At 60.8% G+C, this 57,671-nt stretch carries 52 protein-coding genes (1 of these 52 running past the window's edge); 31 read left to right on the forward strand and 21 right to left on the reverse strand.

The window, feature by feature from the left end; all coding sequences use genetic code 11:
- Positions 1–103: 103 nt before the first annotated feature.
- Positions 104–1,402 (reverse strand): MFS transporter, encoded by a 1,299-nt coding sequence (locus tag BBF94_RS20870; RefSeq protein ID WP_065260863.1) that lies wholly within the window; start codon positions 1,400–1,402, stop codon positions 104–106.
- 502 nt (positions 1,403–1,904) lie between these two features.
- On the opposite strand from BBF94_RS20870, the gene BBF94_RS20875 reads away from it, so the two are divergent.
- Together BBF94_RS20875 and BBF94_RS20880 are read left to right on the forward strand one after the other, a co-directional pair.
- Positions 1,905–2,309, forward strand: a complete 405-nt coding sequence (locus tag BBF94_RS20875; protein WP_003229628.1) for an acyl-CoA thioesterase — start codon at positions 1,905–1,907, stop codon at positions 2,307–2,309.
- Positions 2,310–2,368: 59 nt separating this feature from the next.
- Positions 2,369–3,280 carry a D-hexose-6-phosphate mutarotase gene (locus BBF94_RS20880; RefSeq protein WP_065260864.1) on the forward strand — a complete coding sequence of 304 codons (912 nt, stop codon included), beginning with the start codon at positions 2,369–2,371 and terminating at the stop codon, positions 3,278–3,280.
- 113 nt (positions 3,281–3,393) lie between these two features.
- Here BBF94_RS20880 and BBF94_RS20885 read toward each other — a convergent pair whose 3' ends face one another.
- The 5 genes from BBF94_RS20885 to BBF94_RS20905 all read right to left on the reverse strand — a co-directional run bounded on the left by BBF94_RS20885 (position 3,394) and on the right by BBF94_RS20905 (position 7,135).
- Complete coding sequence (locus BBF94_RS20885) at positions 3,394–3,930, reverse strand: DUF3299 domain-containing protein (protein ID WP_065260865.1); 537 nt, start codon at positions 3,928–3,930, stop codon at positions 3,394–3,396.
- Between the two features lie 89 nt (positions 3,931–4,019).
- Positions 4,020–4,265 (reverse strand): GlsB/YeaQ/YmgE family stress response membrane protein, encoded by a 246-nt coding sequence (locus tag BBF94_RS20890; protein WP_065260866.1) that lies wholly within the window; start codon positions 4,263–4,265, stop codon positions 4,020–4,022.
- 112 nt (positions 4,266–4,377) lie between these two features.
- Complete coding sequence (locus BBF94_RS20895) at positions 4,378–5,460, reverse strand: 5-(carboxyamino)imidazole ribonucleotide synthase (RefSeq protein ID WP_065260867.1); 1,083 nt, start codon at positions 5,458–5,460, stop codon at positions 4,378–4,380.
- 10 nt (positions 5,461–5,470) lie between these two features.
- A complete protein-coding gene (gene purE / locus BBF94_RS20900) occupies positions 5,471–5,962 on the reverse strand; it encodes a 5-(carboxyamino)imidazole ribonucleotide mutase (RefSeq protein WP_003229641.1) in 492 nt (163 codons plus the stop codon).
- Between the two features lie 264 nt (positions 5,963–6,226).
- Entirely contained in the window at positions 6,227–7,135 is a 909-nt protein-coding gene (locus BBF94_RS20905) for a LysR substrate-binding domain-containing protein (RefSeq protein ID WP_065260868.1), read from the reverse strand.
- Between the two features lie 179 nt (positions 7,136–7,314).
- Between BBF94_RS20905 and aspA the strand changes: the two genes are divergently transcribed.
- From aspA to BBF94_RS28310, 8 genes are all read left to right on the forward strand, one after another.
- Entirely contained in the window at positions 7,315–8,739 is a 1,425-nt protein-coding gene (aspA, locus tag BBF94_RS20910; RefSeq protein WP_065260932.1) for an aspartate ammonia-lyase, read from the forward strand.
- 441 nt (positions 8,740–9,180) lie between these two features.
- Positions 9,181–10,626, forward strand: a complete 1,446-nt coding sequence (locus BBF94_RS20915; RefSeq protein WP_065260869.1) for an alanine/glycine:cation symporter family protein — start codon at positions 9,181–9,183, stop codon at positions 10,624–10,626.
- Between the two features lie 103 nt (positions 10,627–10,729).
- Positions 10,730–11,734: an asparaginase gene (locus BBF94_RS20920; RefSeq protein ID WP_065260870.1), complete on the forward strand. Its 1,005-nt coding sequence runs from the start codon at positions 10,730–10,732 to the stop codon at positions 11,732–11,734.
- A gap of 89 nt (positions 11,735–11,823) precedes the next feature.
- Positions 11,824–12,822, forward strand: a complete 999-nt coding sequence (locus BBF94_RS20925; protein WP_065260871.1) for an AraC family transcriptional regulator — start codon at positions 11,824–11,826, stop codon at positions 12,820–12,822.
- 132 nt (positions 12,823–12,954) lie between these two features.
- Positions 12,955–13,980, forward strand: a complete 1,026-nt coding sequence (locus BBF94_RS20930; RefSeq protein WP_065260872.1) for a histone deacetylase family protein — start codon at positions 12,955–12,957, stop codon at positions 13,978–13,980.
- Positions 13,977–15,077, forward strand: a complete 1,101-nt coding sequence (locus BBF94_RS20935) for a polyamine ABC transporter substrate-binding protein (protein ID WP_065260873.1) — start codon at positions 13,977–13,979, stop codon at positions 15,075–15,077. The genes BBF94_RS20930 and BBF94_RS20935 overlap by 4 nt, the downstream gene beginning before the upstream one ends.
- A 140-nt stretch (positions 15,078–15,217) precedes the next feature.
- Entirely contained in the window at positions 15,218–18,001 is a 2,784-nt protein-coding gene (locus tag BBF94_RS28305) for a dermonecrotic toxin domain-containing protein (protein WP_318656119.1), read from the forward strand.
- Positions 17,974–19,755: a hypothetical protein gene (locus tag BBF94_RS28310; RefSeq protein WP_318656120.1), complete on the forward strand. Its 1,782-nt coding sequence runs from the start codon at positions 17,974–17,976 to the stop codon at positions 19,753–19,755. Before BBF94_RS28305 ends, BBF94_RS28310 begins: the two co-directional genes overlap by 28 nt.
- Positions 19,756–19,791: 36 nt before the next feature.
- Here the strand turns inward: BBF94_RS28310 and pdxR are convergent, their stop codons facing one another.
- The gene (pdxR, locus tag BBF94_RS20945; protein WP_065260874.1) at positions 19,792–21,345 is read right to left on the reverse strand and encodes a MocR-like pyridoxine biosynthesis transcription factor PdxR; all 1,554 of its coding nucleotides are present in this window, start codon (positions 21,343–21,345) and stop codon (positions 19,792–19,794) included.
- A gap of 92 nt (positions 21,346–21,437) precedes the next feature.
- Between pdxR and BBF94_RS20950 the strand changes: the two genes are divergently transcribed.
- Genes BBF94_RS20950 through BBF94_RS20960 form a run of 3 tightly spaced genes read left to right on the forward strand, consistent with a single transcriptional unit; the run spans position 21,438 to position 23,202 of the window.
- Positions 21,438–22,061, forward strand: a complete 624-nt coding sequence (locus BBF94_RS20950; RefSeq protein WP_065260875.1) for an FMN-binding negative transcriptional regulator — start codon at positions 21,438–21,440, stop codon at positions 22,059–22,061.
- Positions 22,062–22,071: 10 nt separating this feature from the next.
- Positions 22,072–22,518 (forward strand): GNAT family N-acetyltransferase, encoded by a 447-nt coding sequence (locus BBF94_RS20955; RefSeq protein WP_065260876.1) that lies wholly within the window; start codon positions 22,072–22,074, stop codon positions 22,516–22,518.
- A gap of 12 nt (positions 22,519–22,530) precedes the next feature.
- Complete coding sequence (locus BBF94_RS20960; RefSeq protein WP_065260877.1) at positions 22,531–23,202, forward strand: GNAT family N-acetyltransferase; 672 nt, start codon at positions 22,531–22,533, stop codon at positions 23,200–23,202.
- A gap of 30 nt (positions 23,203–23,232) precedes the next feature.
- Here the strand turns inward: BBF94_RS20960 and BBF94_RS20965 are convergent, their stop codons facing one another.
- Positions 23,233–23,511 (reverse strand): helix-turn-helix domain-containing protein, encoded by a 279-nt coding sequence (locus BBF94_RS20965; RefSeq protein WP_065260878.1) that lies wholly within the window; start codon positions 23,509–23,511, stop codon positions 23,233–23,235.
- Positions 23,508–24,857 (reverse strand): HipA domain-containing protein, encoded by a 1,350-nt coding sequence (locus BBF94_RS20970; protein ID WP_065260879.1) that lies wholly within the window; start codon positions 24,855–24,857, stop codon positions 23,508–23,510. Before BBF94_RS20970 ends, BBF94_RS20965 begins: the two co-directional genes overlap by 4 nt.
- A 240-nt stretch (positions 24,858–25,097) precedes the next feature.
- Here BBF94_RS20970 and BBF94_RS20975 point away from each other — a divergent pair, with 240 nt between their 5' ends.
- The 3 genes from BBF94_RS20975 to BBF94_RS20980 all read left to right on the forward strand — a co-directional run bounded on the left by BBF94_RS20975 (position 25,098) and on the right by BBF94_RS20980 (position 29,739).
- The gene (locus BBF94_RS20975; RefSeq protein WP_065260880.1) at positions 25,098–28,055 is read left to right on the forward strand and encodes an autotransporter outer membrane beta-barrel domain-containing protein; all 2,958 of its coding nucleotides are present in this window, start codon (positions 25,098–25,100) and stop codon (positions 28,053–28,055) included.
- A 201-nt stretch (positions 28,056–28,256) separates the two neighbouring features.
- Positions 28,257–28,673, forward strand: a complete 417-nt coding sequence (locus tag BBF94_RS28200; RefSeq protein ID WP_225875079.1) for a hypothetical protein — start codon at positions 28,257–28,259, stop codon at positions 28,671–28,673.
- Positions 28,666–29,739 (forward strand): autotransporter outer membrane beta-barrel domain-containing protein, encoded by a 1,074-nt coding sequence (locus tag BBF94_RS20980; RefSeq protein ID WP_225875080.1) that lies wholly within the window; start codon positions 28,666–28,668, stop codon positions 29,737–29,739. The genes BBF94_RS28200 and BBF94_RS20980 overlap by 8 nt, the downstream gene beginning before the upstream one ends.
- Positions 29,740–29,820: 81 nt before the next feature.
- Here the strand turns inward: BBF94_RS20980 and oadA are convergent, their stop codons facing one another.
- On the reverse strand, positions 29,821–31,629 hold the full coding sequence (gene oadA / locus BBF94_RS20985; RefSeq protein ID WP_065260881.1) for a sodium-extruding oxaloacetate decarboxylase subunit alpha: 1,809 nt from the start codon (positions 31,627–31,629) through the stop codon (positions 29,821–29,823).
- Between the two features lie 11 nt (positions 31,630–31,640).
- The gene (locus BBF94_RS20990; protein WP_065260882.1) at positions 31,641–33,056 is read right to left on the reverse strand and encodes an acetyl-CoA carboxylase biotin carboxylase subunit; all 1,416 of its coding nucleotides are present in this window, start codon (positions 33,054–33,056) and stop codon (positions 31,641–31,643) included.
- A gap of 191 nt (positions 33,057–33,247) precedes the next feature.
- On the opposite strand from BBF94_RS20990, the gene BBF94_RS20995 reads away from it, so the two are divergent.
- Entirely contained in the window at positions 33,248–34,210 is a 963-nt protein-coding gene (locus tag BBF94_RS20995) for a LysR family transcriptional regulator (protein ID WP_065260883.1), read from the forward strand.
- Here BBF94_RS20995 and BBF94_RS27325 read toward each other — a convergent pair.
- The 3 genes from BBF94_RS27325 to BBF94_RS21005 form a co-directional block, all read right to left on the reverse strand.
- Entirely contained in the window at positions 34,152–34,364 is a 213-nt protein-coding gene (locus BBF94_RS27325; protein WP_082302450.1) for a PA3496 family putative envelope integrity protein, read from the reverse strand. The genes BBF94_RS20995 and BBF94_RS27325 overlap by 59 nt on opposite strands.
- Positions 34,365–34,472: 108 nt before the next feature.
- Complete coding sequence (hexR, locus tag BBF94_RS21000) at positions 34,473–35,339, reverse strand: transcriptional regulator HexR (protein ID WP_065260884.1); 867 nt, start codon at positions 35,337–35,339, stop codon at positions 34,473–34,475.
- Between the two features lie 150 nt (positions 35,340–35,489).
- Positions 35,490–38,363, reverse strand: coding sequence for a putative bifunctional diguanylate cyclase/phosphodiesterase (locus BBF94_RS21005; RefSeq protein WP_065260885.1), 2,874 nt, complete (start codon positions 38,361–38,363; stop codon positions 35,490–35,492).
- Positions 38,364–38,622: 259 nt separating this feature from the next.
- On the opposite strand from BBF94_RS21005, the gene uvrD reads away from it, so the two are divergent.
- The 4 genes from uvrD to BBF94_RS21025 all read left to right on the forward strand — a co-directional run bounded on the left by uvrD (position 38,623) and on the right by BBF94_RS21025 (position 42,986).
- Entirely contained in the window at positions 38,623–40,806 is a 2,184-nt protein-coding gene (uvrD, locus tag BBF94_RS21010) for a DNA helicase II (RefSeq protein ID WP_065260886.1), read from the forward strand.
- 143 nt (positions 40,807–40,949) lie between these two features.
- Positions 40,950–41,390, forward strand: coding sequence for an EamA family transporter (locus BBF94_RS21015; protein WP_065260887.1), 441 nt, complete (start codon positions 40,950–40,952; stop codon positions 41,388–41,390).
- A 175-nt stretch (positions 41,391–41,565) separates the two neighbouring features.
- Positions 41,566–42,441, forward strand: a complete 876-nt coding sequence (locus BBF94_RS21020; protein WP_065260888.1) for a Tim44 domain-containing protein — start codon at positions 41,566–41,568, stop codon at positions 42,439–42,441.
- Between the two features lie 137 nt (positions 42,442–42,578).
- Positions 42,579–42,986: an SMI1/KNR4 family protein gene (locus BBF94_RS21025; RefSeq protein ID WP_024164487.1), complete on the forward strand. Its 408-nt coding sequence runs from the start codon at positions 42,579–42,581 to the stop codon at positions 42,984–42,986.
- Positions 42,987–43,007: 21 nt separating this feature from the next.
- On the opposite strand, the gene BBF94_RS21030 is transcribed toward BBF94_RS21025, so the two are convergent.
- Positions 43,008–44,771, reverse strand: a complete 1,764-nt coding sequence (locus BBF94_RS21030) for a cation:proton antiporter (RefSeq protein WP_065260889.1) — start codon at positions 44,769–44,771, stop codon at positions 43,008–43,010.
- Between the two features lie 282 nt (positions 44,772–45,053).
- On the opposite strand from BBF94_RS21030, the gene BBF94_RS21035 reads away from it, so the two are divergent.
- Positions 45,054–45,536 (forward strand): acyl-CoA thioesterase, encoded by a 483-nt coding sequence (locus tag BBF94_RS21035; RefSeq protein ID WP_003229693.1) that lies wholly within the window; start codon positions 45,054–45,056, stop codon positions 45,534–45,536.
- 102 nt (positions 45,537–45,638) lie between these two features.
- On the opposite strand, the gene pdxY is transcribed toward BBF94_RS21035, so the two are convergent.
- On the reverse strand, positions 45,639–46,511 hold the full coding sequence (gene pdxY / locus BBF94_RS21040) for a pyridoxal kinase PdxY (protein ID WP_065260890.1): 873 nt from the start codon (positions 46,509–46,511) through the stop codon (positions 45,639–45,641).
- Positions 46,512–46,628: 117 nt separating this feature from the next.
- Between pdxY and BBF94_RS21045 the strand changes: the two genes are divergently transcribed.
- A complete protein-coding gene (locus BBF94_RS21045) occupies positions 46,629–47,042 on the forward strand; it encodes a DUF3301 domain-containing protein (protein WP_065260891.1) in 414 nt (137 codons plus the stop codon).
- A 1-nt stretch (position 47,043) separates the two neighbouring features.
- Here the strand turns inward: BBF94_RS21045 and BBF94_RS21050 are convergent, their stop codons facing one another.
- The gene (locus BBF94_RS21050; protein ID WP_065260892.1) at positions 47,044–48,015 is read right to left on the reverse strand and encodes a CobW family GTP-binding protein; all 972 of its coding nucleotides are present in this window, start codon (positions 48,013–48,015) and stop codon (positions 47,044–47,046) included.
- A 25-nt stretch (positions 48,016–48,040) separates the two neighbouring features.
- Here BBF94_RS21050 and BBF94_RS21055 point away from each other — a divergent pair, with 25 nt between their 5' ends.
- Complete coding sequence (locus BBF94_RS21055) at positions 48,041–48,397, forward strand: NADH:ubiquinone oxidoreductase (RefSeq protein ID WP_065260893.1); 357 nt, start codon at positions 48,041–48,043, stop codon at positions 48,395–48,397.
- A gap of 4 nt (positions 48,398–48,401) precedes the next feature.
- On the opposite strand, the gene BBF94_RS21060 is transcribed toward BBF94_RS21055, so the two are convergent.
- Together BBF94_RS21060 and zigA are read right to left on the reverse strand one after the other, a co-directional pair.
- The gene (locus tag BBF94_RS21060; RefSeq protein ID WP_065260894.1) at positions 48,402–49,052 is read right to left on the reverse strand and encodes a DUF1826 domain-containing protein; all 651 of its coding nucleotides are present in this window, start codon (positions 49,050–49,052) and stop codon (positions 48,402–48,404) included.
- On the reverse strand, positions 49,052–50,257 hold the full coding sequence (gene zigA, locus BBF94_RS21065; protein ID WP_065260895.1) for a zinc metallochaperone GTPase ZigA: 1,206 nt from the start codon (positions 50,255–50,257) through the stop codon (positions 49,052–49,054). Before zigA ends, BBF94_RS21060 begins: the two co-directional genes overlap by 1 nt.
- A 217-nt stretch (positions 50,258–50,474) precedes the next feature.
- On the opposite strand from zigA, the gene BBF94_RS21070 reads away from it, so the two are divergent.
- A complete protein-coding gene (locus tag BBF94_RS21070; protein ID WP_065260896.1) occupies positions 50,475–50,849 on the forward strand; it encodes a glutamine synthetase in 375 nt (124 codons plus the stop codon).
- Here the strand turns inward: BBF94_RS21070 and BBF94_RS21075 are convergent.
- Positions 50,846–52,045 (reverse strand): N-acetylmuramoyl-L-alanine amidase, encoded by a 1,200-nt coding sequence (locus BBF94_RS21075; protein ID WP_065260897.1) that lies wholly within the window; start codon positions 52,043–52,045, stop codon positions 50,846–50,848. The two genes, BBF94_RS21070 and BBF94_RS21075, sit on opposite strands and share 4 nt — an antisense overlap.
- Before the next feature lie 84 nt (positions 52,046–52,129).
- On the opposite strand from BBF94_RS21075, the gene folE2 reads away from it, so the two are divergent.
- The 6 genes from folE2 to BBF94_RS21105 are packed head-to-tail and all read left to right on the forward strand — an operon-like array spanning position 52,130 to position 57,342.
- Entirely contained in the window at positions 52,130–53,026 is an 897-nt protein-coding gene (gene folE2 / locus BBF94_RS21080) for a GTP cyclohydrolase FolE2 (RefSeq protein ID WP_065260898.1), read from the forward strand.
- Positions 53,023–53,691: a metal ABC transporter ATP-binding protein gene (locus tag BBF94_RS21085; protein WP_065260899.1), complete on the forward strand. Its 669-nt coding sequence runs from the start codon at positions 53,023–53,025 to the stop codon at positions 53,689–53,691. The genes folE2 and BBF94_RS21085 overlap by 4 nt, the downstream gene beginning before the upstream one ends.
- Positions 53,691–54,557 carry a metal ABC transporter permease gene (locus BBF94_RS21090; RefSeq protein WP_065260900.1) on the forward strand — a complete coding sequence of 289 codons (867 nt, stop codon included), beginning with the start codon at positions 53,691–53,693 and terminating at the stop codon, positions 54,555–54,557. The genes BBF94_RS21085 and BBF94_RS21090 overlap by 1 nt, the downstream gene beginning before the upstream one ends.
- A gap of 11 nt (positions 54,558–54,568) precedes the next feature.
- Positions 54,569–55,444, forward strand: coding sequence for a metal ABC transporter substrate-binding protein (locus BBF94_RS21095; RefSeq protein WP_065260901.1), 876 nt, complete (start codon positions 54,569–54,571; stop codon positions 55,442–55,444).
- Positions 55,441–56,001 (forward strand): gamma carbonic anhydrase family protein, encoded by a 561-nt coding sequence (locus BBF94_RS21100; RefSeq protein ID WP_065260902.1) that lies wholly within the window; start codon positions 55,441–55,443, stop codon positions 55,999–56,001. The genes BBF94_RS21095 and BBF94_RS21100 overlap by 4 nt, the downstream gene beginning before the upstream one ends.
- Positions 56,002–56,004: 3 nt before the next feature.
- On the forward strand, positions 56,005–57,342 hold the full coding sequence (locus BBF94_RS21105) for a dihydroorotase (protein ID WP_065260903.1): 1,338 nt from the start codon (positions 56,005–56,007) through the stop codon (positions 57,340–57,342).
- 37 nt (positions 57,343–57,379) lie between these two features.
- Here the strand turns inward: BBF94_RS21105 and BBF94_RS21110 are convergent, their stop codons facing one another.
- Positions 57,380–57,671, reverse strand: the 3' portion of a protein-coding gene (locus BBF94_RS21110; protein ID WP_065260904.1) for a DUF3617 domain-containing protein. The gene runs 227 nt beyond the window's last position; the window shows 292 of its 519 coding nt (coding positions 228–519); its start codon lies beyond the right edge, outside the window; the stop codon is at positions 57,380–57,382.

Raw genomic sequence — 57,671 nt, forward strand, 5'->3', positions numbered from 1 at the left:
ACGCCGCCAGGGACGCTCGGCGTCCGGCTTCAAGACGTGACGCGGAGCGTCACAGGATGCATTCCCACGCGGGAGCGTGGGAACGATCAGCGTATGGGAGGACTCAGCGATCTTTGCTCCACAGCCACCCGCCGACCAGAATCCCCATCCCGCACAGCACCGCCACATAGTAGGCAGGCCCCATCGCACTTTCTTTCAGCAGCAGGCTGACCACCATCGGGGTCAGGCCACCAAAGATCGCGTAGGCGACGTTATAGGAGAAGGACAGACCGCTGAAGCGCACCACCGGCGGGAATGCCTTGACCATCACGTATGGCACCGCGCCGATGGTGCCGACCAGGAAACCGGTCAGCGCATACAGCGGGAACAGCCAGCCCGGGTGATCGGCGAGGCTGTGATAGAAGGTCCAGGAACTGGCCAGCAGACCCAGGCAGCCGAACACGAACACGCGACCGGCACCGAAGCGATCCGCCAGTGCGCCGGAAATGATGCAACCGAAGCTCAGGAATACGATGGCCAGGCTGTTGGATTGCAGCGCCACCGTCGGCGAGAAGTGATAGACCGTCTGCAGCACGGTCGGGGTCATCAGGATCACCACGACGATGCCGGCGGACAGCAGCCAGGTCAGCAGCATCGAGACCGCGATGGCCCCGCGATGGTCACGCAGCACTGCGCGCAGCGGCACTTCTTCGGCCAGGGCCTTGCGCAGCTGCAGTTCGGCGAACACCGGGGTTTCGTGCAGCCAGCGGCGCAGGTAGACCGAGAACAGGCCGAACACGCCGCCGAGCAGGAACGGAATCCGCCAGGCGTAATCCGAGACTTCCACCGGTGTATAAATGCTGTTGATCGCGGTGGCGACCAGCGAACCGAGCAGGATGCCCGCCGTCAGGCCGCTGGTCAGGGTGCCGCAGGCATAGCCGATGTGCTTGCCGGGGACGTGTTCGGAAACGAAGACCCATGCCCCCGGCACTTCGCCGCCGATCGCCGCGCCCTGGATCACGCGCATCAACAACAGCAGGATCGGCGCCCACAGGCCGATCTGCGCGTAGGTTGGCAGCAGGCCCATGATCAAGGTCGGGACGGCCATCATGAAGATGCTGAGTGTGAACATCTTCTTGCGCCCCAGCAGGTCGCCGAAATGCGCCATGACGATACCGCCCAGCGGCCGCGCCAGGTAGCCGGCGGCAAAAATGCCGAAGGTCTGCATCAGGCGCAGCCACTCGGGCATGTCGGCGGGGAAGAACAACTTGCCGACCACGGTGGCAAAGAACACGAAAATGATGAAATCGTAGAACTCCAGCGCGCCACCCAGGGCCGATAGCGAGAGAGTCTTGTAGTCATTGCGGGTCAGGGGTCGTGCGGGCTGGTCCGGCTGCGCGATGCTCGAGGGCGCTGTGGTCATGGCAAGGTCTTCTCTTATAGTCGGATCTGCCGCCACAACAACGCTGGCTGTGGCTCGGGCAGGTTCGGCACCATAGCAAATTGTTCGAAAAAGCACATAGAGGCGCGCATTTGACGGCCGAAATGAGAACCGGATGGTCGTCGCGGAGTCTACCGACCGATATACTCGCAATCCTGCTCCGGCTTGTAAGGGGTTGCTGTGCGAAAACGTTGCTGTCATCCGACGCTGTGAGAACGTAGCGAGCGAAAGCAAGACAAGGAAAAAACAGGCTTGGACGCGGAGTTTACGGGTTGTAAATGAGCAGTCCGAGCCTGTTTTTGACGCAGGATTGCTGAGCGCAGTAGTTCTCACAGTGTCGGCAGCCGGTTTCGCAGAGTTTCCCTTCAGTTGCCTTATGGAAAACGTGACGAACGTAGTATGTTCGGTGCTGAATCGTTTTTCCTGAAGACGGCTACCACCAGCAATACCAAACGAAGAGTCACGGGTCCGAGGCACCCCCGGCATGATAGAACTCGAACAAGAAGATCCGATCCCGCAAGGCGACCTGGCCCTGCAAATCACCGCACTTCCCCGCGAAACCAACGGCTTTGGCGATATTTTCGGCGGCTGGCTGGTGGCGCAGATGGACCTGGCCGGTACGGCGATGGCCAGCCGCGTCGCCGGTGGTCGTGTTGCGACCGTTGCCATCGATCGCATGGCGTTTCTGGTGCCGGTGGCTGTCGGCGCGCAGTTGTCCTTTTATACCCAGACCCTGGAAATCGGCCGCAGCTCGATCCAGATGATGGTCGAGGTGTGGAGCGACGATCCGTTGTCCAGCGAGTGGCGTAAAGTGACCGAAGCCGTGTTCGTGTTCGTGGCCATCGATGGCAGCGGTCGCACTCGTTCGGTTCCACCGCGCGCACGTTAAACCTTGCGCCCGTTCGCAGGTCGATAGTCGTCCCAAGTTGCTGATTCGAGAGTTGTCCCATGAACACGCCCAATGTTGAAGCCGTGAAACTGGATGAACTGAACTGCTGGCGCATCCGCCACGGTCAGGCCGAAGTGCTGGTGGCCCAGCAAGGCGCGCACATCCTCAGTTATCAGGTGGACGGCCAGCCGCCGCTGATCTGGCTGAACGACAAGGCCGTGTTCAAGACCGGCAAAAGCATCCGCGCCGGTGTGCCGGTGTGCTGGCCGTGGTTCGGCGTCTTCGCCCGCAACCCGCAGAGCGTGCAGGCGATGCGTGTCAGCGAAGAGCCGGCGGCGGCTCACGGCTTTGTCCGGGCAACGGACTGGGAACTGGGCGGCATCGAAACCGAGGGCGAAAGCCTGAAGGTGGAATTCACCCTGCCCTGCCCCGAAGGCGGGTTTCCCGGTTGGCCGCATCAGGTCGACCTGACGCTGACCCTGCGCCTCGACGATCAGTTGCACATCAGCCTGACCAGCCACAACCGTGGCACCGATACGGTCAGCATCAGCCAGGCGCTGCACAGTTATTTCGCCGTCAGCGATGTGCGCAACGTGCGCGTCGAAGGGGTGGAAGGTCTGGATTACATCGAGACGCTGGACGACTGGAACACTCACCACCAGCAAGGCGATCTACGTTTTGCCGGGGAAACCGACCGCATCTACCTCGATGCTCCGCCGCACTTGAGCATCGTCGATCCCGCCTGGGAGCGGCGCATCGTGCTGACGGCAACCGGCTCACGCAGCGCCGTGATCTGGAACCCGTGGATCGACCGTGCCGCCGCGTTCAGCGACATGGACAACGACGGCTGGCAGCGCATGCTGTGCATCGAGACGGCGAATGTGATGGATGACGTGGTGACCCTGGCACCGCAGGCCAGTCACACCCTGGGTGTCAGCGTCGGCAGCAAGCCGCTTCAATCGATACCGTAAACAAAATGTGGGAGCGAGCCTGCTCGCGAATGCGTTACGTCAGCCACCCTTTCAGGATCTGATACAGCGCTTTCGCGAACGGGCTCGCTCCCACAGTTGTTTTGCGGTGACCATCAGAGATCGGACTCCTGCACCACCCGCACCTTGTCGGCGTCCAGCGCATAAGCCGCATCGGCCAGATCGTTGCTGACCTTTTCGATCTTCAACGTGCCGGTCACCCACAGCGGCGTGTAGATGTCATCCAGCTTCAGACCCTTTGGATAACGCACCAGCACCAGTTGGTTCGGCGGCGGTGGCGGCACGTGGATGCACGCGCCCGGGTACGGCACCAGGAAGAACAACGTGCTACGGCCCTTGGCGTCGGATTCCAGCGGCACCGGGTAACCCCCGATGCGGATGTGCTTGTCGTTCATCGACGCCACGGTCTTGGTCGAATACATCACCGCCGGCAAACCCTTGGCCTGCTTCATCCCGCCTTTCTGGGTGAAGGTGCCGGTGGCTTCCGGGGAGTTGTGGTCGATTTCCGGCATGGCCTCGAGGGCTTTCTGATCCGACTTGGGCATCAGCTCCAGCCAGTCGGTTTCCGGCAGTTCGCCGGCATGGGCCAGACCGCAGCCCAGCAAAAGGAGAGTCAACAGAAAACGGCGCATGGAGATGCTCGTAGAAGGAGGAAACGGTCAATCGCCGAGCATTCTAGCCCTCTCCCCGGGTTTGGCGGAGAGGGCCTTGTCGCTTTGGATCAGTTCTTTTTGATCAGGCCGTAGATCACCAGCAGGATGATCGCACCCACCAGCGCGCCGAAGAAGCCTGCGCCCTGACCCGCCTGATAAATGCCCAGGGCCTGGCCGCCGTAGGTGGCTGCCAGCGAACCGCCGATACCCAGCAGGATGGTCATGATCCAGCCCATGCTGTCATCGCCCGGTTTGAGGAACCGCGCAAGCAGGCCGACGATCAGGCCGATAAAGATGGTTCCGATAATTCCCATGGCATTTCCCTCTGAATTGGTCGTTATGCAAAAGCCTAGTCAGACTTTGGCATCCTGCCATCAGAGAACGGCGGCCCCTTAATGGTTCCGCCGCTGCCAGATGAAACTCTCGTTACTCGGCGATCAGCGCCTCGACCTTGAGGATCTGCTGCTCGAGGGTCGCCTTGTCCTTGCAGCGCAGGTTGGCGTGACCGACCTTGCGCCCGGCCTTGAAGGCCTTGCCGTAGTGATGCAGATGGCAATCGTCGATGGCGATGACCTTTTCAACCGGCGGCACGACGCCGATGAAGTTGAGCATCGCGCTCTCGCCGACCTTGGCGGTGGACCCCAGCGGCAGACCGGCAACGGCCCGCAGGTGGTTTTCGAACTGGCTGCACTCGGCACCTTCGGTGGTCCAGTGCCCGGAGTTGTGTACGCGCGGGGCGATTTCGTTGGCCTTGAGGCCGCCGTCGACTTCGAAGAATTCGAACGCCATCACGCCGACATAGTCCAGTTGCTTGAGCACGCGGCTGGAATAGTCTTCAGCCAGGGCCTGCAGCGGGTGATCGGAACTGGCGACCGACAGTTTGAGAATGCCGCTCTCGTGGGTGTTGTGCACCAGTGGATAGAATTTCGTCTCGCCATCGCGGGCGCGCACGGCAATCAGCGACACTTCACCGGTGAACGGCACGAAGCCTTCCAGCAGGCACGGCACGCTGCCGAGTTCAGCGAAAGTATCGACCACGTCTTCCGGCTTGCGCAGGACTTTCTGGCCCTTGCCGTCGTAACCCAGGGTGCGGGTTTTCAGCACGGCCGGCAGACCGATCGACGCGACGGCGGCATCCAGGTCGGCTTGCGACTGGATGTCGGCGAACGCCGGGGTCGGAATCCCCAGGTCCTTGAACATGCTTTTCTCGAACCAGCGGTCGCGGGCGATGCGCAGGGCTTCGGCGCTCGGGTAGACCGGCACGAACTGCGAAAGGAAGGCCACGGTCTCGGCGGGGACGCTTTCGAACTCGAAGGTCACCAGATCGACTTCATCGGCCAGTTGCCGCAGGTGATCCTGATCGCCGTAATCGGCCCGCAGGTGTTCGCCCAGCGCAGCGGCGCAAGCATCCGGCGCCGGGTCGAGGAATGCGAAGTTCATGCCCAGCGGAGTACCCGCCAGGGCCAACATGCGACCCAACTGGCCGCCACCGATTACACCGATCTTCATCTCGACACCCTCAGGCAATACGTGGGTCTGGATTGTCCAGGACGCTGTCTGTCTGCTCGGCACGGAAGGTCTTCAGTACCGCGTGGAATTGTGGATGCTTGGCGCCCAGGATGCTCGCCGATAGCAGCGCGGCGTTGATCGCACCCGCCTTGCCGATGGCCAGGGTGGCAACCGGGATGCCCGCCGGCATCTGCACGATCGACAGCAGCGAATCGACGCCCGAGAGCATGGACGACTGCACCGGCACGCCCAGCACCGGCAGGTGGGTCTTGGCCGCACACATGCCTGGCAGGTGGGCTGCGCCACCGGCACCGGCGATGATCACCTCGATGCCGCGGCCTTCGGCCTCTTCGGCGTACTGGAACAGCAGATCCGGGGTGCGGTGGGCGGAAACCACCTTGACCTCGTACGGGATGCCGAGCTTTTCCAGCATATCGGCGGTGTGGCTAAGGGTGGACCAATCGGACTTGGAGCCCATGATCACGCCAACCAGTGCACTCATCGTCGCGCCTCTTCTCTCTGGGCGCCCGCAGGCGCGTCAAAAACAACAAGCCACGCAGATTGCGTGGCTTGTTGTAGGAAAAATGGCCGGACGAACCGGCCGAAGGCCGCGCAGTATACCGCAAAGAAAGCAATAAACAGCCCCCGTTGCGACCATCTGTCATCTGCCGCAAAAGCCCGGTTTTATTGACTCGAAGGTCAGTGACAGAACACCGCAAATGCCCTGTGGGAGCGAGCTTGCTCCCACAATGGGCTCTGCGGTGGCTCAGGAAGCTTGCGCCGCGCCGCCTTCCAGCTTGCGCCACAACAGCCGAACGTTGGCCTTGCGCACCAGCGCGCAGCGGTACAGGCGAATTTCCAGCGGCACATGCCACTGCGGGCCGCCGCACACCACCAGTTCGCCCCGGGCCAGTTCATTCCGCACGCTCAATTGCGGAACCCAGGCGATACCCAGGCCTTCCAGGGCCATGCTTTTCAGACTGTCGGCCATGGCGGTTTCATAAATCGTGGTGAAACGCAGCTGACGCTGACGCAGCAAACCGTTCACCGATCGCCCGAGAAACGCTCCGGCGCTGTAGGCCAGCAGCGGCACGCTGGCGTCACCTTCCAGATCGAACAACGGCTTGCCGTTGGCGTCCGCCGCGCACACCGGGAGCATTTCGGTCTGGCCCAAATGCAGCGAGGGGAAGATTTCCGGGTCCATCTGCATCGCTGCATCCGGGTCGTAGAACGCCAGCATCAGATCACAGCCACCCTCACGCAGCGCGTGCACGGCATCGCCGACGTTGGTCGCCACCAGCCGCGTGGCGATGTTCAGGCCTTCGTTACGCAGCTGCGCGATCCAGCGCGGGAAAAAGCCCAGCGCCAGCGAGTGCGCCGCCGCGACCTGGATGACTTCGCCCTGCCCGCCTTCCAGATGATGCAAATGGCGCAGCACTTCGCCAAGCTGTTCGACCACAGTGCGCGCGGTCACCAGAAACAGTTGCCCTGCCGCCGTCAGCTCCACCGGCGTGCGCGAGCGGTTGACCAGCGTCAAGCCGAGCGCGGCCTCCAGGCTGCGGATCCGCCGGCTGAACGCCGGCTGGGTCACGAAGCGCCGTTCGGCCGCCTGCGAAAAGCTGCGGGTAGCGGCCAAAGCACTGAAGTCTTCAAGCCATTTGCTTTCCAGATTCATCACTCCTCCCGGACACGCACCAAAACAGGTCACACGTCTGCCGCGCACGCGGCGTCACACGGGCATTATGCCGAATATGCATAGGGCAGTGTTTAACAGCATTGGCCCAAAAAATCGCAGAAGCCTAGGATTCGCAGCGTTCCGGCACAGACCGGGTCCATATCGAGATGATTTCCATCATGTCCTCCGCTGCATCTTTCCGCACAGAAAACGATCTGCTTGGCTCCCTTGAAGTCCCTGCTGAAGCGTATTACGGCATCCAGACCCTGCGAGCGGTGAACAACTTCCGCCTCTCCGGCGTTCCGATTTCGCATTACCCGAAACTGGTTGTCGGCCTGGCAATGGTCAAACAGGCCGCCGCTGACGCCAACCGTGAGCTGGGCCACCTGAGCGAAGCCAAGCACGCTGCCATCAGCGAAGCCTGTGCACGTCTGATCCGCGGTGATTTCCACGAAGAGTTCGTGGTCGACATGATTCAAGGTGGCGCCGGTACGTCCACCAACATGAACGCCAACGAAGTGATCGCCAACATCGCGCTGGAAGCGATGGGTCACCAGAAAGGCGAATACCAGTACCTGCACCCGAACGACGACGTCAACATGGCGCAGTCGACCAACGACGCTTATCCAACCGCGATCCGCCTGGGTCTGCTGCTGGGTCACGACGCGCTGCTGGCCAGCCTCGACAGCCTGATCCAGGCGTTCGCGGCCAAGGGTGAAGAATTCAATCACGTCCTGAAAATGGGTCGTACCCAGCTGCAGGACGCCGTGCCGATGACCCTGGGTCAAGAGTTCCGCGCCTTCGCCACCACCATGAGTGAAGACCTGGCCCGTCTGAAGACGCTGGCTCCGGAAGTCCTGACCGAAGTGAACCTGGGCGGCACCGCGATCGGCACCGGCATCAACGCCGACCCGCGCTATCAGGCCCTGGCGGTACAGCGTCTGGCGCTGATCAGCGGTCAACCGCTGGTACCGGCTGCCGACCTGATCGAGGCCACCTCCGACATGGGCGCCTTCGTGCTGTTCTCCGGCATGCTCAAGCGCACGGCGGTCAAGCTGTCGAAGATCTGCAACGACCTGCGCCTGCTGTCCAGCGGCCCGCGCACCGGCATCAACGAAATCAACCTGCCGGCGCGTCAGCCAGGCAGCTCGATCATGCCAGGCAAGGTCAACCCGGTCATTCCGGAAGCCGTGAACCAGGTGGCCTTCCAGGTCATCGGCAACGATCTGGCGCTGACCATGGCGGCCGAAGGCGGCCAACTGCAACTGAACGTGATGGAGCCGCTGATCGCTTTCAAGATCCTCGACTCGATCCGTCTGCTGCAACGCGCCATGGACATGCTGCGCGAGCACTGCATCGTCGGCATCACCGCCAACGAAGCCCGCTGCCGCGAACTGGTCGAACACTCGATCGGTCTGGTTACCGCGCTGAACCCGTACATCGGCTACAAAAACGCCACCCGCATCGCCCGTATCGCGCTCGAAAGCGGCCGCGGCGTGCTGGAACTGGTGCGTGAGGAAGGCCTGCTCGACGATGCCATGCTCGCCGACATCCTGCGCCCGGAAAACATGATTGCTCCGCGTCTGGTGCCTCTGAAGGCCTGATCCGACGCGTTACTCGTAGCACCGCTCACCAGGTCGAGGGACTAGACACCTCTCACCTTTTGAGGGCTTGGGGGACTCTCCCCAAGCCCTTTTTTTTAACTGTTTGAACCTGAGAACCGTATGTATGAAAGCTGGCTGAACACCGGCTTTCAGACAAACCCGACGCCGGTAACGTCGGGTGTTTCAAAGCTTCGTTTCGTCGCTTGCACCACAACCGTGCAGACGGGCGCCGCACTGATCGGTATAGTGCCGCCCCTCTTCGCGTGAGCGGTCGTCGGTAACGAGGCCATAACCCATGCGAAACCCGAACTAATAACAAACCCGCGATATGGAACCGGGACGAACCTTCGCCTCGCCTGTTGTGCCGCACGCACACCGGTGTAACGCGATGTTTCCGACCATCCAGTATTTGCTTACACAAAAAACAGCGAGGAAAAATCCATGCTCGAAGTCATCAACGACTTCCTCTCAGGGAAAGTACTGATCGTGCTCATTGTCGGGCTCGGTAGCTACTTCACGATTCGCTCGCGTTTCGTCCAGTTGCGTCACTTCGGCCACATGTTCGCGGTGTTCCGCGACAGCCTCAAAGGCAACGCCGGTCAACTCAGCTCGTTCCAGGCCCTGATGCTCAGCCTCGCCGGCCGTGTCGGTGCGGGCAACATCGCCGGTGTCGGCATCGCCGTGACCCTCGGTGGTCCGGGCGCCGTGTTCTGGATGTGGGTGACCGCTCTGGTCGGCATGTCCAGCAGCTTCTTCGAATGCACCCTGGCCCAGGTCTACAAGCGCGCCGACGGTGACGGTCTGTACCGTGGCGGTCCGGCCTACTACATCCAGCACGGCCTGAAGCTCAAAGGCATGGCGGTGGTGTTCTCCATCCTGCTGCTGGTGACCTACGGCTTCGCCTTCATCGGCCTGCAGTCCTACACCGTGACCCATTCGCTGCAGAACGCCTTCGCCTTCGACCCGCGTCACACCGGTATCGTCCTGGCGGTGCTGCTGGCCATTACCTTCATCGGTGGCATCAAACGCATCGCTGCGGTGTCCGACCTGCTGGTACCGATCAAGACCCTGGCCTACATCGCCGTGACTCTGTATGTGATCGGCACCCAGATCGAACACGTGCCGGCCATGCTGGAAACCATCTTCAAGAGCGCCTTCGGCCTCGACCCGGCTTTCGGCGGCCTGCTTGGCAGCGCCATCGTCATGGGCGTGAAGCGTGGCGTGTTCGCCAACGAAGCGGGCCTGGGCAGTGCGCCGAACGTCGCTGCCGTGGCTGCGGTGAAGCACCCGGGCGCCCAGGGCGTGGTCCAGGCCTTCAGCGTGTTCCTCGACACCTTCGTGATCTGCACCTGCACCGCGCTGCTGATCCTGCTGTCGGGCTTCTACACGCCGGGCTTCGAAGGTGACGGTATCGTCCTGACCCAGAACTCGCTGGCCGCCGTGGTCGGTGACTGGGGCCGCCTGTTCGTCAGCGTGGCACTGTCGCTGTTCGTCTTCACCTGCATCCTCTACAACTACTACCTGGGCGAAAACAGCCTGCAGTTCCTCAGCCGCAACCGCGCTGTGCTGATGACGTTCCGTGGTCTGGTACTGGCGCTGGTGGTATGGGGTTCGATGCAGGACCTGTCGACCGTGTTTGCCTTCGCCGACATCACCATGACCTGCCTGGCCTTCGTCAACCTGATGGCCCTGGCCATGCTGTTCAAGGTCGGTCTGCGCGTAATGCGCGACTACGACGAGCAGCGCCGTGCTGGTGTCGACCAGCCGGTGTTCGACGCCAGCAAGTTCAGCGATCTGGACCTGGACCTGAAAGCCTGGCCAACCGACTCCTCGGTTGCTGCGAAGGCGGACGCTCAGGCGCAAGGCATCCCTGCAGCGCAACGCTGATGGGTGAATGACGGGCGCATCCCCTGCGCCCGTCAGTTACAGTTCGAAAAACTGTGGGAGCGAGCTTGCTCCCACAGGAACTCATCGTTTCGGAGAACTCCCCATGAATTCCTCGACCTACCCTGCCGCCCGGCACGTCATGGTGCTGTACACCGGTGGCACCATCGGCATGCAGGCCAGCGCGAACGGCCTGGCGCCGGCTTCCGGTTTCGAAGCGCGGATGCGCGACTACCTGCACAGCCAGCCCGAGCTGATCGTGCCGCAGTGGCGCTTTCGCGAAATGGCGCCGCTGATCGACAGCGCCAACATGACGCCGGTCTACTGGCAGCAACTGCGTGAAGCCGTGGTCGACGCCGTCGATGTGCAAGGCTGCGACAGTGTGCTGATCCTGCACGGCACCGACACCCTGGCCTACAGCGCCGCCGCCATGAGCTTCCAGCTGCTGGGCCTGAATGCCCGCGTGTGCTTCACCGGCTCGATGCTGCCGGCCGGCGTTACCGACAGCGACGCCTGGGAAAACCTCAGCGGCGCGCTGGTCGCCCTCGGCCACGGCCTGGCGCCGGGCGTGCATCTGTATTTCCACGGCGAGCTGCTGGCTCCGACCCGTTGCGCAAAAGTGCGCAGCTTCGGCCGTCATCCGTTCAAACGTCTGGAGCGTCAGGGCGGCGGCGTGAAAGCCACGTCCCTGCCGGCAGCACTGAACTACAACCAGCCGAGGCAACTGGCCAGGGTTGCAGTGCTGCCACTGTTCCCGGGCATCGGCGCCGAGATCATCGACGGTTTGCTCGTCAGCGGCATTCAGGGTCTGGTGCTGGAGTGCTACGGCAGCGGCACCGGGCCGAGCGACAACCCGGAGTTTCTCGCCAGCCTCGGTCGGGCACGGGATAAAGGTGTCGTGGTGGTTGCGGTCACGCAGTGTCATGAGGGCGGCGTGGAGCTGGATATCTACGAAGCCGGCAGCCGCTTGCGGGGCGTTGGCGTGCTGTCCGGTGGCGGCATGACTCGCGAAGCAGCGTTCGGCAAGTTGAATGCCTTGCTGGGTGCAGGTCTCGAGACGGCTGAAGTGCGGCGCCTGGTCGAACTCGACCTGTGCGGCGAGCTCATCTGATCGCAACCGGCTGTGGGAGCAACCGTCGCTCCCACGGGCCCGGCATGTAACTTGCTGCCGTTTCCAGCACCCCAAGGCTGGAAGATCCCATGCTCCACTCCCACCTCACGACGCTCAATGCGGTCTCGTTGATCCTCAACACCTTCAAGACCGAAGGCCTTTCCAGCGAAGCGCTGCTGGCCGGCAGCGGCATCAGCGCGGCGGATCTGAGCCGGGCCGACACCCGCATCACCACCAATCAGGAAATGCAGGTGTGCGCCAACGCCGTCGCGCTCAAGCACGACATCGGCCTGGAGCTGGGCCGACGCATGCATGTTTCCTGCTACGGCATCCTCGGTTACGCGCTACTGACCTGTGCCACCTTCGGTGACGCCTTGCGGCTGGCGATCCGTTATCCGGCGCTGCTGGGAACACTTTTCGAACTGAGCCTGGAGGACGACGGCGAGCGCGTCTGGTTCGTCGCCGCCGATTACCGCGAGAGTCCGGCGATGGCCGTGTTCAATGCCGAATTCTGTCTGGTGTCGCTGAAAGTCATCTGCGACGACCTGCTCGGTCATTCACTGCCACTGCTGGCCGCCCGTTTCGAGCACGCCGCTCCGGACTACCGCGACAGCTACGCCGAACACTTCAATGCCCCTCTGCACTTCGGTGCCAGGGACAATGCCTTCGCTTTCGACCGGCGCTGGCTCGACCAACCGCTGCCACTGGCCGACATCATCACCCACCAGGCCATGGCCGAGCGTTGCCGCAAACAGAACATCGAGTTCACCGGTCGTCAGGCGTGGCTCGGGCGTATCCGCCAGCTGCTCGGCGCGCAACTCAACGCCGCGCCGGGGCTGGAAGGTCTGGCGCAGCAGATGAACTGCTCGCCACGCACCTTGCGCCGGCATCTGAAGGACATGGGTTGCAGCTATCAGGAACTGCTCGACGAACTGCGCTTCGAGCGAGCCAAACAGATGCTCTGCGAGGATCAGCTACCCATCTACCGCATCGCCGAAACCCTGGGTTTCAGCGAGACCGCAAGCTTCCGCCATGCCTTCGTGCGCTGGAGCGGCGTGGCACCCAGTCAGTTCCGTCCACACGGTTAAACCGTCGAGGGGCGATATCAGGTCAGCATTTTTGGCCATATCGATCCCCTTTTGGCCTCTCTGGCCGTTTTCCGATGCGCGCTACGCCGCAACACTGGGGCCCACCGAATCAGCCCCTGCGGAGAACAACAAATGCTGACGATCTACTCTGACGATCACCATCTGCACCATGGCCGCTGCGAATTGATCGACGGCCAGCTCAAGCCTTGCTTCGAGATGCCGTCCCGCGCCGACCACGTGCTGCAACGGGTAAAAACCCAAAACCTCGGCCCGGTCGAAGCGCCGAAGGATTTTGGCCTCGGACCGATCGAACGCATCCACAGCCGCGATTACCTCGATTTCTTCAAAGGCGCCTGGGCGCGCTGGACCGAATTCAACACCGACGGCGACTTGCTGCCTTACACCTGGCCGGCGCGCACCCTGCGTCAGGTCAAACCCACCAGCCTGCACGGCCAGCTTGGCTATTACAGCTTCGACGGCGGCGCGCCGATCACCGCTGGCACCTGGCAAGCGGCGTACAGCGCAGCGCAGGTTGCGCTGACCGCTCAAGCGGAAATCCAGCGCGGCGCCCGTGGGGCTTTCGCCCTGTGCCGTCCACCGGGACACCACGCTGCCGGCGACTTGATGGGCGGCTATTGCTACCTCAACAACGCTGCCATTGCCGCCCAGGCCTTCCTCGATCAGGGCCACAGGAAGGTCGCGATCCTCGACGTCGACTACCACCACGGCAACGGCACCCAATCGATTTTCTACGAGCGCAGCGATGTGTTGTTCACCTCGATCCACGGCCACCCGGAAGCGGAATTCCCGTTCTTCCTCGGTTACGAAGACGAGCGCGGCGAAGGGGCCGGCGAGGGCTTCAACTTCAACTATCCGCTGCCGGCCGGCTCCGGCTGGGATGTCTGGAGCGCTGCGCTGGGTCAGGCCTGCCGGGAGATCGAAAACTTCGGTGCCGACATCATCGTCGTGTCGCTGGGTGTCGACACCTTCAAGGACGACCCGATCTCGCAGTTCAAGCTCGACAGCCCGGACTACCTGGCCATGGGCAAACGCATCGCCGCCCTCGGCAAACCGACCCTGTTCGTCATGGAAGGTGGCTACGCAGTGGAAGAAATCGGCATCAATGCGGTGAACGTGCTGGAAGGTTTCGAGTCATGAAAAGTCTCAAGCACTTCATCGCTCCCGCGCTGTGCGCGGCGCTGCTGAGCGGCGTGGCCCACGCCGAAGAACGCACCCTGCGCGTCTACAACTGGTTCGACTACATCACCCCCAAGGCACTGGAGGATTTCAAGGCGCAGAACAGTCAGACCAAACTGGTCTACGACATCTTCGACACCAACGAAGCGCTGGAAGCCAAGCTGCTGACCGGCAACTCCGGCTACGACGTGGTGGTGCCGTCCAACGTGTTCCTGGCCAAGCAGATCGAGGCCGGGGTGTTCCAGCCGCTGGATCGCAGCCAGTTGCCGAACTGGAACCACCTCGATCCGAAACTGATGAAGCTGATCGAGGCCAACGACCCGGGCAACAAATTCGCCGTGCCTTACATGTATGGCACCATCCTGATCGGCTTCAACCCGGCAAAGGTCAAGGCTGCCTTGGGTGACAACGCGCCGGTGGACAGTTGGGATCTGATCTTCAAGGAAGAAAACATCAGCAAGCTCAAGCAATGCGGCGTCGCTCTGCTCGACTCGCCGTCGGAGATCCTGCCGCTGGCCCTGCGACACTTGGGTCTGGATCCCAACAGCAAGAACCCGGCGGACTACGCCAGGGCCGAAGCGCTGCTGATGAAGATTCGTCCGCACGTGACCTATTTCCATTCGTCCAAATACATGGCCGATATCGCCAACGGTGACATCTGCGTCGCGGTCGGTTACTCCGGCAGCTTCTCCCAGGCCGCCAACCGCGCCAAAGAGGCGAAAAACGGTGTGGTGGTCGACATGCGCCTGCCGAAGGAAGGGGCACCGATCTGGTTCGACATGCTCGCCATCCCGAAAGGCGCGAAGAACCCGCAGGACGCCTACACCTTCATCAACTACCTGCTGCAACCGCAGGTGATCGCGCCGGTCAGCGATTTTGTCGGTTACCCGAACCCGAACAAGGACGCCACCGAGCATGTCGATCCGGCGATCCGCAACAACCCGAATCTGTACCCGACCGATGCGGCGATGAATACGCTGTATACCCTGCAACCGTTGCCTCGGGATGCGGAGCGGGCACGCACCCGGGCGTGGACCAGGATCAAGTCCGGCACCTGACGTCAGCCACCGAAAGACCCGCCTTGGCGGGTCTTTTTTTGCGATAACCATGTACCGCACCGTGCCGTCAGCAAGTCCTTAACGTGTCCCGATCCCGGCGTTGCAGGAGAGCGCCGCTACCGACACACAAGGACACGGACATGCCTGAAACTCTTCGCCCCGATATCGTCGATCTGCAAACCCGGCTGCTGTCCGGACCGTCACTCAGGGACGCAGCATCGAATGCGTTGCGCCCGGCGCTGAACGCTCTGTACCCGAATCTCGACATCGACCCGCAACTGGCAATCGTCGTGACCCCTTCCTGGCGCATCGAAGAGGATCGCGTCGTCGCCGGACCTGAGCAGTTCGAATCACTGACCGACGTCCTGGTACGCCTGGGCGTCCATGGCACTACGGTGACCTGGCTGGATGGCGAACACTTTCTGACGCGACAACCGGGGGGCGGACCGGTCATTCATCTGCCGGTAAAGATCGAAGCTGTGGGTCGCCTGGTCAACGAACTCTCAACGCTCCTCTTCGTGGCGTACCAGGAGCAGCAAATCGCCTACTGGAACACCGCCACCCGGGCTGATGAGCCACGCTGGTATCAGTTGTCGGATGCCTTGCGGGAGCAGTGGAACGTCGTCGATTCACAAGGATGGGACGCCGAACGACTGGCCATGGCCAGAGCCTTGTACCGGTTTCCCGACAAACAACAGCGGCTGCACATCGATCCTTACAAGACACGAGCGTGCCTGATCGATGTCGACCGGGAACACCGTACTGGAGACCGGCACCTGAATGTGCTGCCGATTGCAGTGCTGGCAGGAACTTCGGGCCAGCGCACAATCATCACCACTCACTCCATCACTCGGGGGTTTCGCGATTTCGATTCATTCGATGACCTCGGTGAGGCGCTGGCAGACCTGCTGGCCCGGACGACTCGCACAGAACACTTGAAATGGCGACTGTTCGAGCCCGAAGGCAACTTCTTCGATCAGCAGGCCTGCACGTTGCTGGCGCTGGATGCGGATGTCATCGGTTCATTCGACCTGTCGCAGCGCGCAAGCGATACCTCAGCCTTCCCCGACGGCGAAAGCCTGACAGCGAACACACGGGCAGCGTCTGATTTCGAACAGCTGCGGCCGCTGCTGCCACGCTGGCTGGACAGCGCCTCCACGGCTGATCAGACCTGTTACAGCCGGCACCTGCTGGACCTGGCAATCCTGCAAAACCACACCCGCGGCAAATCCTTTCAACACGAGATTCCCACGCTCCACGCCTACACCGTGGAGCAGTTGACCGCGCAGATTCGCAAGGACCATCCGACGACGCCCGACATCAGGGTCGAAAATATCGAGATCACCATCACCAGCCTGGTCGTGTGGGGTACATTCGTCGTGCCGGGGCAGACAGAAACCCTGACACTGACGCTCATCGAGCTGGCGCTGCAAAACCTCGCCGGTTTGCCGATGGGCATCAAGACTGTTCGCCACGCAGACGGCTCACCGACTCCGGACTGGATGACCCCGCAGTATCTGGAAACCCTGGTGACCACGATGGACATCGGCAATCTCTACCCCGCCATGCTCAAGCGCCGGTTGATCGAAGATCCGATCGAGGCTCCTGCCCTGGGCCAGCTGTACACCGATCAGTTGCCGATCGAGCTGGCACTGCTGGCGTTGCAGTGCAAGATCCGAGGGGCAGCAGGCCTGGATGAGCAGGGTTATCGCTATGTCATCGCCGCCCTCGCCACGGCCCCCGCTGACCGGCTGGTGAACGGTCAAAGGATTGTGGTCCGCCCGCTGGCATTCCAGCCCCATCGCACAAACGGCAACACCGACACCGTGGCCAACATGTTCACCATTGGTCCCGAGGATACCGACAAGGGTCCATGCCTGCTCTATCGACCATTGCTCGACCCGCCGCTGATCCAGTATCCGGGCCAGACCAATTTGCTGTATGCGATCCAGCACTCCAGTTCCCTCCGGCAATCGGTACTGGCCTGGTTGCCTGACGACGTGCGCTTCAATTATTCCCAGTACGTGTTTCCCGGCACGCTGATGTCGATATGGACTCTCCCGCAATTGCTGGTCGACCCGACTGTCGCGCTGGACATGACCGGTCCGGTCTCACTGGCGCAGGACAATGCCATCGAAGCGGATGTAGTGACAGCGCTGTTCAATGCCAATGTACAGGCCATGATCACTCAGGCAGACCGTCAGTCCGTGTCCAACGCCGAAGCACGCTGGGCAACGCTCAAGCGCGGTGGCTGGATGTTGTTCAATACCGCCTTGCCCTTCCTGGGTCGCAGCATTGGCACCGCCGCGTGGATCTGGCAAATCATGGATGACATGCAAACCTTGATCGACGCGCAGAACGAACAACCGGGAACCATCGAATGGACGGCCCTGACCGACGTATTGCTCACGCTGGGCATGATCCTCGCCCACCGGGCAGCGTCCAGCCGACAGACTCAACATCGAACGGTCATCACCCCGAAGGAGAAACCCATACCGTTCAAGCCCAAGGTCACGCGTCTTGCGGACATTGGCGGAGCGGTTTTTCCATCGGCACATGAACCATCACTGGTCACCGTGAGCGCCCTGAGTCGGTCAAAGCCGTCACTCGGCATGTTCCTCGACACACTTGAAGTCGAGAAGCCGGCGCCGCTCGTCGGCCCCGCGAGCGCGGGACCGCACCAACACCTCTTCAGCCATGAATCCCGATGGTATGCGCCTGTAGGCGAGCGCTGGTTCGAGGTGTCCATCAACGACGATGAACAGATCCAGATCATTGACTCGCGCCAACGGGTCATTCGTGCGGGGCCGCTGCTGATCCACAACACAGGGGGCCAGTGGTTCATCGATCTGCGATTGCGTCTGCGGGGAGGCGGGCTGGCAGCCGGCGCAAAAAAATGCAGCAGGAGAACCAAAGGCGCCTGAACGAAAAAAAAGTCGCGCTGGCCGCCTTCGAAGCCACCCTGGAGGACAAACAGCAGGAATTGATCAATGTGCGCAAGGCGATGCTTGGCGCTCCCCCGGATGCTGCACCGGCTGCGCGTCAGCACTTTCTTGACACCCTGGATTCACAGATCAGGGCGTACGCTGCCCACACTCAGGAACTCAAGGCACTGAATGCGTTGGAACCGGTTCCGAACTATCGCGCCGCCATCGTCGAGCGACTGTCGCTGCAATTGTTTCTGATGCAGTCCTGGCTAGACGAGCACACCCGGGACTTTCGCGACGGTTTGAGCACCACGCTGACACTGCTGGATGAAGAGCAGCCCCTGAATAACCCTGAGCGCTCGGCATCCTTCACCCGCATGACGGACATGACGCAGGGCATGATCGAAAAGATCGAGCTCGCCAATTCGCGTTTTCAGGAACTCAGCCTGCTGGGCAGGGAAGCCTGTGAAGTCACTCGTGTCTACAAGGCCAAGCTGCCGCCCTTTACACTCAGTGATCTCAAACTGTTGCAGATTACATTGGCCGAACACCTTTGCCTGAAAGAAGCATCCATCCCCAGCCTTGACGCACAGATGAGCCTGGACCGGCTGATCGATGACGCCAGCCTCAACATCCGCAGCGCGCTGGATCTGAGCGGCGATGAAAGTCTGCTCAACCTCGGAGAACGGATCGAGGCCATGGACATGCTGGCCCAACAGTTTTCCACCATCGATCAGCGTTTTATCGATCTCGTCGCCGAATATCCCGAACACGTCATTGCCGATCGCCTGGAACATGTGCGCACACGTGTCGCCGAGTTCAGTCAGGACACGCTGAACCATCTCACGCGTCTACTGCAGGAACGACGCCTCGTCGAGCCGGCACCCGGCCCGTCCAGACCCGTAACGACGCCCACCAAAAAGATCATCAAGACCCGCTTCAAGGGCACGGTTGTCGGTGAACCACGCAAAAGCACCGCTGGCCGGGACACCGGACTGGTAGACGTCAAGGCGCCGCTGACCGGCAAGGTCATTGCCACCTTCCATGAAAAATCCCCCGGTGTATGGTTGCGCCGAGTCACGTCGCGCTCCGTACCGGAGAAGCCCGCGCCCAGGCTGACCGAGAGCCTTGCCGACGGCCAGGCGTTACTCGACGGACTAGCCGCGTTCGACAGGCGCGTGCAGGCCCAGATCAGTCGTGCTCCCAGAATCCCGGCCGAGATACAGGACCTCTACCAGCAACATGCCGGGCGTTTGCGGGAAGTCATCAAACACATCGATCAGTCGCTGCTTGCCAGCAACCGCACCGAAAAGCCGGACAGCGCGGCCATGGTTCTGCGCAACGCCCTCGAAAGCGCAGTCAGCACGCTTCATGAGACAGGCCGCAACACGCGCATCAGAATGATCAAGGAGCAACCACCCACGGCGGCACGGGTGGAGTGGCTCAAAAGTGAGGGCGAAGTGGACATTGCCAGGGTCACCACCCGGCGTCGACTCAAAGGGCCCGGGAAAGACTATCTGGACGAGTACGAGGTGCTTGATCGCAGGACCCGCGAGGTACTGTGGTACGCCCATTTCCACTACGCCAGTATGGCGGATCCCGTCGGATCGTTTACCGCCGCACATTTGAAGACCGTTGCACAAAGACGGTTGGGAGGCGCCATCGAACAGGACAATGCAGGTCAGGAACTGATCGCCATTTATCGTAGCGAGATCAGTCACGCGCAGGCGTCGTCGATGTTCTTCAGTTAATGTCGACAGGCCGCCACGGACGGCCACCTGACGCGACTATCCGACCCAGACCTGACGCAAGCGGGCCAGTGCCGACTCTATCGCCGGTTCCGGCACTGCGGCAAATCCCAGTACCAGACCGGCACGCTGATCGATCGGCGTTGCCGAGTCCGGCAGCCAGTAACTGCTCAAGCCCTGAACTTCCACCTCCACGCTGGCGGCTTGTTCGATCAATTGTCGTTCACGGACCATGCTTTCGACGGTCACCGCAAGATGCAGTCCGGCCGATACGGCCGGCAACTGCCCCACACCGGCCAGACCTTGTGGCCAACCGTTGATCAGGGTGTTGCGCCGACTCAGGGCTGCCCGGCGCATTCGTCGGATGTGCCGCTGAAAGTGCCCTGCCGCCATGAACTCGGCCATCACCGCCTGGGTACTCACTTCGGAGTGCCGGACATCCACCGCGCGCCGATGCGCAAACGCTTTCACCAGCCCGGGCGGCAACACCAGATATCCCAGGCGCAGTGCCGGAAACGCGACCTTGCCGAAAGTGCCGACGTAAAGTACACGGCCCTGGCGGTCGAGCGCAGCCAACGGAGCCAGTGGTGCCCCGGTGTAGCGATACTCGCTGTCATAATCGTCCTCGATGACCCAACCGCCGGTACGCTCCGCCCAGGCCAGCAATTCCAGGCGCCGCGCCAGGCTCATCACCACGCCGGTCGGGTACTGATGAGACGGCGTGACATACGCCACCCGACAATCTTCGGCGGCCGCCAGCGCTGCGCAGTCGATCCCCTCATCGTCAACGGCAATGCCATGCAATCGCCCCCCTGCCAGCGCGAAGGCATGACCCGCTGCGCGGTAGCCGGGATTTTCGATGCCCACACCTGTTCCAGGCTCCACCAGCAACTGTGCACAAAGGCTGATTCCTTGCTGCGCGCCACTGGTGATCACTATTTGCTCAGCCGAACATTGCATGCCGCGTGAACTGCGCAAATAGGCCGCAATCAGTCCGCGAAGCCGCGCGTCGCCTGCCGGGTCGCCGTAACACAGTTGCTGCAGATCGGGCTTGCGCCAGAACGCCGCGTTCAGCTTGGCCCAGACGTCGAACGGGAACAGGTCGAACGCCGGAACGCCCACTCTGAATGCACGTGGCTGACCGCTCGGCGGCGTTGGCAGATGATTTTGTTCAAGCCGCTGCATCGCACCACTGTGGATAACTTTGCTGGATAAATTCCCAGTGGAATCGACGTTTTTTGTGGATAAGGTTGTGGACAAGTCTGTTGAAAGGCCTGTGGATATTTTTGTGGACAGTTTTTCCGCAGGCACCGCCGAGCGTGGCAAATGCGCCACATAAGTCCCGTCCCCGACTCGCCCCTCGATAAAGCCTTCGGCATACAGCTGATCGTAGGCACGCACAACGCTGTTGCGGGAGATCGCCAGCGCTGCTGCCAGATCACGACTGGCCGGCAGGCGCGTGCCGCTGGCCAGGCGCCCGTCGAGTACCCGCAGGCGCAAGGCCTGATAAAGCTGACGACTCAGGCCCTTGCGGCGGTCAAGGTCTATACCGGCCGGGTTGAAAGGCAGCGACGGTGTGGTCGGATCGGGCATGGCAATGGACCTATGAAATTGGCCTTCAATGGCTCTTACAACAGACCAATAGCCTGCCTACGATGCAGGCATTCGCCAAGGAAAATCTCTCCATGTACACGCCCCGCGCCTTTGCCATCGACGACTTGTCCCAACTGCACGAACTGATCCTCGCCACTCGCCTCGCCATCCTGGTGACCCACGGTGAACACGGTTTGCAGGCCAGCCATGTGCCGGTGCTGCTGCATCGTGAACAAGGCCCGAACGGCACGCTGTACGGGCATCTGGCCAAGGCCAATGCGCAATGGAAGGACCTGCGTGACGGCGCCGAGGCCATGGTGATTTTTCCCGGCGCCGATGCCTATGTCAGCCCGGATTTCTACCCGAGCAAGGCCGAGCACGGCAAGGTTGTGCCGACCTGGAACTACGTCGCCGTGCACGCCTACGGTCACGCCGAAACCTTCAGCGATGGGGGGCGGCTGCTGGACATCGTCAGCACCCTCACCGATCGCCATGAGGCCGGCCGCGCCCAGCCCTGGTCGGTCGACGATGCCCCGGCCGACTACATCGACGGCATGCTCAAGGCCATCGTCGGCTTCGCCATCCCGATCAACCGCCTCGAAGGCAAGCGCAAGCTCAGCCAGAACCGCAGCCCCGCCGATATCGCCGGCGTACGCGAAGGCCTGGCCGCCAGCTCCGACATCAACGATCAAACCCTCGCTCACCTGATGCGTTAAGGAAATCACCATGAGTCAGATCGACATCCGTCCGGTCAGCGCCGACGATCACGCCGCATGGCTGCCGCTGTGGCAGGTCTACCTGCGTTTCTACAACACCCAATTGCCGGAGGCCGTCAGCCAAAGCACCTGGCAGCGTTTTCTCGACCCGAACGAACCGACCCACGCTGCACTCGCCTGGGCCGATGGCAAAGCGGTGGGCATGGTGCACTTCATCTATCATCGTTCGAACTGGAGCATCGAGAACTCTTGCTACCTGCAAGACCTGCTGGTGGAGCCGCAAACCCGTGGCACCGGCGTGGGCCGCCTGCTGATCGAACACGTTTACGCCACGGCCAAGGCCGACGGGTGCTGCAAGGTGCACTGGCTGACCCACGAAACCAACGCCACCGCGATCCGGCTCTACGAGCGCATCGCCGAACGCCCGGGTTTCATCCAGTTTCGCAAAGCCATTTAAGGATCTACGCGCATGACGATTTCTCTCGCTGACTGGAAAGGCGTTCCATCGCCTTCGACCACCCTGATCGAAGGCCGCTACATTCGCCTGGAAAAACTCGACCCGGCGCGCCACGGCGACGACCTGTTCAACGCTCTGCAAGGCCCCGGCGCCGATCCGAAACTCTGGGATTACTTGCCCTACGGCCCGTTCCCGGAACGCAGCGCTTTCAATGACTGGCTGAACAACCACGCGGCCCACAGCGATCCGTATTTCTTCAGTGTCATCGACCGCGCCAGCGGCCAGGTGCAAGGCATTCTCAGTCTGATGTCGATCGTCCCGGCTCATGGCCGTATCGAAATCGGCCATGTCACCTTCGGCGCCCCCATGCAGCGCTCGCCGAAAAGCACCGAGGCGGTGTACCTGCTGGCCAGGGAATCCTTTGCCCTCGGCTACCGCCGCCTCGAATGGAAATGCAACAACGGCAACGCCCGCTCCAAATACGCGGCCGAGCGCCTGGGTTTCAGCTTCGAAGGCGTGTTCCGCCAGCACATGGTCGTAAAAGGCCGGAACCGCGATACCGCGTGGTATTCGATTCTGGATACGGAATGGCCGGCCATCGCGGCAGGATTCGAGCGCTGGTTGAGCGATGAGAACCAGACGGCCGAGGGGCAGGTGAAGGGGTTGGTCGAGTGCCGCGGCTGAAACTCGATCGACACTGATCGGGTTGCGGGTTCAGCTGTCATTTCGCCGAACCCGCACCACCCCCATCTTCAGTCCGAACGGGCGGAACACGGCATTCAGCGATTTCAATGTCTGATTACCCTCCCCGTGCTCGATGTGCACCAGCGTACGTACCGAAATCCTGCACATCTTCGCAAACTGGGTCTGATGCAACCCGGTGACCTCCACGCGCAAACGGCGAACGGCTTCACCGATCTCCACGCTTCCCTGAGCCAGTGCTTCTTGAATGCTTTCGATGAGCACGGTGCGCTCGGCGACGGTCATGCTCATTTCAAATCCCACTCTTTCAAACGTTGCTCCAGGTTTTTCAGGTGAACGCCCGGATGATTCATTGTCCGGTCAGGCAAACCGCTGGCGCTCAAAATATCCGGCAACTCGGCCAGGCACTGCGCATCTTCACGCAAGCGCTCGAAAGACTCCGGCGCGTCGGACAATGTCAATGGGTCATCCGGATCGGAAATGTCCGCCAATGCGCGGCAAACACCCCGCCAATCGACATCACCCGCCCTCTCCAGCTCTTTTGGCCACTTGGTCGTGCGGGTCACACCTTCATCATCCATGACCATGGGGGCCAGATCATAAATGGGGGCCAGACGATACGAGTCGACATAACGAATGATTGCGGTGTTGCGACCGTGATTGTCCGAGTTGCCCAGAATCTTGTTGATCAGATCCCGACGTAAATAGTCTGCGACAAGTGCCGGAATCTCATCCGCTTGCCCCGCTTCGCGCCAGAGCCTGGCGAGCATGCGAATGACATCCATATGGTTCATCGCACTTCCCGGCGTCGTCACTCCGGCCAGCGAGTAGATCGACTCCACAGCAAATCGCTCTACACCTCGCTCAGTCACCTGACGATCAAAACGCTGCATCCACAAGCTCGGTTTGCTCGCTTCCTCTAACGCCAGACCTTCCGCTGCGACGGTCTCGATACCCAGTGCCTGAAGCGCCTGGTAGTAATGGAATTCGCTGCGCAGGATGTCTTGATCGGTTTGACTGCCTTTATTTCGGGCAAATTTCACAAACCAGTGCTGACGGACGTTTCCATCCTCCAGCACTGCATCGGGGTACAAAAGACCGGCACGATCCTCAGCCAGAAGAATCTTGGGCGCTTCACCTCCGGCTCCCGTCGCACCGCCGATCGCAGCCCCCATTTCATAAGCGTATTCAAGAAACCGGTGGTCACGGCTGACGACATCCTGGCGCTGAAACCCTATGGGTTTGCGCTCGTCGACAGCCTCGGCTGATTCCTTTATCCGCATATTGCCGATCGGAGCCGGGGTGCAGCGTCCGAGCAGATAAAGATCAGCACTGATGTCTGCAGGTTTCTCCTGCCCCAGACGTGCGAGAAGAAACCTTTTGGCAGCGCCTGCCGGTACAATGTCATGCACGAATGCAGGCGTGATGGATCGCCGGCCTTCCCAATCCAGCGGATACGACGCGCTCACGGCCCTGGAAAACGCAGAGCCAATGGCCTCATAGTCTTCGACCAGATACGCCGACTCGTAACCAAAGCTGCAACGGCTTTCGAAGCCTTTTTCGGGCGAGTCGAAACTCAACACCATCGCGTCGTGCCATTTGCCGGCTTCGAATATCTGCAATGTCAGGTTGTGCATGCGGGTCTCACCTGCAATTAAATGCATCTCTGCAATCGCTTAGTGAATCAGAACTGCAATATAGTGCATTCAAGAAGCACAAGACGATCCCTTATCTGCAATAAAGTGCAGACCAGGCGGCCAAATTTCTCGATAGATGCAAAATAATGCAGATGTCATTGAATTCATCACGGACATCATTCTGTAAACCCCCTCCGCTATACAGAACGCCCTCTCTAATAACTAAAAGGACGTTCTCCAATGCCGATCCCGCCTCAGCGCCTTTCGCTTGTCACCGCCCTGTTGATCGCCACCAGTGCCGCCCACGGCAAGAATGTCGTGATCGACACCGCCACCACCGCGTCGCAGACATTGGGCGGCAACGACACCCTGACGATTTCGGCACCGGGCAGCATCACCAACAGCGGCAAGGCCGTAAGCCTCAAGGACGGCACCCGCGGTGTCGGCGTGATCATCGACAACGCCGGCAAGATCATCTCCACCGGTGGCCGGGCCATCGACAGCAGCGGCGACCTGACCCAGGCACGCAATTACGCGATCTACAACCGCAGCGGCGGGCAGATTCTCGGCTCCAACGACGCGATTCGCATCGACAGCAACTTCGTCAGCGGCAGCCTGCTGATCGACAACAGCGGCACCATTCGTTCGACCACAGGCCAGGCCCTGGATCTGGATGCGCTGCGCAGCGACGGCGTCAAAACCACGATCATCAACCGCGCGGGCGGACTGATTCGTGGCGACGCCAGCGACGGCATGAAGACCGGTGCCAACGCGACCATCAGCAACTACGGCGAGATCTCCACCGGTGACTCGCATAACGCCGACCAGAAGTTCGACGGCATCGATATCGACACCGCGACCGGTGTCAGCGTGACCAACTACGGTGTGATTTCCGGTGGACGCCACGGCATCACCACCGACCTTGGCGCGACGCTGGTCAACTACGGGCAGATCACCGGGCGCAATGGCTCGGGTTTCGGCTCCGATGGCGACGGCACGGTGATCAACCACGGCACCATCACTGGCGCGTATTCCGGATTGCAAGCCAATGGTGACGGTGACGGCGTAGACATCGACAAGATCGCCCACATCGAAAACTACGGCACCATCCAGGGCATCGGCGCGGGCGGCGTGGACAAGGGTGGTTTTGCCAATGGCAGTGAAGGCATCGCCCTTGGCGGCGGTTACATCCTCAACGGCAAAGGCGCGCTGATCAGCGGCGCCAACAGTGCCATTCTGGTGGACGACGGCAGCGGTGGTTCTGGACTGGCGGCCACCACGCTGGAGAACTACGGCACCATTCAAGGGCTCGACGGTTTCGGCGTGAAGTTCGTCGGTGAATTCGCCGACAACGTCATCAACGGCGGCACCCTCAGCGGCAGCAACGGTCTGGCGCTGGATCTGGGCGGCGGCGACGACAGCCTGACCCTGCGCAGCGGCAGCCGGTTTATTGGTGTGGTCGATGGCGGCACCGGTTATGACCGCGTAATGATGGACGACGCGGCGGGCGGCAGCTTCGGTGCCAGTCGCAATTTCGAGTGGCTGGAGGTCAAGCAAGGCGCCTGGACGCTGACCGGCAGCGGCGATTTCAGCGACGGCGGTGCCGTGCGCAATGGCGCCACCCTTATCAACCAGGGCGGCATCGCCGGCAACCTGACCGTAGACGCCGGCGGCGTTTATGCCGGCGGTGGCTCAGTGGGCAACCTCAATGTGAATGGTACGTTGCGCACCGACACCCGGCTCGGCACCGCGACCGTCGTGCACGACTTGAACATGGGCAGCGCATCCACCCTCGCTTACGGTGTCAATGCCGATGGCAGCAGCGCACCGGTGCAGGTCGGCGGCACGGCCAACCTCAACGGTGCGACGCTGGCGGTCAATCCCGGCACCGGCACCTATCCATGGCAAAGCCGATACACGGTGTTGCAGGCTGCGCAGGTCAACGGCACGTTCGGTGCGGTCACCAGCGACTACGCCTTTCTCACCCCGACACTTGCTTACTCGCCGACTCAGGTTGATCTGACCTACACCCGCAATGATGTGGCGTTCAATGAATACGCCATCACCGGCAACGGCAGCAACGCCGCCAACAGCCTGGCCTCGATGGGCAAGAACAACGCGCTGTACAACGCCTTGCTCAACACCACTCAAGGCAGTGCCGGCGCGGCCATCGAACAACTGGCCGGCGCCAGCAACGCCAACCTGACCAGCGCTACCCTCGGCGCCAGCAGCCAGGTGGGCGGCAGCATGCTTTCAGCGATGCGGCAAATGGGCGGCAGTCCCGGCTTGATGGTCGGCCTCGATCAGCGTGACACACCGATCCTCGCCGCCAACGGCGTACCGTCCGAAGCGCGCAATCTGAATGACCCGAACGCTCGCGGACGACTCTGGCTACAAGCCATCGGCGGCTACGGCAAGCTCGATGGCGAACACGGCAACGGCAGCCTCGAGCAGCGCACCAGGGGCAGCGTGCTCGGTGCCGATTGGGTACTGAATCCACAATGGCGACTGGGCATTCTTGGTGGGTATTCGAAGACCGATCTGGACGCCACCGGTGTCGACGGCAATGTCGAAAGCTGGCATGCCGGGGTCTACGCCCAGCATCGGAATGGCCCGTTCGCAGTGCGCCTGGGCGCGGCTTACAGCGGTCATCAAGGCGAAAGCAAACGCACGGTCGCGTTCAACGGTTTCAGCGACCGCCCCAAAGGCGATTACGACGCCAACAGCCAGCAGGCCTTCGCCGAACTCGGCTACGCCATGGGCAGTGGCCGGCTCAGCGCCGAACCTCACGCCAGCCTCGGCTACCAGCGTTATCACCGCGACCGCTATCAGGAAAAGGGCGGCGCGGCGGCTTTGCAGGTCGACAGCCAGACCCAGGACAACTTCAGCAGCACCTTCGGCGTACGCCTGGCGCACCTCGGCTCACTGGACAATGGCATGAGCCTGACACCACGTATGGCCGCCGGCTGGAAGCACACCTATGGTGATGTCAGCAGCTCGACCCGTCAGGCCTTCGTCGTTGGCGGTACAGCATTCAACGTCGATGGCACCGCGCTGGATCGTGACAGCCTGGTGCTTGAGGCCGGCCTGGATCTGGGTGTTTCCGCGCGGCACACGCTGGGGCTGGGTTACAGCGGCGAGATTGGCAGCAACAGTCGCAATCATGGGTTGATCGGGCAGTGGCAGATGAGTTTCTGAGGTTTCGCCAATCGATACTTCAGCGGGTGTTGTAGGCAAAGGCGTCCGGTCCATGAAGTAATCATGGCGGGCTCATGACCCGCCATTGATTGAGCTACAAAAGCGGGTGCCAACACCTTCGTACGGTTCGGAATCGCCCGGCATCGAGGCACCTGCTTCGACTTTTACAGTTTGGCCTCACCCTTCAAGAGGCCGAACGGAATGCCCCTTCAACATAAATCCAAGCTCAAACATCTTGTCCTGGCCATTGCGCTGGCTACCGGTTGCGTAGAATTTTCACTGGCGGAGCAATCAGAGCCCGACGCGCACGTCGATATCGAAGTGAAGGTCAAAAAGCCGCGCAAAAAGAAGGAAATACCTGCTCCACTCAGTCCCGCTGAAGAACACCCTCGTGAAGAAAGGAACACTCCGACGCCCATGACAAGCCCGGTCAGCACCAAGGACTTGGCGGTTCCAGTTCACACATCCGATGGCATTCCTTCCAATGACATTGCTTCCAAGAGGCTCGCCACGACAGAAAGTGGCAGCGCCCTCGAAGAAAGCATCGAAAAACCGGTGCCGTCACCGGAACCGGCTCTGGCCGAAAACGCCCGTAGCTCAACAAACCCAAGTGGTTGAGCTGCCTGCGTCAACGGATGCTCCTCCATCCGTCGGCAACGCAGCCATCGAAGCCGTACTTGCTGTCGACGAAACCACAGCCGCCATCGCCTGGGATCAACTGTCGGGCGGAAGCAATGCCACCCTCGCCAAGGCGACTTTAAGCACTGTCACACCAGTCAGCGACAGCCTGCTGTCGGCCATGCATCAACTCGATGGCACCCATGATGTTCAGGGAAACGCTCCACGTCATGCGGCCGCAAGCACAGACAGCGGCAGGGTCTGGCTGCAGGCTCTCGGCCATGGCGGCAAACTGGATCGCGATGTGGAACCCATGCAGCATTCCACCAAAGGATTGCTGCTGGGTACGGACTGGCGCGTTACCGAAGAATGGCACCTGGGGTTGATGGGAGGGATATCCGACACTCGCATCGACAGTAAAGCACTGAACGGCGATCTCGACAGTTGGCACCTGGGTGCCTACGCCTTGCGCCAGAGCGGCCCGTCGTCACTCCGCTTGGGTGCAATCTGGAGCGGTCATGAAGGCCGCACCCGCCGCGAAGTCGCATTTGGTCGCTTCCATGACCGGCTCAAGGGCAACTACCACGCCAGCACCCGACAAGCGTTCATCGAGTCGGGATACAACCTGGGCGGGGCCAACGTGACCTTCGAACCCTTTGCCGGTGTCGGTTATCAGCACTACCGGCGCAACGGTTACACCGAAACAGGCGGCGCGGCGGCGCTCAAGGTTCACGCGCAAACCCAAGGCAACTTCAACACCACCGTCGGTCTGCGCATGGCGAAGGTCGGCACACTGGATAACGGCATGCGTCTCACGCCGCGGTTCAGCGCAGGGTGGAAACACGTTTACGGAGAGACCTTCACCAGTACCCGACAACGGCTGGTCGCCGGCGGGTCCGACTACACCGTTTATGGAGCAGAACTGGATCGCAACAGCTTGAAACTCGACACAGGACTGGAACTGGCACTCTCTGACAGTCACACGCTGGATATCGGTCTGTCCGGGGAGATCGGCTCCGACAGCCGCAACCACGGCGTATCGGGTCAATGGCGAATGGCGTTCTGAATCCTCGTCGGGGCGCGGCCGAAAAAAAAAGGGGAGCACATGCTCCCCCGAGGTTTAAAGCGTTGTATCGAGGCCGTTATTTCAGCCTTCGATCTCGATCAGGATCTCGCCCGGATTCACCCGGTCGCCCTTGGCGACGTGGATGGCGGTGACCTTGCCGGCAACAGCGGCCTGGACTTCGGTTTCCATCTTCATCGCTTCGGTGATCAGCACGGCCTGGCCCGCCTTGACGATATCGCCCTCCTTGACCAGCACATCAACGATGTTGCCCGGCATGGTGGTGCTGACATGGCCCGGTGCCGACGCCTGCTTGCGCTTGCTGCTGCCGCCGCTGACGAACTCGTTGAGCGGTTCGAACACCACTTCTTCCGGCATGCCGTCGATGGAAAGATAGAAGTGGCGCTTGCCTTCGGCCTTGACACCGACACCGGTGATGTCCACGCGGTAGGTTTCGCCATGGACGTCGATGACGAACTCGGTCGGTACACCTTCGCCGCCGGCCGAGGCCACCTTGCCCGCTTCCGGGATCGGCAGCAGCACTTCCGGCGTGAGGGTGCCGGCGGCACGCTCTTCGAGGAACTTGCGCCCGATGTCCGGGAACATGGCGAAGGTCAGCACGTCTTCTTCGGACTTGGCCAGTGCGCCGATGTCGGCACGCAGCTTGGTCATTTCCGGCTTGAGCAGATCGGCGGGACGCACGTCGATCACTTCTTCACTGCCGATGGCCTGACGGCGCAGCTTTTCGTTCACGATGCCCGGCGCCTTGCCGTATCCGCCTTGCAGGTAAAGCTTCACCTCGTTGGTGATGGTCTTGTAGCGCTCGCCGGCCAGCACGTTGAAGAACGCCTGGGTACCGACGATCTGCGAGGTCGGTGTCACCAGCGGCGGGAAGCCGAGGTCTTCACGCACACGCGGGATTTCCGCCAGCACTTCGTTCATGCGGTTGAGAGCGCCCTGCTCTTTCAACTGGTTGGCCAGGTTGGAAATCATCCCGCCCGGTACCTGGTTGACCTGAACACGGGTGTCGACGGCGGTGAACTCGCTTTCGAACTGGTGGTATTTCTTGCGCACGGCGTAGAAGTACAGGCCGATTTCCTGCAACAGTTCCAGGTCCAGACCGGTGTCGAACTCGCTGCCCTTGAGGGCCGCGACCATCGATTCCGTACCCGGATGGCTGGTGCCCGAAGCGAAGCTGGAGATCGCGGTGTCGATGTGGTCGGCACCGTTTTCAATTGCCTTGAGCTGGCACATGGCAGCCAGGCCGGCGGTGTCGTGGGAGTGAATGAACACCGGCAGCGACTGCTCGGCTTTCAATGCTTTGACCAGCTCGCCCGTCGCGTACGGGGTCAGCAGGCCGGCCATGTCCTTGATCGCCACCGAGTCGCAACCCATGGCTTCCATTTGTTTGGCCTGGGCGACGAAGGCATCGATGGTGTGCACCGGGCTGGTGGTGTAGGCGATAGTGCCCTGGGCGTGTTTGCCGGCAGCCTTCACCGCTTCGATCGCCACGCGCAGGTTACGCACGTCGTTCATCGCGTCGAAGATGCGGAACACGTCGATACCGTTGACCGCTGCCTTGGCGACGAACGCCTTGACCACGTCATCGCTGTAATGCCGGTAGCCCAGCAGGTTCTGGCCGCGCAGAAGCATTTGCAGGCGCGTGTTCGGCAACGCGGCACGCAGTTGGCGCAGGCGCTCCCACGGGTCTTCTTTCAGGAAGCGCACGCAGGCGTCGAAGGTCGCGCCACCCCAGACTTCCAGCGACCAGTAGCCGACCTTGTCGAGCTTGTCGCAGATCGGCAGCATGTCTTCGGTACGCATGCGGGTGGCGAGCAGCGATTGGTGGGCGTCGCGCAGGATGGTGTCGGTTACGAAAATCTTTTTAGTCATTGTTCTAATCCTCACAGGCCTGCGTGGGCGGCAATGGCGGCGGCGATGGCCAGGGCCAGCTCTTCGGGTTTGCGCTTGATCGAGTAGTTGGTCAGTTCAGGGTGGCTTTCCACGAAGCTGGTATTGAACTGGCCGCTACGGAATTCCGGGTTGCGCAGGATTTCCTGGTAATACGCGGCGGTGGTCTTCACGCCTTGCAGACGCATGTCATCGAGGGCTCGCAGGCCACGATCCATCGCCTCTTCCCAGGTCAGTGCCCACACAACCAGTTTCAGACACATCGAGTCGTAGAACGGCGGAATGGTGTAGCCGGTATAGATCGCCGTATCGGTACGCACGCCCGGGCCGCCGGGAGCGTAGTAACGGGTGATCTTGCCGAAGCTCGGCAGGAAGTTGTTTTTCGGATCTTCAGCGTTGATCCGGAACTGCAGGGCAAAACCGCGATGCTGGATATCTTCCTGCTTCACCGACAGCGGCAGGCCGGAGGCGATGCGGATCTGTTCGCGGACGATGTCGATCCCGGTGATTTCTTCGGTGATGGTGTGTTCCACCTGCACCCGGGTGTTCATCTCCATGAAGTACACCTCGCCCTCGGCGAGCAGGAACTCCACGGTACCGGCGTTCTCGTAACCCACAGCCTTGGCTGCACGCACCGACAGATCGCCGATGTAGGCACGCTGCTCCGGGGTCAGTTGCGGGCTCGGGGCGATTTCGATCAGCTTCTGGTTGCGACGCTGGATCGAGCAGTCCCGTTCGAACAGGTGCACAACGTTGCCGAAGCTGTCGCCGAGTATCTGCGCTTCGATGTGTTTCGGATTGACGATGCATTTTTCCAGGAACACTTCCGCCGAACCGAAAGCCTTGGTGGCTTCGGAAATGACCCGAGGGAAATTCTGTTCGAGTTCTTCGCGGCTGTTGCAACGACGGATACCGCGACCGCCACCACCGGAGGTGGCCTTGAGCATCACCGGGTAACCGATACGGTCGCCCTCGCTCAAGGCTTCTTCCAGGCCCGAGACATTGCCTTCGGTACCCGGCGTGACCGGTACGCCGGCCTTGATCATGCTGCGGCGGGCTTCGGTCTTGTCACCCATGCGGCGAATGACTTCCGCCGACGGGCCAATGAATTTGATCCCGCGCTCGGCGCAAATCTCTGCAAGTTCGGCGTTTTCCGAAAGGAAACCGTAACCGGGATGCAGCGCATCGCAGCCGGTTTCCACGGCCAGATTCACCAGCTTGCGCGGGTTGAGGTAACCGGCCAGCGGCTCGGCACCAATGCTGTGGGCCTCATCGGCACGCTTCACATGCAAGGCATGGCGGTCGGCGTCGGAAAAAATCGCAACCGAGCGAATGCCCATCTCGGCACAGGCACGCACGATTCGTACGGCGATCTCACCCCGGTTGGCGATCAGGATCTTTGTTATCACTTGGAGGTTCCCTTGAGCCGGTGGTACCCACGACCTGCTAGACCCAGGTCGACGCGTGACCAAATGTTTCAATCTGGTCGCGGCTTCACACTAGCGCTCACAAGGAATTAACAAAAATGAATAAAAATTGGGTCATGCATAAGTAAAGACTTATAGTCACAGCATCAGCCAGCGGCCAGAGTCGGTTAAAAATGCGTAAGTCCTTGATGCGTATGACATTGCGTCAATTGCAGATCTTCAACGAAGTGTGTGATTTGCGCTCTTACAGCCGCGCTGCCGAGGAAATGTCTCTCACGCAACCGGCCGTCAGCCTACAGATTCGTCAGTTGGAAGAGCTGATCGGACAGCCGCTGTTCGACTATGTCGGCAAAAAACTCTACATGACCGAGGCCGCCGAAGCCCTTCAGCGCGCCAGCCGCGACATCTTCGGTCGCCTGGAAAACCTCGACATGCAGTTGTCGGACATGCAGGGCTCCTTGCAGGGTCAGTTGAAACTGGCGGTGGAATCCAGCGCCAAGTATTTCGTGCCGCACCTGTTCGCCGCTTTCCGGCGCCAGCACCCCGAAGTCAATCTGCAACTGACGGTGGTCAACCGCGGCCAGGTAATCCGCCGTCTTTCCGACAACCGCGACGACCTGGTGATCATGTCGATGGTGCCGCAGGACATGGGCCTGGAGTTTCTGCCGTTTCTCAACAATCCGATTGTCGCGGTCGCCCCGCCGGATCACCCGCTGTCGCACATGGGCCCGCTGCGCTTGCAGGACCTCGAACCCTACACATTGCTGATTCGGGAGCCCGGTTCGGGAACGCGGCTGGCCTGCGAGGAGTACTTCAAGGAAAAACGCGTGCACTTCACGCAGACACAGGAAGTGGCGTCGGCCGAAGCTCAGCGTGAATGCGTTGTGGCAGGTCTGGGCGTGGCGCTGTTGACGCGTCACGCCCTGAACCTGGAGCTGGCGACCGGCGGCCTGGTGGAGCTTCCGGTCGAAGAGTTGCCGCTCTTTCGCAGCTGGTGCCTGGTACAGGCCAAGGCCAAGCGACTGTCACCGGTGGCCCATGCCTTCCTGGCATTCATCCGCAGCGAGCGGGCGCAGGTCAGCGCACTGGCTGAACGCTTCGACGGGAAGCGGCGGGAGATGCCTGCCAGTAATTGAGTTCGATATCCTCGGGAAAATCGCTGATTTCGCACTGAAGCTGACGAAGTTCGAAGCGATCTTCGATGGCGCGACGAAATTCCATGCGGCGCTGGTCTTCCTGCTGACGACGGGTTTTCGCGGCGCTGTTGCGTTCTTCGTAAGGCTGAGCCATTTCGAGTCTCCCAAGGCGAGTACGGGAGTTTCACGATAGGCGCGGGGGATGACGATTTGGCTTCGCCGGGGTTACAGACAGATGAAGATTGACCTCATTCCATGACCTTCAGTCATCCAGCGCTTTGACCGCTTTTGGCGACAGTCGCAAGCTGCGCAGACTGCGCTTGACGCTCTTGAGGTGGTTGACCAGGCTCGGACCCCGCGCCATGGCCACGCCCATGGCCAGCACATCGATCACGACCAGGTGGGCGATGCGCGACGTCAGCGGCGTATAGATTTCAGTGTCCTCGTGCACATCGATTGCCAGGTTGACCGTCGACAGCTCGGCCAACGGTGTCTGGCTCGGGCACAAGGTGATCAGCGATGCACCGCTTTCCCGGACGAGGTTGGCAGTGATCAGCAAATCCTTGGAACGACCGGACTGGGAAATGCAGATCGCCACGTCGGTGGGCTTCAGCGTCACCGCCGACATCGCCTGCATGTGCGGATCGGAATACGCCGCAGCGGTCAGCAACAGACGGAAGAACTTGTGCTGCGCATCCGCAGCCACTGCGCCCGATGCACCAAAACCATAGAACTCGACGCGCTGGGCCTGAGACATCAGCGTCACCGCGCGCTGCAACTCCTGCGGATCGAGCTTCTCGCGAACTTCCATCAGCGTGTGCAGGGTGGTGTCGAAAATTTTCAGGCTGTAGTCGGCGACCGAGTCGTCTTCATGGATCGCGAACTGACCGAAACTTGCGCCCGCCGCGAGGCTTTGCGCAAGCTTGAGTTTCAGATCCTGAAAACCGGAACAACCGATGGCACGACAGAAGCGCACGATGGTCGGTTCACTGATGCCGACGCTGTGGGCCAGGTCGGCCATGGAACTGTGCATCACCGCCGCGGGGTCAAGCAGCACGTGGTCGGCGACCTTGAGCTCCGACTTGCGTAACAGGTGACGTGACTGGGCGATGTGTTGCAGCAGATTCAAGGGGCTGGACTCTTGTTATGGAAAGATGTGCGTTGGCCAGATGCCGGGGATGTAGCAAGCTTGTAGTTATACTACATGAATCGGCTTTTTGCCTGCTCAATGCGTAACCGGAACGCCCCATATCCGGAGACACGCATTGCATGTAGCCCTTTATCGGGGATTTTCCTGCTGGCGCAACAAGCCGGCGAGACCGACGGCCTCCACCGGACGGCTGATCAGATACCCCTGCACCTCGTCACAGCCCTCGGCTTTCAGGAAATCAAGTTGCTCCTGCCGCTCGACGCCTTCGGCCACCACCTTCAGCGACAGTCCATGGGCCATGGCGATGATCGCGCGAGTGATGGCCGCATCTTCGCCCCCCTCCCCCAATCCACGGATGAATGCCTGGTCGATCTTCACGTAATCCACCGGAATCCGCTTCAGATAACTCAATGACGAATAACCGGTACCGAAATCGTCAATCGCCAGCTTCACACCCAAATCACGCAGCTGCTGAAAGGTCGCGATGATGTGCTCGACACTGTCGAGCAATTGGCTTTCGGTCAGCTCAAGTTCAAGGTAGTGCGGCGCCAGCCCGGTTTCTTCCAGCACCTGGCGCACCAGGCTGGCCAGTTTTCCCTGGCGCAACTGATGCACTGAAAGATTCACCGAAACCCGGATCGGCTCCAGCCCCTGACGCTGCCACTCGCACGCCTGCCGGCATGCCTGACGCAGCACGAACTCGCCGATCGGACCGATCAGCCCCGTCTCCTCCGCCAGCCCGATGAAATCCCCCGGCGGCACTCGGCCCATGGTCGGATGATCCCAGCGCACCAGTGCTTCGGCGGCGTTGAGACGGCCCGTCGCCAGGCACAGTTTCGGTTGGTAGAACACGCTCAGCTGCCGCTCTTCGATGGCTTTGCGCAGCTGGTTTTCCAGCTGCAGACGCTCCAGCGTGCTGGCCTGCAGGCTGTCGGTGTAGAACTGGAAGTTGTTGCCGCCTAGATGCTTGGCATGTTGCATCGCCATGTTCGACTGACTGACCAGCGCGGCGATCTCCCGGGCGTTGTCCGGCAGCATGCTGATCCCCATCGAAGCGCTCACCACCAATTCGTGCCCTTCCACCGTCAGCGGCAGACGCAGCTTGCACGACAACCGTGTCGCGACCCGCGCCAGACTCGACAGGTTGCTGTAAGCATCGAACAACACCGCAAACTCATCGCCGGATAACCGGGCGATCGTGTCCGCTTCCGGCAAGGCATTGACCAGACGCCGCGACATCCTTTGCAGCAACTGGTCGGCTATCTCATGACCCAGGCTGTCATTGAGCAATTTGAAGCGATCCAGGTTGATGTGCAGCAGCGCCAGATTCCGTCGTACGCCCTGTCGCACCCGCTGATGCGCTTCGTGCAGCCTTTCGCGAAACAGCGAGCGGTTGGCCAGGCCGGTGAGTTCGTCATAGTGGGTCAGGTAGCGCATCCGTTCCTCGGATTCGCGACGGGCGGAAAGATCGGCGAAGAAGCCCACGATATGGCTGACATTTCCCCGGTTATCGCGCACCGCATTCAATTGCAGCCACTGCGGATAAAGCTCGCCGTTCTTGCGGGTCTCCACCAGCTCGCCTTGCCAGCTGCCGTGCTGCTCCAGTGCCTGGCGGATGGTGATGTAGTGCCGCCGGGCGTCGCGGCTGCATGGCAGTTCCACGACATTGCGTCCGAGCATGTCATCGATGTCATAACCGGTGACCCGGCTGAAAGCCTGATTGACGGCGATCAGCGAATAATTCGGGTCGAGGATCACGATGCCTTCGCTGGCCGCCTCGAACACCGTCGCGGCCAATTGCTGCTGGGCTTCCAGATTTTTGCTGGCACTGATGTCGCGTCGGGTGCCGACCATGCGAAGCACCCGCCCGCTGTCATCGCGCTCGACCGCCCGACCACGGTCTTCGATCCAGACCCAGTGCCCGTCGCCATGGCGCACCCGGTATTCGATCTGATAGTCCTCGCTGCGGCCTTTCAAATGCTCGATCAGCGCCCGTTTGAGTGGCGGCACATCTTCGGGATGCAAGCGTGGCCGTAAATGCCTGAGCAAGCCGGTGACGTATTCAGGGTCAATGCCGAACAATTCCTGGATCTGCGTGTGGTGAACCTCGTCGGTCTGCAGGTTCCAGTCCCACAACCCCAGCTCACTGGCCTTCAACGCCAGGGCCAGGCGCGCTTCGCTCTTGCTCAGGGCCTGATTGGCGAGATCCAGTTCACGACTGCGCCGGGCCACCCGATCCTCCAGCTCGGCCTGTGCCTCACGCAACTTGCCTTCGGCCGAACGACGCTGCTCGATTTCCTTCGCCAACGCCTGATTGAGCAGATCGCTGCGAGTTTGCGCCTGTTGCAGGTGTTCGATCAGGTGCTGATTCTGAAAGCGCCGCAGCAAGCCACGGTCGATCAAACGGTTGACCTGCCACGCCACCACGCTCAGTGAACCGAGCAGAATCAGACCGAGCCAGCCCCAGCCACGCGCCAGTTCGTCGCCTCCCCAGAACAGATAGCCGATGGCCGGGAGCAGGCACGGCAAGGTAAAGGATAGAAAGGCCGGAATGCTCACGGCGTAGGCCACACTGGCTGACAGCGTCGCGGCGCCGATCAGGCCGAAAACCCATGCCTGTTGCAGGAAGTTGTCGGCCGGCACAAGGGCGATGCCGGCTGCGGCCAGGGTCAGACCGGTCATGGTCGACCCGAGCAGGAACATCCGGCCCCAGACCGGCCGTGCCTGGCGATCGGGTATCGCCGAATCGAATGCCGCGACCTGGATCACCCGCAACGCCACCAGCGACAACAGCCAGATCAGCCAGACGCTGACCACGAAGTAGCGCTGCGGACTCCAGAGCAGAACGGCGCAGACCAGACCATTGATCAACATGAACAGGGTGGGCAACAGCGAACCCTGATAGAGAAGACGCGTGCGCTCGACCGCCATCTGGGTGGCGTAATGCTTGCGGATCATCCGGGGTTCCACAGAGGGGCCCGACAGGTCGAAGCTGAGGGTCATAGGCAACGTTCTTGTTCTTATAAGTGTGAGCATGCGCCCGGAAACGTGGACGGAGCATACACAAGCCCAACCACTTGCCAAACTGCTCCAGATCATAATTTCGCCGAAACTTTTCGGTCTCCCGTCACCCGTCAAAGCCCCGAAGCGAGGCGGGCCAACGCCTGTGGCCGATGACCGACCGGTCGTCATTGACCGCACTTTCATCGGCTAATGCAAAGCTCGGTTTGCCCGGGCCTGCGACGCACCCTAGAATGCCCCGATGCGCGATGATCTCTCCCTTCTGCTGAACTCCCTTAACGACGCCCAACGCCAGGCCGTAGCGGCCCCCGTTGGTCGTCAATTGGTCCTGGCCGGTGCCGGCTCCGGCAAAACCCGAGTGCTGGTGCACCGTATCGCCTGGTTGATCCAGGTGGAAAACGCCTCGCCCCACTCGATCCTGTCGGTGACCTTCACCAACAAGGCCGCCGCCGAGATGCGTCACCGCATCGAGCAATTGCTGGGCATCAACCCGGCCGGCATGTGGGTTGGCACTTTCCACGGCCTGGCGCACCGCTTGCTGCGAGCCCACTGGCAGGAAGCCGGGCTGAGCCAGACCTTCCAGATCCTCGACAGCGATGACCAGCAACGACTGGTCAAGCGGGTGATCCGTGAGCTGGGGCTGGACGAACAGCGCTGGCCGGCCCGTCAGGCCCAGTGGTTCATCAACGGGCAGAAAGATGAAGGTCTCCGCCCGCAACACATTCAGGCCAGCGGCGACCTGTACCTGGCCACCATGCGCGGCATCTATGAGGCCTACGAGGCTGCCTGCCAGCGCGCCGGGGTCATCGATTTCTCCGAACTGCTGCTGCGCGCCCTCGACCTTTGGCGCGACCATCCGGGCCTGCTGGCACATTACCAGAAGCGTTTCCGGCACATCCTGGTGGACGAGTTCCAGGACACCAACGCCGTGCAATACGCCTGGTTGCGTCTGCTGGGCAAGGGCGGCGACAGCCTGATGGTGGTCGGGGACGATGACCAGTCGATCTACGGCTGGCGCGGCGCGAAAATCGAAAACATTCACCAGTATTCCTCCGACTTCCCGGATTCCGAGACCATCCGTCTGGAGCAGAACTACCGCTCCACCGCCGGCATCCTGAAAGCGGCCAACGCCTTGATTGCCAACAACACCGGGCGTCTGGGCAAAGAGCTGTGGACCGACGGAGGCGACGGCGAAGCGATCAATCTGTACGCCGCGTTCAACGAACACGATGAAGCACGCTACGTTGTCGAAACCATCGAAAGCGCGCTGAAAACCGGCCTGGCTCGCAGCGATATCGCGATTCTCTACCGCTCCAACGCCCAGTCCCGCGTTCTGGAAGAAGCCTTGCTGCGCGAGCGCATTCCATACCGTATCTATGGCGGTCAGCGCTTCTTCGAGCGAGCGGAAATCAAGAACGCCATGGCCTACCTGCGTTTGCTGGAAGGTCGCGGCAACGATGCAGCGCTGGAGCGGGTGATCAACGTTCCGGCACGGGGCATCGGCGAGAAAACCGTCGAGGCGATCCGCGAACATGCACGCCACAGCGATGTGTCGATGTGGGAAGCCATGCGCCAGCTGGTGGCCAACAAAGGCCTGACCGGTCGTGCGGCCGGCGCCCTCGGTGCGTTTATCGAGCTGATCGAGAACCTCGCCGCCAAGTGCGCCGAGATGCCGTTGCACCTGATGACCCAGACCGTCATCGAGCAATCCGGCCTGATCGCTTACCACGAAGCGGAAAAAGGCGAGAAAGGCCAGGCCCGGGTGGAAAACCTTGAAGAACTGGTCAGCGCTGCGCGCAACTTCGAGAACACCGAAGAGGACGAAGACCTGACGCCGCTGGCGGCATTCCTCGGTCACGCCTCGCTGGAAGCCGGTGACACCCAGGCCGACGAACATGAAGACAGCATTCAGCTGATGACCCTGCACAGCGCCAAGGGCCTGGAATTCCCTTACGTGTTCCTGGTGGGCATGGAAGAAGGTCTGTTCCCGCACAAGATGAGTCTGGAAGAACCGGGGCGTCTTGAGGAAGAGCGACGCCTGGCCTATGTCGGTATCACCCGGGCCATGCAGAATCTGGTGATGACCTATGCCGAGACCCGGCGCCTGTATGGCAGCGAAACCTACAACAAGGTATCGCGATTCGTACGGGAAGTGCCGAAAGGTCTGGTCCAGGAGGTGCGGCTGTCGAACAGTGTCAGCCGGCCGTTCGGCGGCAATCAGTCGATGAGCGGCAGCAACCTGTTCAGCGGCAGCGAGATTCCGGAAACCGGCCTGAGCCTCGGCCAGGCCGTCCGTCACTCGATCTTTGGCGATGGCGTAATCCTCAACTTCGAGGGCACCGGCGCTCAGGCCAGGGTTCAAGTGAACTTCAGTGAAGGCAGCAAGTGGCTGATGCTGGGGTACGCGAAGCTGGAAGCGATCTGAAACCCGGTTTTGCTGTTCTGTGGGAGCGAGCCTGCCCGCGAATCGAAGCGCTGCGGTTTACCTGATAAACCACGGTGCAGCCATCGCGAGCAGGCTCGCCCCCACAGGGTTCATGTCACCATTCATCCAACGGGGCGTTATCCATGGGCTCAGGCTTCTTTTCTTCCTGGACATTCTGGGCCCTGCTCTCGGCCACTTTCGCCGCGCTGACGGCGATCTTCGCCAAGGTGGGCATCGAAAACGTCAATTCCGACTTCGCCACCCTCCTGCGAACAATCGTGGTACTGGTCAGCCTGGCCTTGATTTTGTACGCCACGGGCCAATATCAGTCTCTGGGAGAGATCTCTGCCAAAAGCTATTTGTTCCTGCTGTTGTCGGGGCTGGGTACCGGGGCTTCGTGGCTGTGCTATTTCCGCGCATTGAAAGTCGGGCCGGCTTCGCTGGTCGCTCCGGTGGACAAGCTCAGCGTGGTACTGGTGGCCGTGCTCGGCGTGATCCTGCTGGGCGAGAAACTCGACCTGCGCCAATGGGGCGGCATCGGCTTGATCACGGCAGGCGTGGTGATGCTGGCGCTTAAACGCTGATCAATTTCCCACTGAACCTACATCCTTTTCCTACAGACAAAAGTACATGGTCTTATTGCCTCGACCGAGCTGAACGTAACCTGTCAGGCAAAAGCCCGAAACACTCTCTCGCTAGCCAGTGACACTTCAGCTGTGCAACATGGCGCGCGTGTCTCCACAAACGGGAATTCCCTTTATGAAACGTTTTCTTAGCATCGCCATGGCGTTGTGCATCGGCCTGACGATGAGCCTCGACGCCAACGCCAAGCGCTTCGGTGGTGGCAAAAGCGCCGGCGCTGCGCCGACGCACCAGACCAGCCAGATGGCTCCTTCTTCTCCGGCCATGGGCGGAGCGGCTGCGACCGCCGGAGCTGCCGGTGCCGCAGGCGCTGCTGCCAAGGCCGGCGGCGCTTCGAAATGGCTCGGCCCTCTGGCCGGCATCGCCGCCGGTGGCCTGCTGGCGTCCATGTTCATGGGCGGCGGCTTCCAGGGCATGCAGTTCTTCGACATCCTGATCATGGCCGTGATCGCGTTCGTGATCTTCCGCTTCATCGCCGCTCGTCGCCGCAAGCAGCAGGAGCAGTTCGCTCCGGCCGGCGCACCGATGCAGCGTGAAGTGTTCGAGCAGAAACCTGCCGCCATGGGTTCGATCTTCGGCGGGTCGGCCGCTCCGGTTGCCGCCCGTCCGGTGATCAACGCGCCGGCCTGGTTCAACGAGCAGCGCTTCCTCGAGGCCGCCCGCAGCCACTTCCAGGCGCTGCAGCAGCACTGGGACGCCAATGAAATGGACAAGATCGCCGAGTTCGTGACCCCGCAAATGCTTGAATTCCTCAAGCGTGAGCGTGCGGATCTGGGTGACGGCTTCCAATCCACCTACATCGACAACCTTCAGGTACAGCTGGATGGCGTGGATGATCGGGCGGACAAGACCATCGCCACCCTGACCTTCAGCGGCGTGTCGAAAACCTCGCGTTTCGACCAGGGCGAAACGTTCAGCGAAAGCTGGAACATGGAACGTCCACAGGGCGAAAACCAGCCTTGGCTGGTCGCCGGTATCCGCCAGAACGGCTGATCCCTTCGGCGTCAAACATGCAGCAAAGCAAACCCCGGCCCAGGCCGGGGTTTTCTATTTCGCGGTTGCATCTATAGCGAGCTACTGTATAAACCGGCCCATATACACCGCGCCATTCAAGCAAGAGGACCCCGGACGTGGAAGAAATCATCGAACAACTGCGCGAAGCCAACGAACCCGTGCCGGTTCCTCTGGAGCTGCCTGATGAAGACCAACTGGTGGAAATCGAAGAAGAGCTCTTCATCAACATCCCGTTCGTCTTCAAGGAATTCCTGCTGACCGTCAGCGATGTGGTCTATGGCAGCCTGGAGCCGGTGACCGTCACCGACCCGCAGTCCCACACCTATCTGCCGGATGTGGCGGCCAACGCCTGGGATGCCGGCGTACCGCGCGATCTGATTCCGATCTGCCAGGACGGCGACAACTACTACTGCGTCGAAGAGGACGGCACCGTGGTGCTGTGGTCCGGCGAAGAAGAGCTGATCACCGAAGAGTCCTGGGAATCGGTCTGGCACTGGGCCCGGGACGTCTGGCTGGAAAGCTGAGCCGCCAGGCGCCCCGCCGGGTCAATGCCCCGATGATTCCTTGTGATTTTCGAGGGTTTCCAGCAAGGCCACCTGCATCCGCGTATGCACCCGGATGAACCAGCGCCAGAGCAGCGCCGCCACGGCGGCCGCGACCACGGCGACCAGCACCAGCAACTTGTTGGTCGGCAAGATACTGGCCGACAAGGCTGCCAGCAGCAGGAAAATCACCAGCAGCGAGAGGATCGGGATCACTTCGGCGATCACCCGTCGCACTCGCTGTGTGTGACGCCCCGCCATCTCCGGCTTCACACCCATCTCCGCCAGCAGCATCGACAGCGCCTTGAGCTTGCGATACGCCGCAATCAGGAATGGCAGAGACAACAGCAGCGCCCCCCCCCAGATCAACGCTTTCTGCCAGCTCGGATCGCTGATCCAGTCCAGCAGCCAGGTCGAGAGACGTCCGGCAAAGAACGCGCCGGCAAGGAAGATCGCGATCACCAGCGCCAGATTGACCCCGACCTGCAGCAGAATCCGCCGGATCATCGACGCCAGCATCGCGCCTTCGCCCTGCGGCTGGATGCTGCGCAACCATTCGCCGTACATCCCGAATACCCGACCCAGACGTTTTGGCATGGCGGCCGACAGCTTGATCGACAACGGATCGGCTGCGCGGATCAGATAGGGCGTCAGCAACGTTGTGATGACCGAGACCGCCACGGCGACGGGATAGAGAAAATGGCTGGTGACCTGCAACGTCATGCCCAGCGCCGCGATGATGAAGGAGAATTCGCCAATCTGCGAAAGCCCCATCCCGACTCGCAGTGAGGTCCGTCCGTCATTGCCGGCGATAAACGCCCCGAGGCCGCAGGACAGCATCTTGCCCAGCACCACAGCGACGGTGATCACCGCAATCGGCCACGCGTACTGCAAAAGGATCATCGGATCCAGCATCAAGCCGATGGCAACGAAAAAGATGGCACTGAACAGGTCGCGAACCGGCTCGATCAGACGCTCGATCTTCAACAATTGCCGAGACTCGGCCATGATCGCGCCGATCAGGAACGCGCCAAGTACCATGCTGTACTCGAGCTTGACCACCAGCAGGCAGAAGCCGAAACACAGCCCGAGCACGGTGATCAGCAGCATCTCGTTGCTTTCGAATTTCGCCACGTAGGCCAGCAAACGCGGCACCAACAGAATCCCGACGACCAGCGCGACGATCATGAACAACGAGAGTTTGCCGACCGTTGAAAACACTTCCCCGGAACTCACCGTGCCGCTGACCGCGATACTCGACAACAGGGCGATGATGCCGATGCCGAGAATGTCTTCGACGATCAGCACGCCGAAGATCAACTGGGCGAAGCGCTCGTTTTTCATCTTCAGGTCGTTGAGCGCCTTGACGATGATGGTGGTCGAGGAAATGGCCAGGATCGCGCCCAGGAACAGCGAATCCATGGTATTCCAGTCGAACCAGCGGCCGATTTCGTAGCCGATCCAGATCATCAGGATGATTTCCAGGAACGCCGCGATAAACGCCGTGGCCCCCACCTTGAACAGCTTGCGCAGGCTGAATTCCAGCCCCAGGCAGAACATCAGGAAAATCACTCCCAGCTCCGCGAGGGTCTTGATGGTCTCTTCGTCGTGAATCAGGCCAAACGGCGGGGTGTGCGGGCCAATGATGAAGCCGGCGACGATGTAACCGAGTACCACCGGCTGTTTGAAACGGTGGAACAGCACGGTCACCACGCCTGCAACCAACATGATCACTGCCAGATCCTGAATAAAGCTGATGGCATGCATGGCGTGGGCTCCTTGAATGACGATGCCCGCGGCAGATGTGTGAAACGTCCGGGCGAGCTGGGTAAAAATCCGATTTCGGTGCAGGAATCGCCCTTGGGGGTGGGCTTTGGCAGGGTAACACCGCGACTTCCGGCTGAAAGGCGGTGCAATATATGGAAACAGATCGACCCGAGCGTGACGGCGACCAGTCGCCCGGCGTCCCGATAACGGTGCTTTTGAAAAGCGACCAGGCACCCGCAGAGGTGCATCTTCCCGCAACCTGCCTTGACCCGTGAGAACGTTATGGAACCCGGAAACGCCCAGCTGTCGATGACGGTACTGATGACCCCCGACATGGCCAACTTCTCTGGCAATGTCCACGGCGGCACCCTGCTCAAATACCTCGACGAAGTGGCCTACGCCTGCGCCAGCCGTTATGCCGGCCGCTACGTGGTGACCCTGTCGGTGGACCAGGTGATTTTCCGCGAGCCGATCCATGTCGGCGAACTGGTGACGTTCCTGGCGTCAGTCAACTACACCGGCAATACCTCGATGGAAGTCGGTATCAAGGTGGTCACCGAAAACATCCGCGAACGCTCGGTACGCCACACCAATAGCTGCTTCTTCACCATGGTCGCCGTGGACGATCAGCGCAAGCCGGCTGCCGTGCCGCCATTGCAGCCGCAGAACAGCGAAGACAAGCGCCGCTACATGCAGGCCCAGCAACGCCGGCAGATTCGCCAGGAGCTGGAAAAGCGCTATCAGGAAATCAAGGGCGACGCCTGAGATTAGCAGCGATCTGACGACCGCTATCGCGAGCAGGCTCGCTCCCACGGAGAAAACATCAACCGTGGGAGCGGGCCTGCTCGCGATTGAAGCCGAGGCGCATCAGAGGCTGATAGGCGTGGCCTCGAACTTCACGCGTGGATGCGCAATCCGGTCCTGCGCGCGCACCAGTTGCAGCTCATAACTGGCGCAGGCCTGGGTTTCCAGCAGCACTTCATGCACCGCTGCCGCCGTGAATTCAAACGCCGCCAGCAGGGTGTCGCCAAGCAGCACCCGGGCCAGAAACAGACCGGACGTCAGGTCGCCCACTCCCACCGGCTGACGCGGAAACGCCAGCAGCGGACGCCGAAGATGCCAACTGCCCTCAGCCGTCACCAGCAACATCTCGAAGCCATCCGCCGGTTTCCCCGGGTAATCCAGATGCTTGACCAGCACCGCTTTCGGCCCGCGAGCCAGCAGCGCCTGCGCCATCGCCAGGCAATCGAACAGCGACTGAGGCTTGCGCCCGGAAAAGCTGTCCAGTTCCAACTGGTTCGGACACATGAAGTCTGCGACCGCCGCGGCTTCGTCGAGCAGGAAATCGCTGACCTCGGCCGGCACGCTGCAACCCTTCTCCGGATGCCCCATCACCGGATCGCACAGGTACAAGGCTTTGGGATTGGCTGCCTTGATCCGTTCGATGCCACTGAGAATCGCCCGTCCCTGTGCCGCACTGCCGAGATAGCCTGACAGCACCGCGTCGCAATTGCCCAGCTCACCGATGGCCGCGATGCCCTCGACCAGCTCCGGAATCCGCTGTGGTGCCAGCACTTCCCCGGCCCACTGGCCGTACTGGGTATGGTTGGAAAACTGCACGGTGTTGAGCGGCCAGACATTGACCCCGACCCGCTGCATCGGAAAAACCGCAGCGCTGTTGCCGGCGTGGCCGAACACCACATGGGACTGGATGGCGAGCAGATGAGGCGTACGTTTCATTCGGTTTTTTCCGTAAAACGATTGAAATTCAAGCCGCGCAGTATGCGACGAAACGCAGCCTGTACGACAGACCGGCGACGCAGTTAAGCTGACGCCAACTTTTGGAGTTTTTCGTTGATGCTGACCCTGGAAAACATTTTCGTGCTGATGCTGTTCGCCGTTGCCGGCGCGTGGCTGTGGCACAACCACGGCCTGCGTGAACGGGCGCTGGAACGGGTCAAGCAGCACTGCGTGAATGTCGGCGTCGAGCTGCTCGACGGCAACGTGGCGTTGAAGAAGATCGGTTTCATCAAGGATGCCAGCGGCCGGCGACGTCTGGCGCGGGTTTACAACTTCGAATTCACTGTGACCGGCGAAACCCGTCACAACGGCAGCATCACCCAGTTCGGCCCCCACAGCGTGCAGATCGAGCTGGCGCCCTACCCGGCACCGTTCGACGACACGCCGCCGGTGGTGGAAGTGGCCAGGCCAAGCGCGCAAGTCATCGAACTGAGCCAGTGGCGCCAGGAACACACCAAGTGGAAGCCTTGAGTCAGACCGCCTGAGTCCGACAACCGGCCAATCCCGCCTGCAATTCGTCGATCCTCTGCGGCTGGTCGAAAATCAGCTCGATCCGTGAGTCCTTGCGCCACTCGCTGGGCCGCCAGTCCAGTTTGGCGCTATCCAGGGCATTGGCTGATTCCCAACCAGTCAGACTGTGGATAACCAGCTTCGCCCGACGCCAGTTCAGGGATTCGAGCCACTGAGTGATGCGAATCACGTCAAACGTCTGGCCGGGATGCCAGCGCCAGCCGATGCTCCAGCCGCCCTCCTGCGCCTGGCTCAGGCAGATCGGCAAAGCCGGATCGCTCCAGACGGCCGGCATCTGCGCCAGCCCCTTGGGAACGACGAACTTATCCACACCTGCCTGCGCCTGTTCCTTGATTCCCGGCAACTCACTCAGTGGCAACAACGCCTGTTGCGTCCAGATCAACCGGCCGAATGGCAGCTGGCGGGCGATCCGCTCTCGCGTGGGCTCATCGAGGTTTTCCGCTTTGTTCAACACCAGCAAACCGGCATTCGGCATCGCCTCCCGTTGCGCTGGCGGTAGTAACTTGCCCGCCGCCAGCGCCTGAGCGTCCAGTACCAGCACGCCGGGTTGAACCGCAAGAACGTCACGCCATGGCGCTTCACGCAGTTGCTGCAACAATGTCGCCGGGTGCCCAAGTCCGGAAGGCTCGATGAACAGACGGTCCGGCTGAGCCTTGCGCAGCAGTCGTCCCAACCCAATCTGAAACGGTGCGCCATTCACACAACACAAACAGCCCCCGGCCACTTCGCCCAGTGCGATACCATCGGCGTCCTGGGTCAACAGCGCAGCATCGATGCCGATCTGGCCGAACTCGTTGATCAGCACGGCCCAGCGCTCACCGGTCGGTCGCTGCGCCATGAGCTGGCGGATCAGGCTGGTCTTGCCGGCGCCCAAAGGGCCTGCGATGACATGGGTGGGAATGTTCTGCAACATGATCAAGGATTTCTGGAGGTCGGGAATGCGGTGGATGGGATGGTCGTTGCTGCTGGCGCTGGTGTCGGGCGAAGCCCTGGCACAGGCGTGTGTGGTGCACAGCCAGGCGGAACGCCTCGACGTGAAGGTGTGCCAACAGAACCGCAACATCCCGGAGAAACTGTTCAATGACGGCTTCTGCCAACCCACGCTGCCGGGGCAGACAGTCGAGGTGCAGTACGTCGATCAGTGCCCCGCCGGGGCGTTTGGCGTGTGCAGCAACGCGCAAGTCGCCAATATGCCTTATCGCCAGGATATCCACTATTACGGCGTGGCCACCGATGCGGCGTATTTGAAGCCGTACTGCGAAAACCAGAGCCAGGGTAACTGGCTCAAGCCTTGAGCCTTCAGCCCAACCAGTCGAGGGTCAGCATCAGACGCCGTTCGCCCGGCGCCGGTTTCGGAGAGCGATGGATCAGGCCGAACCCTTCGTTGCCGTGCCACTTCTCTCCTTTGAGCAACGCCACTTCACCGCTCGTCAGCTGTTGAATCCGCGATTTTTCCTGCGGTTCGGCAAGCGGTTTTCCCAGCTCTCGGCGATCCATTTCCTCTTCCTTCAGCCACTCGCTGCCAATGCCCGCGTAGGTGGTGATCAGCCTGACAGGCACATGGTCAACGTGAAAACGCGGGCACATGGCCTTGTCCAGCACACGCAGCCGCAAGCCGATCCGTCGGGCGCCGAGCAGGCAGGCGAAGGCGCCGGTCAACCATCTCAGGTCAGCGATAAACCCTTCATGACCTTCAAGGTCACGGTATTCGCTGGCCAGGCCACTCAGGTCCGGTTCGCTGTCTTCATCGGGCAATTCAAGGCTCAGCGCTTCGGCATAAGGTTCATCCAGCGAGAGCAACAAGCTCGCAAATTCAGCGACGTGAATCGGAAGCTGGCGCTGCCAGACGGCGAGGTTGATTTCATCCTCAAGAATGCTCGCGAGTGTTTGCGGGGTCGGGCCGAAGACTTGATGGCGCGTTCCGTTTTGCAGCGGTTTGAGCGCAAGCATCACGCGACCTCGTCGTGCCAGGGGCCAAACGGATCGGCCAGCAATCGCCAGCCTTCAATACCGAGCGCCATCTCCATATCGGTCAACAGGCAGTCGTCCAGGGCTGATTCGAGTTGTGCGAAATCGATGTTCTGACCGATAAACACCAGCTCCTGACGGCAGTCTCCTACGCTGGCGGTCCAGTTTTCCATGATCGCAGCGGTGCTTTCCTGATCCTGCGGCCACTGATTCTTCGGCACAAAGCACCACCAGCGCCCGGCGAAACCATGGCGCATCAAACCGCCCGCCTGAGACCAGCTACCGGCGTCCGTGGGTTTACTTGCCAGCCAGAAGAAGCCTTTGGAGCGCAGCAGTTTGCCGTTCACCCAAGGGCTGGCGATGAAGTCGAAAAAACGCTGTGGGTGGAAGGGACGGCGCGCCCGATAGGCCGTGGAGGCGATGCCATATTCGTCGGTTTCCGGCACATGCGCGCCACGCATCTCCTGGAGCCAACCCGGGGCCGTCGCTGCTCTGTCGAAGTCGAAGCGACGTGTATTGAGGATCTTTTTCAGCGGCACTTCCCCCATCACCATCGGGATGATCTCGGCGTTGGCGTTCAGCCGCTTGAGGATCGCCATCAGCTCTTCCCGCTCGCTGCGGCTGATCAGGTCGATCTTGCTGATCAGCAGAACGTCGGCGAACTCGATCTGTTCGATCAACAGATCGGTGATCGAACGCTCATCCTCTTCTGCGAGCATTTCACCCCGGGAGGCCAGGCTTTCGGCCGCCTGGAAATCAGGCAGGAAATTCAAACCGTCGACTACAGTGACCATGGTGTCGAGGCGAGCGATGTCGGCCAGGCTTTGCCCCTGCTCGTCGCGAAAGGTGAAGGTTTCGGCAATCGGCAGCGGTTCGGAGATTCCGGTGGATTCGATCAGCAGATAATCGAATCGACTTTCCCGCGCCAGCTTGGCCACTTCCTCCAGAAGGTCTTCGCGTAGCGTACAGCAGATGCAACCGTTGCTCATTTCCACGAGCTTTTCTTCTGCGCGGTTCAGGTCGACATTCCGCTGAACTTCGCCGCCATCAATGTTGATTTCGCTCATATCGTTGACGATGACAGCTACACGTAGATCGTCCCTGTTACGTAGTACGTAATTCAAAAGTGTACTTTTTCCGGCGCCGAGAAAACCGGATAAGACGGTCACGGGAAGTTTGGAAGACATGGGATAAACCTCTTCAAGCGGTAGCTAAACGCAGAAAATGCTCTCGGTGGCAGGCGCTCTCGGGCGTCAATGAAGCAGCAGACGCTTGTAAACAGGGAGCCAAGGAAAGCTCGATCAAGAAATATGTTATAGTATAACAATATTAAAGATCCACATTCTTCTTGCCGTAAACGACAGAGGGCAGGAAGCTGAAAACACTTCGCCGCCGAGTCGTCTCATGAAAACTGCGCTGAAATTCTCAATCCTTGCTTTGGCGTTGATGACCTCTGATGCATGGGCACAAGCCCCGGGACTCGCCGCCTGCACACGGAGCGCGAACCTGCTGTCGTGTGTCGATGCCGATGGCAGCGCCTACAGTGTCAACACGGTCGGCAAGACCATTTATCTGCGCGGTTTCGACAAGATCGGCCGGCGCTATTGGGCTCAAACCAATAGCGTTTACGGACAATTGACGTTCTTCACCGGGATCGCCTCGGACGGCGAAACCTGGGTCGGCTACAACCGCCGAGTGGGCTGGACGACCATCAACCGTTTTTCCAGCTCCGGCGGAAGCAGCGCAAAGTTCACCTGCAGTCGAATCACTGGCTGCTAGACACGGATCTGTTGCTGGTTTTGCTGCCAGGCGATATAGCTGTCAGCCGGTGGATTTTTCTGGAAATAGCGCTGTAATCCTTCAAACAATCCGTCGGCAACTGCCTGTTGATGGCGCGCAGTAACCAGTCGCTGACTGTCCCGCGCGTTGGAAATGAACCCTGTCTCCACGAGAATGGATGGCACATCAGGTGACTTCAGTACCGCAAACCCCGCCTGTTCCACACGCTTTTGATGCAACGTAGTGATGCCAGCCAGACTTCCCAGGACTGCGCTGCCCAACTGCAAACTGGCGGCAATGGTTGCATTCATCGACATATCGAGGATCACGCCAGCGAGCATCGGATCCTTGTCCTTGAGGGTCAGCAGGCTCGTCGCGCCAAGCAGATCTGCACCATTTTCACGCTGCGCCATAAAGCGCGCCGTGGCGGATGTTGCACCTCCTTCAGACAGGCAATACACCGAAGCGCCGGAAGCCGTCAGACGCGGCGCAGCATCCGCGTGAATCGAGATGAACATGTCGGCCTTGTGTTGACGGGCGATATCGACCCGCTTGCGCAACGGTACGAAGAAGTCGTCATTACGCACGAGTTTCACTTCGAAGCCTTTTTCCCGTTTCAATCGACGTCCGAGAAGTTGTGAAATCGAGAGCACAACGTCTTTCTCACGCTCGCCCTTTGCACCGACTGCCCCAGGATCTTTGCCGCCATGGCCGGGGTCCACCACGACAATGATGTCGCGTTTTGGGTGACTGGTTTTCGCCGGCGTTTCACGTGGAACACTTGGCTTGGTCACTTTTTCATCGTTCAAAAGATCCAGAACCAGGCGATGCCCCTGCCCATCCTGAGGCGCCAACAGGAAAGCATTCAGTTGAACAGGGTGATTCAAATCCAGAACGATGCGCGTGTCACCCTTGCCAAAGTTCCCGGAACGGATACTGCGGATAACCGTATCGCCGAGCGAGAGTTGACTGAAATCCCCATTCAAGCTGGAACCACTCAGATCAATGATCAAACGATCAGGCGCACTCAATGTGAACGTCTTGTAAGTCACCGGCCCGCTCAAATCAAAGACCAGACGGAGCTTGTCATCCGAACGCCAAAGGCGAGCGTTACGAATCTGCGTGGCATTGACGCTGAAAGGAAAAGCCAGTGCAGCGCTGGCCAACATCAGATTAAGCAAATGACGTCTGTGCATGAGAAAGCCCATTCATGAAAAAGGCATCGTGGTTTGATTTGTTATAATGTAACATTAAATCGAATCAACACGACGGTACTGAACATGAATGCGCTGACGTTGCCGGATATCGCCGCGCAAGCTGCCCGCCAAGCCTTGCCGCTTGATTGGGTGGGAATGCGTGGCATCGCTCTACCTGTATTTCTTGAAGGTCAACGCTTGGCTGCCAAAGCCGATGCGGGTGTCAGCCTGGATGACGGCGAAGCCCGTGGTATTCACATGTCACGACTGTATCTGGCGCTGGAAATGCTGGAACAGCAAAACCTGACGCCGGCACTTCTGCACCAGGTTCTGCAGCGTTTTCTCGACACTCATGAAGGCTTGGCTAACAACGCTTACCTGAATATCCATACCGAGCTGCTGCTCAAAAGACCCGCACTGGTCAGTCCCTTGAGCGGTTGGAAAACCTATCCGGTGAGCATTTCAGCCACTCTGAAAAACACAGTGTTCCACGTGGAACTGAAAATTGAAGTGGCTTACTCATCGACTTGCCCCTGCTCTGCCGCTCTGGCGAGGCAATTGATCCAGCAGCAATTCGTCGACGACTTTGCCAACAAACCATTGCAGCATGCTGAGGTTCTCGCCTGGCTGGGCTCGACTCATGGGATCATCGCTACCCCTCACAGCCAGCGCAGCACTGCACAACTGCATCTGCAGCTCGAAGAATTCGTCGACGGACTGCCGCTCACCTCAACCATCAACGACGCCGAAGCCGCTCTCGGCACCGCCGTGCAAACCGCGGTAAAACGCGCCGACGAACAAGCCTTTGCCCTCGCCAATGGCCAGAACCTGATGTTCTGCGAAGACGCCGCTCGACGCTTGAATCTGGCACTGCGTCGCTCACCCGGCATCCGCGAATTCCATCTGCGGGTGATCCACGCTGAAAGCCTTCACGCCCACGATGCAGTCGCTGAAAGCCACTGGAGCCGGGAGACAGCATGATCCGTCTGCAGTCATTGAGTTGGGGCGCACCCGGCCAACCGCTCACACCACCGCTGAGCCTTGAACTGGAACGCGGCAGTCTTACGGCCATCATCGGCGTGAACGGAAGCGGAAAAAGCAGCCTGCTCAAAGTCATCACCGGATTGCAGCGACCGCTCGCCGGCACCGTAGCGCTGGGCGTGCCCCGCCAAAGTGGTCTGTCATTCCTTCCCCAGCAACAGCACCTGGATCGCCAATTCCCGATCAGTCTTCAGGAGTTGGTCGCCGCCGGTTTCTGGGGACGCCGACTGTCGTCGCAACTGCGCACACAACGACTGTCCCAGGCACTTGAAGCCTGGCACTTGAGCGGTCTGGAACAGCGTCCGCTGATGGCGCTCTCCGGCGGTGAACTGCAACGCGCCCTGCTCGCTCGATTGAGCCTGGCCGACACACCCTTGCTGCTGCTCGACGAACCCCATGCGGCTCTCGATGAACTGGGCCAGGCACTATTGTGGAAACACCTTCATACCTGGCATGAGCAGGGCCGGACATTGGTCATGGTGTGCCACGACCTCGCCGCCGTCCGCCAACACATTCCACAAACGCTGCTGATCAAAGACAGCGGCTGTGTGTTCGGCCCCAGTGTCGAGCTGACCCAGCAAACACCTGACGAGCAGGTGGCCTGATGCTCAGCGCCGCGCATTTATGGCAACCGTTTCTTGAGTTCGTGTTCATGCGCCGCGCCCTGCTCGGCGGTCTGCTGCTGGCGTGCAGCACCGCACCACTGGGTGTGTTTCTGATCCTGCGGCGCATGAGCCTGATCGGCGACGCCGTCGCGCACGGCATCCTTCCCGGCGCCGCGCTCGGCTTCTGGTTTGCCGGCCTGAGTCTTCCCGCGCTGACCCTCGGCGGCCTCGGCGCCGGTCTGAGCATGGCCGGTCTCGCCGCTTGGATAACCCGTCGTACCGGCCTGCGCGAAGACGCCAGCCTCGCGGCGATCTATCCCATCTCCCTGGCCAGCGGCGTGCTGATTCTGGGCATCGCCGGCAAACGTCTCGACCTGCTGCACTTGTTGTTCGGTTCGGCATTGGCCGTCGACGGCCCCACCCTGAACGGAATGCTGGGCGTGTCGTTGCTAAGTCTCATGGCCATGGCGCTGATCTACCGCCCGCTCCTGCTCGACACCCTCGACCCGATTTTTTTGCGCACCGTCAGCCGACTCGGCCCGATCGCCCATGGGGTGTTCCTGATGCTGGTGGTGCTCAACCTGGTTATCGGATTTCAGGCCATCGGCGCATTGATGGTGGTCGGACTGATGATGCTGCCTGCCGCCGCTTCACGTTTCTGGAGCCGACGCCTGCCGATCCTGATCACCATTGCCGCCGTGATCGGTTGCCTGTCGGTGTGGCTCGGGCTGCTGCTGTCGTTCTACTACTCGTTGCCCAGCGGCCCGGCCATCGTGCTGGTCGCAGGCATCGGTTACCTATTGTCCGTGGTGCTCGGGCCGGTTCACGGCCTGCTGCGTCGCCCACCCTTGTTCACATCCCAATGAGGTGTTTCCCGATGCGCGCTCTACTCGTGTTGTTCAGCCTGACGCTGTCGATGTCGTTGTCGGCTGCGGAAAAACTGCCAGTGGTCACCAGCTTCAGCATCCTTGCCGACATGGTGCATCAGGTCGGCGGCGAGCATATCCAGATTACCGACATGGTCGGTCCCGACGCCGATGCCCACACCTATGAACCGACACCGGAAGATGCGAAGGCACTGCTGAAAGCAAAATTGATCCTAAAAAACGGCCTGGGTTTCGAACCCTGGCTGGATCGACTGGTGACCAGCACCGACACCCGAGCCACGGTCATCAGCGCCAGCCACGGCGTGATCCCCCGCTCTCTGGATGAAGACGGCGAGACCGTGCCCGACCCTCACGCCTGGCACAACCTGGCCAACACCGAGTTGTATGTCGCCAACATTACCAAGGCTCTGATCGCCGCTGACCCGGCGAACAAGGCCGACTACGAACGCAACAGCAAGGCCTACCTGAAACAGATCTACGCCCTCCTCGCCGAAGCCAAGGCCAAACTCGGTTCCCTGCCGCCCGGCAATCGCAAGATCGTCACCAGCCACGACGCCTTTGGTTATCTCGGCCAGGCCTACGGGATCGACTTCATGGCGCCGCAAGGGTTGTCCACCGAGCGCGAACCTTCCGCCGCCGAAGTCGCCGCGTTGATCACCCAGATCCGCCAAGCCAAGGTCAAAGCCGTGTTCATGGAAAACATCAAGGACGCGCGCCTGCTCAAACAGATCGCCGACGAAAGCAGCGCGCACATCGGCGGCACACTGTACTCCGACGCCCTCTCCGCTTCAGGTCCGGCCAGCACGTTCACCGGCCTGTTCGAATCCAACCTCAATACTCTTTACGACGCCCTGAGCCAACCATGATCCGAAAAAATCCTTCCGGCGATTTGCCGCAAATTGCCGAGTCTGCCTACGTCGATAAAACCGCAATCATCTGCGGCAAGGTAGTGATCGGCGACAACGTGTTCGTCGGTCCCTATGCGGTCATTCGCGCCGATGAGGTGGACGCCTCGGGCGCAATGGAGCCGATCACCATCGGCGCCAACTCGAACATCCAGGATGGCGTAGTGATTCACTCCAAGTCTGGCGCAGCGGTGACCATCGGCGAGTTCAGCTCCATCGCCCACCGCTCGATCGTGCATGGCCCGTGCAAAGTCGGCGACCGGGTGTTCATCGGTTTCAACAGCGTGCTGTTCAACTGCGTGGTCGGCGACGGTTGCGTGGTACGGCACAACTCGGTGGTCGATGGCCGGGATCTGCCGGATGCGTTTTATGTGCCCTCCACCACCCGCATCGGGCCGAACACCGATTTGTCGCAGTACCCGCCAGTGAGTGTCAGCGCTTCAGAGTTTTCCGAAGACGTGGCGCGCACCAATGTCGATCTGGTGCGCGGCTACAAGGCCCTGCAGAACGAGTTCTGAACCATGAACAGTGTGCTGATTCGCAATGCGCGACTGGTGAATGAAGGACGTGAGTTCGACGCCGATCTGCTGGTCAGCCACGGACGCATCATCAAGATCGCCCCCAGTATCGAAGGCGAAAACGCCGGACTGGAAATCGACGCCGCCGGTCAATGGCTGCTACCGGGAATGATCGATGATCAAGTGCATTTCCGTGAGCCGGGTTCGCCGACCAAGGGCAGCATCTACACCGAATCCCGCGCCGCGGTGGCCGGGGGCATCACCAGCTTCATGGACATGCCCAACACCAACCCGGCCACCCTCACCCTCGAAACATTGGCTGATAAAAAGCGCCGGGCGGCGATCAATTCGGTGGCCAACTACGGCTTTCACTTCGGTGTCAGCCACGACAACCTGGACACTGTCGCGGCGCTCAATCCCAGTGAGGTGGCCGGGGTGAAAGTGTTCATGGGCGCGTCGACCGGCAATATGCTGGTCGATGATCCCCGGACGCTGGAACGATTATTCGCCGAGGTGCCGACGATTCTGCTGGCCCATTGCGAACACACGCCGAGCATCGAGGCCAACACCGCAAAGCTGTATGAGCGTTTCGGCGACCATCTTCCGCCCGACGCCCATGCCTTGATCCGAAATGCCGAGGCCTGTTATCGCTCATCTTCACTGGCGGTTGATCTCGCCAAACGCCATGGCACTCGCCTGCACGTGTTGCACCTGACCACCGCCCGGGAGCTGGAGCTGTTCGAGGACAAGCCGCTGACGCACAAACGCATTACGGCGGAAGTCTGCCTGCATCATTTGCTGTTCGATGATCGCGACTATCCGGACTTCGGCAACCAGATCAAATGCAACCCGGCGATCAAGACCCGGGCTGATCGCGATGCCCTGCGTCTTGCCTTGCTCAGTAATCGTCTGGATGTGATCGGCAGTGACCACGCCCCGCATACCTGGGCGGAGAAACAGCTGTCGTATGCCCAGGCGCCGTCCGGTCTGCCACTGGTGCAACATGCGATGCCGGCGTTGCTGGAGCTGGTAGCGGACGGTGTTCTGCCGATCACAACCCTGGTGGCGAAGACCAGCCATCGGGTGGCGGATCTGTTCGCCATTCCGGATCGTGGTTATCTGAGAGAGGGATATTGGGCGGATCTGGTATTGATTCAGTCAGAACCCGAGGGTGTCGCGGTATCGCGGCAACCTGTTCTGTCACAGTGCGGGTGGACGCCGTTTGCCCGTCGCAGCTTTCGCCATCGGGTGAGTACGACGCTGGTATCGGGGCAGATTGCATGGCACGCCAATCGACTGCACGAAGGCTGTCAGGGATTGCCACTGCGATTCATACGCTAAAAAACGCCCCCACACTGTTGTGGGGGCGGTTGGTTTTTCAGGCTCTTGGTTTGACCGTGCCGCAATCCTGACCCAGCCACACGGCGCGGGTTTCCAGACTGCCCTTCTGGTTGATCCCGATGGCATTGAACGTGCCGTTGGCGACGGTCGTGAACTCGCGATCACTGATGAACGTGGCCACACCTGTGCCCTGGGCTCGCGGGCAACTGAAGCGGAATTTCCACTGATTGCCGTTGCGCTCGGTGATCTGCTGCTTGCAGCCCGACTGCGGGTCTGCCAGCGGAATATCATTGGTCGCCACTTGCTGCGGTGTCAGGCAGGCACGAATG

The organism is Pseudomonas bananamidigenes (assembly GCF_001679645.1).
Lineage (GTDB): Bacteria > Pseudomonadota > Gammaproteobacteria > Pseudomonadales > Pseudomonadaceae > Aquipseudomonas > Aquipseudomonas bananamidigenes.

Coding starts and splice junctions, on each gene's coding strand:
- BBF94_RS21020 (WP_065260888.1), top strand. CDS start 41,566: ATGAAACGTTTTCTTAGCATCGCCATGGCGTTGTGCATCGGCCTGACG.
- BBF94_RS20995 (WP_065260883.1), top strand. CDS start 33,248: ATGCGTAAGTCCTTGATGCGTATGACATTGCGTCAATTGCAGATCTTC.
- BBF94_RS21030 (WP_065260889.1), bottom strand. CDS start 44,771: ATGCATGCCATCAGCTTTATTCAGGATCTGGCAGTGATCATGTTGGTT.
- BBF94_RS20890 (WP_065260866.1), bottom strand. CDS start 4,265: ATGGGAATTATCGGAACCATCTTTATCGGCCTGATCGTCGGCCTGCTT.
- BBF94_RS21055 (WP_065260893.1), top strand. CDS start 48,041: ATGCGGTGGATGGGATGGTCGTTGCTGCTGGCGCTGGTGTCGGGCGAA.
- BBF94_RS21075 (WP_065260897.1), bottom strand. CDS start 52,045: ATGCACAGACGTCATTTGCTTAATCTGATGTTGGCCAGCGCTGCACTG.
- BBF94_RS20975 (WP_065260880.1), top strand. CDS start 25,098: ATGCCGATCCCGCCTCAGCGCCTTTCGCTTGTCACCGCCCTGTTGATC.
- pdxY (WP_065260890.1), bottom strand. CDS start 46,511: ATGAAACGTACGCCTCATCTGCTCGCCATCCAGTCCCATGTGGTGTTC.
- BBF94_RS20970 (WP_065260879.1), bottom strand. CDS start 24,857: ATGCACAACCTGACATTGCAGATATTCGAAGCCGGCAAATGGCACGAC.
- BBF94_RS20960 (WP_065260877.1), top strand. CDS start 22,531: ATGACGATTTCTCTCGCTGACTGGAAAGGCGTTCCATCGCCTTCGACC.
- BBF94_RS21050 (WP_065260892.1), bottom strand. CDS start 48,015: ATGTTGCAGAACATTCCCACCCATGTCATCGCAGGCCCTTTGGGCGCC.
- BBF94_RS20885 (WP_065260865.1), bottom strand. CDS start 3,930: ATGCGCCGTTTTCTGTTGACTCTCCTTTTGCTGGGCTGCGGTCTGGCC.
- BBF94_RS20875 (WP_003229628.1), top strand. CDS start 1,905: ATGATAGAACTCGAACAAGAAGATCCGATCCCGCAAGGCGACCTGGCC.
- folE2 (WP_065260898.1), top strand. CDS start 52,130: ATGAATGCGCTGACGTTGCCGGATATCGCCGCGCAAGCTGCCCGCCAA.
- BBF94_RS21015 (WP_065260887.1), top strand. CDS start 40,950: ATGGGCTCAGGCTTCTTTTCTTCCTGGACATTCTGGGCCCTGCTCTCG.
- BBF94_RS20920 (WP_065260870.1), top strand. CDS start 10,730: ATGAATTCCTCGACCTACCCTGCCGCCCGGCACGTCATGGTGCTGTAC.
- BBF94_RS21060 (WP_065260894.1), bottom strand. CDS start 49,052: ATGCTTGCGCTCAAACCGCTGCAAAACGGAACGCGCCATCAAGTCTTC.
- uvrD (WP_065260886.1), top strand. CDS start 38,623: ATGCGCGATGATCTCTCCCTTCTGCTGAACTCCCTTAACGACGCCCAA.
- BBF94_RS20895 (WP_065260867.1), bottom strand. CDS start 5,460: ATGAAGATCGGTGTAATCGGTGGCGGCCAGTTGGGTCGCATGTTGGCC.
- BBF94_RS20950 (WP_065260875.1), top strand. CDS start 21,438: ATGTACACGCCCCGCGCCTTTGCCATCGACGACTTGTCCCAACTGCAC.
- purE (WP_003229641.1), bottom strand. CDS start 5,962: ATGAGTGCACTGGTTGGCGTGATCATGGGCTCCAAGTCCGATTGGTCC.
- BBF94_RS21095 (WP_065260901.1), top strand. CDS start 54,569: ATGCGCGCTCTACTCGTGTTGTTCAGCCTGACGCTGTCGATGTCGTTG.
- BBF94_RS21070 (WP_065260896.1), top strand. CDS start 50,475: ATGAAAACTGCGCTGAAATTCTCAATCCTTGCTTTGGCGTTGATGACC.
- BBF94_RS21085 (WP_065260899.1), top strand. CDS start 53,023: ATGATCCGTCTGCAGTCATTGAGTTGGGGCGCACCCGGCCAACCGCTC.
- BBF94_RS20925 (WP_065260871.1), top strand. CDS start 11,824: ATGCTCCACTCCCACCTCACGACGCTCAATGCGGTCTCGTTGATCCTC.
- pdxR (WP_065260874.1), bottom strand. CDS start 21,345: ATGCCCGATCCGACCACACCGTCGCTGCCTTTCAACCCGGCCGGTATA.
- aspA (WP_065260932.1), top strand. CDS start 7,315: ATGTCCTCCGCTGCATCTTTCCGCACAGAAAACGATCTGCTTGGCTCC.
- BBF94_RS20915 (WP_065260869.1), top strand. CDS start 9,181: ATGCTCGAAGTCATCAACGACTTCCTCTCAGGGAAAGTACTGATCGTG.
- BBF94_RS28310 (WP_318656120.1), top strand. CDS start 17,974: ATGCAGCAGGAGAACCAAAGGCGCCTGAACGAAAAAAAAGTCGCGCTG.
- BBF94_RS21105 (WP_065260903.1), top strand. CDS start 56,005: ATGAACAGTGTGCTGATTCGCAATGCGCGACTGGTGAATGAAGGACGT.
- BBF94_RS21100 (WP_065260902.1), top strand. CDS start 55,441: ATGATCCGAAAAAATCCTTCCGGCGATTTGCCGCAAATTGCCGAGTCT.
- BBF94_RS20880 (WP_065260864.1), top strand. CDS start 2,369: ATGAACACGCCCAATGTTGAAGCCGTGAAACTGGATGAACTGAACTGC.
- BBF94_RS28200 (WP_225875079.1), top strand. CDS start 28,257: ATGCCCCTTCAACATAAATCCAAGCTCAAACATCTTGTCCTGGCCATT.
- BBF94_RS21045 (WP_065260891.1), top strand. CDS start 46,629: ATGCTGACCCTGGAAAACATTTTCGTGCTGATGCTGTTCGCCGTTGCC.
- BBF94_RS27325 (WP_082302450.1), bottom strand. CDS start 34,364: ATGGCTCAGCCTTACGAAGAACGCAACAGCGCCGCGAAAACCCGTCGT.
- BBF94_RS20870 (WP_065260863.1), bottom strand. CDS start 1,402: ATGACCACAGCGCCCTCGAGCATCGCGCAGCCGGACCAGCCCGCACGA.
- BBF94_RS21035 (WP_003229693.1), top strand. CDS start 45,054: ATGGAACCCGGAAACGCCCAGCTGTCGATGACGGTACTGATGACCCCC.
- oadA (WP_065260881.1), bottom strand. CDS start 31,629: ATGACTAAAAAGATTTTCGTAACCGACACCATCCTGCGCGACGCCCAC.
- BBF94_RS21005 (WP_065260885.1), bottom strand. CDS start 38,363: ATGACCCTCAGCTTCGACCTGTCGGGCCCCTCTGTGGAACCCCGGATG.
- BBF94_RS28305 (WP_318656119.1), top strand. CDS start 15,218: ATGCCTGAAACTCTTCGCCCCGATATCGTCGATCTGCAAACCCGGCTG.
- BBF94_RS20935 (WP_065260873.1), top strand. CDS start 13,977: ATGAAAAGTCTCAAGCACTTCATCGCTCCCGCGCTGTGCGCGGCGCTG.
- BBF94_RS20905 (WP_065260868.1), bottom strand. CDS start 7,135: ATGAATCTGGAAAGCAAATGGCTTGAAGACTTCAGTGCTTTGGCCGCT.
- BBF94_RS21090 (WP_065260900.1), top strand. CDS start 53,691: ATGCTCAGCGCCGCGCATTTATGGCAACCGTTTCTTGAGTTCGTGTTC.
- zigA (WP_065260895.1), bottom strand. CDS start 50,257: ATGTCTTCCAAACTTCCCGTGACCGTCTTATCCGGTTTTCTCGGCGCC.
- BBF94_RS20965 (WP_065260878.1), bottom strand. CDS start 23,511: ATGAGCATGACCGTCGCCGAGCGCACCGTGCTCATCGAAAGCATTCAA.
- BBF94_RS20955 (WP_065260876.1), top strand. CDS start 22,072: ATGAGTCAGATCGACATCCGTCCGGTCAGCGCCGACGATCACGCCGCA.
- BBF94_RS20930 (WP_065260872.1), top strand. CDS start 12,955: ATGCTGACGATCTACTCTGACGATCACCATCTGCACCATGGCCGCTGC.